54 protein-coding genes, 2 tRNA genes and 1 pseudogene are annotated in these 54,364 nt (G+C 64.9%); 29 read left to right on the top strand and 28 right to left on the bottom strand.

Translation table 11 applies throughout. From position 1 onward, the window contains the following. The first annotated feature begins 34 nt into the window (after positions 1-34). Complete coding sequence (locus AC1DIO_RS29555; RefSeq protein WP_476854482.1) at positions 35-190, top strand: hypothetical protein; 156 nt, start codon at positions 35-37, stop codon at positions 188-190. Positions 191-261: 71 nt separating this feature from the next. Here AC1DIO_RS29555 and AC1DIO_RS29550 read toward each other — a convergent pair whose 3' ends face one another. The 4 genes from AC1DIO_RS29550 to AC1DIO_RS29535 form a co-directional block, all read right to left on the bottom strand. After that, positions 262-924, bottom strand: coding sequence for a cold-shock protein (locus AC1DIO_RS29550; RefSeq protein WP_441508201.1), 663 nt, complete (start codon positions 922-924; stop codon positions 262-264). A gap of 90 nt (positions 925-1,014) precedes the next feature. After that, positions 1,015-1,713, bottom strand: coding sequence for a carbonic anhydrase (locus AC1DIO_RS29545; protein WP_441508200.1), 699 nt, complete (start codon positions 1,711-1,713; stop codon positions 1,015-1,017). A 71-nt stretch (positions 1,714-1,784) separates the two neighbouring features. Beyond that, positions 1,785-2,102 (bottom strand): DUF167 family protein, encoded by a 318-nt coding sequence (locus AC1DIO_RS29540; RefSeq protein WP_441508199.1) that lies wholly within the window; start codon positions 2,100-2,102, stop codon positions 1,785-1,787. Between the two features lies 1 nt (position 2,103). Next, the gene (locus tag AC1DIO_RS29535; protein WP_441492532.1) at positions 2,104-2,394 is read right to left on the bottom strand and encodes a YggT family protein; all 291 of its coding nucleotides are present in this window, start codon (positions 2,392-2,394) and stop codon (positions 2,104-2,106) included. 118 nt (positions 2,395-2,512) lie between these two features. Here AC1DIO_RS29535 and AC1DIO_RS29530 point away from each other — a divergent pair. From AC1DIO_RS29530 to AC1DIO_RS29515, 4 genes are all read left to right on the top strand, one after another. Further along, positions 2,513-2,588 (top strand) — tRNA-Ala (locus tag AC1DIO_RS29530). Positions 2,589-2,996: 408 nt separating this feature from the next. Next, positions 2,997-3,560 carry a transglycosylase SLT domain-containing protein gene (locus AC1DIO_RS29525; protein ID WP_441508198.1) on the top strand — a complete coding sequence of 188 codons (564 nt, stop codon included), beginning with the start codon at positions 2,997-2,999 and terminating at the stop codon, positions 3,558-3,560. Between the two features lie 216 nt (positions 3,561-3,776). Beyond that, positions 3,777-5,777 (top strand): AI-2E family transporter, encoded by a 2,001-nt coding sequence (locus tag AC1DIO_RS29520; RefSeq protein WP_441508197.1) that lies wholly within the window; start codon positions 3,777-3,779, stop codon positions 5,775-5,777. A 71-nt stretch (positions 5,778-5,848) separates the two neighbouring features. Next, positions 5,849-6,823, top strand: a complete 975-nt coding sequence (locus AC1DIO_RS29515) for a ketopantoate reductase family protein (RefSeq protein ID WP_441508196.1) — start codon at positions 5,849-5,851, stop codon at positions 6,821-6,823. Between the two features lie 19 nt (positions 6,824-6,842). On the opposite strand, the gene AC1DIO_RS29510 is transcribed toward AC1DIO_RS29515, so the two are convergent. Together AC1DIO_RS29510 and AC1DIO_RS29505 are read right to left on the bottom strand one after the other, a co-directional pair. Next, the gene (locus tag AC1DIO_RS29510) at positions 6,843-7,718 is read right to left on the bottom strand and encodes a LysR family transcriptional regulator (protein WP_441508195.1); all 876 of its coding nucleotides are present in this window, start codon (positions 7,716-7,718) and stop codon (positions 6,843-6,845) included. Beyond that, positions 7,715-8,590, bottom strand: a complete 876-nt coding sequence (locus tag AC1DIO_RS29505) for a LysR family transcriptional regulator (RefSeq protein ID WP_441492410.1) — start codon at positions 8,588-8,590, stop codon at positions 7,715-7,717. Before AC1DIO_RS29505 ends, AC1DIO_RS29510 begins: the two co-directional genes overlap by 4 nt. A gap of 118 nt (positions 8,591-8,708) precedes the next feature. On the opposite strand from AC1DIO_RS29505, the gene AC1DIO_RS29500 reads away from it, so the two are divergent. The 5 genes from AC1DIO_RS29500 (at position 8,709) to AC1DIO_RS29480 (ending at position 14,425) form a co-directional block, all read left to right on the top strand. Next, positions 8,709-10,235, top strand: a complete 1,527-nt coding sequence (locus AC1DIO_RS29500) for an ABC transporter substrate-binding protein (RefSeq protein ID WP_441508194.1) — start codon at positions 8,709-8,711, stop codon at positions 10,233-10,235. A gap of 46 nt (positions 10,236-10,281) precedes the next feature. Further along, the gene (locus tag AC1DIO_RS29495) at positions 10,282-11,217 is read left to right on the top strand and encodes an ABC transporter permease (RefSeq protein WP_441492408.1); all 936 of its coding nucleotides are present in this window, start codon (positions 10,282-10,284) and stop codon (positions 11,215-11,217) included. Between the two features lie 3 nt (positions 11,218-11,220). After that, positions 11,221-12,036, top strand: coding sequence for an ABC transporter permease (locus AC1DIO_RS29490; RefSeq protein ID WP_476854481.1), 816 nt, complete (start codon positions 11,221-11,223; stop codon positions 12,034-12,036). A gap of 40 nt (positions 12,037-12,076) precedes the next feature. Continuing rightward, positions 12,077-12,997 (top strand): serine hydrolase, encoded by a 921-nt coding sequence (locus tag AC1DIO_RS29485; protein ID WP_441508192.1) that lies wholly within the window; start codon positions 12,077-12,079, stop codon positions 12,995-12,997. Between the two features lie 147 nt (positions 12,998-13,144). Next, on the top strand, positions 13,145-14,425 hold the full coding sequence (locus AC1DIO_RS29480; protein ID WP_441492405.1) for a DUF763 domain-containing protein: 1,281 nt from the start codon (positions 13,145-13,147) through the stop codon (positions 14,423-14,425). An 86-nt stretch (positions 14,426-14,511) separates the two neighbouring features. Here the strand turns inward: AC1DIO_RS29480 and AC1DIO_RS29475 are convergent, their stop codons facing one another. Continuing rightward, positions 14,512-15,300: an extensin-like domain-containing protein gene (locus tag AC1DIO_RS29475; RefSeq protein WP_476768753.1), complete on the bottom strand. Its 789-nt coding sequence runs from the start codon at positions 15,298-15,300 to the stop codon at positions 14,512-14,514. 5 nt (positions 15,301-15,305) lie between these two features. Further along, positions 15,306-16,286 carry a L,D-transpeptidase family protein gene (locus AC1DIO_RS29470; protein ID WP_441508190.1) on the bottom strand — a complete coding sequence of 327 codons (981 nt, stop codon included), beginning with the start codon at positions 16,284-16,286 and terminating at the stop codon, positions 15,306-15,308. A 219-nt stretch (positions 16,287-16,505) separates the two neighbouring features. Here AC1DIO_RS29470 and AC1DIO_RS29465 point away from each other — a divergent pair. After that, positions 16,506-17,300 (top strand): annotated as a pseudogene (locus AC1DIO_RS29465) (S10 family serine carboxypeptidase-like protein); the annotation flags it as partial. Between the two features lie 986 nt (positions 17,301-18,286). Next, positions 18,287-19,306 (top strand): PAS domain-containing protein, encoded by a 1,020-nt coding sequence (locus AC1DIO_RS29460; RefSeq protein ID WP_476854480.1) that lies wholly within the window; start codon positions 18,287-18,289, stop codon positions 19,304-19,306. Between the two features lie 163 nt (positions 19,307-19,469). Here AC1DIO_RS29460 and AC1DIO_RS29455 read toward each other — a convergent pair whose 3' ends face one another. The 7 genes from AC1DIO_RS29455 to AC1DIO_RS29425 all read right to left on the bottom strand — a co-directional run bounded on the left by AC1DIO_RS29455 (position 19,470) and on the right by AC1DIO_RS29425 (position 24,428). Beyond that, the gene (locus tag AC1DIO_RS29455) at positions 19,470-20,264 is read right to left on the bottom strand and encodes a DUF899 domain-containing protein (protein WP_441508204.1); all 795 of its coding nucleotides are present in this window, start codon (positions 20,262-20,264) and stop codon (positions 19,470-19,472) included. A gap of 305 nt (positions 20,265-20,569) precedes the next feature. Then, on the bottom strand, positions 20,570-21,013 hold the full coding sequence (locus AC1DIO_RS29450) for a DUF6691 family protein (protein WP_476854479.1): 444 nt from the start codon (positions 21,011-21,013) through the stop codon (positions 20,570-20,572). After that, positions 21,010-21,414: a YeeE/YedE family protein gene (locus AC1DIO_RS29445; protein WP_441508187.1), complete on the bottom strand. Its 405-nt coding sequence runs from the start codon at positions 21,412-21,414 to the stop codon at positions 21,010-21,012. Before AC1DIO_RS29445 ends, AC1DIO_RS29450 begins: the two co-directional genes overlap by 4 nt. Next, positions 21,411-21,707, bottom strand: a complete 297-nt coding sequence (gene bigR, locus AC1DIO_RS29440; protein ID WP_441492529.1) for a sulfite-sensing transcriptional repressor BigR — start codon at positions 21,705-21,707, stop codon at positions 21,411-21,413. Before bigR ends, AC1DIO_RS29445 begins: the two co-directional genes overlap by 4 nt. 32 nt (positions 21,708-21,739) lie before the next feature. Next, positions 21,740-23,038, bottom strand: coding sequence for a bifunctional sulfur transferase/dioxygenase Blh (blh, locus tag AC1DIO_RS29435; protein WP_441492400.1), 1,299 nt, complete (start codon positions 23,036-23,038; stop codon positions 21,740-21,742). A gap of 80 nt (positions 23,039-23,118) precedes the next feature. Next, complete coding sequence (locus AC1DIO_RS29430) at positions 23,119-23,760, bottom strand: L,D-transpeptidase (protein WP_441508203.1); 642 nt, start codon at positions 23,758-23,760, stop codon at positions 23,119-23,121. Positions 23,761-23,810: 50 nt separating this feature from the next. Beyond that, the gene (locus AC1DIO_RS29425) at positions 23,811-24,428 is read right to left on the bottom strand and encodes a DsbA family protein (RefSeq protein WP_441508185.1); all 618 of its coding nucleotides are present in this window, start codon (positions 24,426-24,428) and stop codon (positions 23,811-23,813) included. A gap of 176 nt (positions 24,429-24,604) precedes the next feature. Here AC1DIO_RS29425 and AC1DIO_RS29420 point away from each other — a divergent pair, with 176 nt between their 5' ends. After that, entirely contained in the window at positions 24,605-25,270 is a 666-nt protein-coding gene (locus AC1DIO_RS29420) for a response regulator (RefSeq protein ID WP_441508184.1), read from the top strand. Positions 25,271-25,280: 10 nt separating this feature from the next. Beyond that, positions 25,281-26,624: an ATP-binding protein gene (locus tag AC1DIO_RS29415; protein ID WP_441508183.1), complete on the top strand. Its 1,344-nt coding sequence runs from the start codon at positions 25,281-25,283 to the stop codon at positions 26,622-26,624. Between the two features lie 59 nt (positions 26,625-26,683). Here AC1DIO_RS29415 and AC1DIO_RS29410 read toward each other — a convergent pair whose 3' ends face one another. The 3 genes from AC1DIO_RS29410 to AC1DIO_RS29400 are packed head-to-tail and all read right to left on the bottom strand — an operon-like array spanning position 26,684 to position 29,329. Next, positions 26,684-27,112 (bottom strand): DUF411 domain-containing protein, encoded by a 429-nt coding sequence (locus AC1DIO_RS29410; protein WP_441508182.1) that lies wholly within the window; start codon positions 27,110-27,112, stop codon positions 26,684-26,686. Between the two features lie 19 nt (positions 27,113-27,131). Further along, positions 27,132-28,568, bottom strand: a complete 1,437-nt coding sequence (locus AC1DIO_RS29405; protein ID WP_441508181.1) for an ATP-binding protein — start codon at positions 28,566-28,568, stop codon at positions 27,132-27,134. Next, positions 28,565-29,329: a response regulator gene (locus AC1DIO_RS29400; RefSeq protein ID WP_441508180.1), complete on the bottom strand. Its 765-nt coding sequence runs from the start codon at positions 29,327-29,329 to the stop codon at positions 28,565-28,567. Before AC1DIO_RS29400 ends, AC1DIO_RS29405 begins: the two co-directional genes overlap by 4 nt. 171 nt (positions 29,330-29,500) lie before the next feature. On the opposite strand from AC1DIO_RS29400, the gene AC1DIO_RS29395 reads away from it, so the two are divergent. Genes AC1DIO_RS29395 through AC1DIO_RS29370 form a run of 6 tightly spaced genes read left to right on the top strand, consistent with a single transcriptional unit; the run spans position 29,501 to position 33,818 of the window. Continuing rightward, positions 29,501-29,716 carry a hypothetical protein gene (locus AC1DIO_RS29395; RefSeq protein ID WP_441492393.1) on the top strand — a complete coding sequence of 72 codons (216 nt, stop codon included), beginning with the start codon at positions 29,501-29,503 and terminating at the stop codon, positions 29,714-29,716. Beyond that, positions 29,713-31,221: a TolC family protein gene (locus tag AC1DIO_RS29390; protein WP_441508179.1), complete on the top strand. Its 1,509-nt coding sequence runs from the start codon at positions 29,713-29,715 to the stop codon at positions 31,219-31,221. The genes AC1DIO_RS29395 and AC1DIO_RS29390 overlap by 4 nt, the downstream gene beginning before the upstream one ends. An 18-nt stretch (positions 31,222-31,239) precedes the next feature. Then, on the top strand, positions 31,240-32,676 hold the full coding sequence (locus AC1DIO_RS29385) for a multicopper oxidase family protein (RefSeq protein ID WP_441508178.1): 1,437 nt from the start codon (positions 31,240-31,242) through the stop codon (positions 32,674-32,676). 32 nt (positions 32,677-32,708) lie between these two features. Further along, complete coding sequence (locus AC1DIO_RS29380) at positions 32,709-33,197, top strand: cupredoxin domain-containing protein (protein ID WP_441508177.1); 489 nt, start codon at positions 32,709-32,711, stop codon at positions 33,195-33,197. Between the two features lie 31 nt (positions 33,198-33,228). Further along, complete coding sequence (locus AC1DIO_RS29375; RefSeq protein ID WP_441492389.1) at positions 33,229-33,522, top strand: copper-binding protein; 294 nt, start codon at positions 33,229-33,231, stop codon at positions 33,520-33,522. An 8-nt stretch (positions 33,523-33,530) separates the two neighbouring features. Next, positions 33,531-33,818 carry a hypothetical protein gene (locus tag AC1DIO_RS29370; protein WP_441508176.1) on the top strand — a complete coding sequence of 96 codons (288 nt, stop codon included), beginning with the start codon at positions 33,531-33,533 and terminating at the stop codon, positions 33,816-33,818. A gap of 106 nt (positions 33,819-33,924) precedes the next feature. On the opposite strand, the gene AC1DIO_RS29365 is transcribed toward AC1DIO_RS29370, so the two are convergent. The 4 genes from AC1DIO_RS29365 to AC1DIO_RS29350 form a co-directional block, all read right to left on the bottom strand. Next, the gene (locus tag AC1DIO_RS29365) at positions 33,925-35,436 is read right to left on the bottom strand and encodes a tripartite tricarboxylate transporter permease (protein ID WP_476854478.1); all 1,512 of its coding nucleotides are present in this window, start codon (positions 35,434-35,436) and stop codon (positions 33,925-33,927) included. Positions 35,437-35,443: 7 nt separating this feature from the next. Then, the gene (locus AC1DIO_RS29360; RefSeq protein ID WP_441508174.1) at positions 35,444-35,917 is read right to left on the bottom strand and encodes a tripartite tricarboxylate transporter TctB family protein; all 474 of its coding nucleotides are present in this window, start codon (positions 35,915-35,917) and stop codon (positions 35,444-35,446) included. A 102-nt stretch (positions 35,918-36,019) separates the two neighbouring features. Next, complete coding sequence (locus AC1DIO_RS29355) at positions 36,020-36,988, bottom strand: Bug family tripartite tricarboxylate transporter substrate binding protein (RefSeq protein WP_441508173.1); 969 nt, start codon at positions 36,986-36,988, stop codon at positions 36,020-36,022. Continuing rightward, on the bottom strand, positions 36,985-37,743 hold the full coding sequence (locus tag AC1DIO_RS29350) for a FadR/GntR family transcriptional regulator (protein ID WP_441508172.1): 759 nt from the start codon (positions 37,741-37,743) through the stop codon (positions 36,985-36,987). Before AC1DIO_RS29350 ends, AC1DIO_RS29355 begins: the two co-directional genes overlap by 4 nt. Before the next feature lie 108 nt (positions 37,744-37,851). Between AC1DIO_RS29350 and AC1DIO_RS29345 the strand changes: the two genes are divergently transcribed. Beyond that, the gene (locus AC1DIO_RS29345) at positions 37,852-38,757 is read left to right on the top strand and encodes a dihydrodipicolinate synthase family protein (protein ID WP_441508171.1); all 906 of its coding nucleotides are present in this window, start codon (positions 37,852-37,854) and stop codon (positions 38,755-38,757) included. 559 nt (positions 38,758-39,316) lie between these two features. Beyond that, entirely contained in the window at positions 39,317-39,745 is a 429-nt protein-coding gene (gene rnk / locus AC1DIO_RS29340; RefSeq protein ID WP_441492382.1) for a nucleoside diphosphate kinase regulator, read from the top strand. Positions 39,746-39,768: 23 nt separating this feature from the next. On the opposite strand, the gene AC1DIO_RS29335 is transcribed toward rnk, so the two are convergent. Together AC1DIO_RS29335 and AC1DIO_RS29330 are read right to left on the bottom strand one after the other, a co-directional pair. Next, positions 39,769-40,806, bottom strand: a complete 1,038-nt coding sequence (locus AC1DIO_RS29335) for a DmpA family aminopeptidase (RefSeq protein ID WP_441508170.1) — start codon at positions 40,804-40,806, stop codon at positions 39,769-39,771. A gap of 89 nt (positions 40,807-40,895) precedes the next feature. Continuing rightward, positions 40,896-42,221 (bottom strand): aminotransferase-like domain-containing protein, encoded by a 1,326-nt coding sequence (locus tag AC1DIO_RS29330; protein WP_441508169.1) that lies wholly within the window; start codon positions 42,219-42,221, stop codon positions 40,896-40,898. 98 nt (positions 42,222-42,319) lie between these two features. Here AC1DIO_RS29330 and AC1DIO_RS29325 point away from each other — a divergent pair, with 98 nt between their 5' ends. The 5 genes from AC1DIO_RS29325 (at position 42,320) to AC1DIO_RS29305 (ending at position 47,250) form a co-directional block, all read left to right on the top strand. Further along, positions 42,320-43,282, top strand: coding sequence for a substrate-binding domain-containing protein (locus tag AC1DIO_RS29325; protein ID WP_441508168.1), 963 nt, complete (start codon positions 42,320-42,322; stop codon positions 43,280-43,282). 76 nt (positions 43,283-43,358) lie between these two features. Then, positions 43,359-44,249 carry an ABC transporter substrate-binding protein gene (locus AC1DIO_RS29320; RefSeq protein WP_441508167.1) on the top strand — a complete coding sequence of 297 codons (891 nt, stop codon included), beginning with the start codon at positions 43,359-43,361 and terminating at the stop codon, positions 44,247-44,249. Further along, on the top strand, positions 44,246-45,169 hold the full coding sequence (locus AC1DIO_RS29315; protein ID WP_476768744.1) for an amino acid ABC transporter permease: 924 nt from the start codon (positions 44,246-44,248) through the stop codon (positions 45,167-45,169). The genes AC1DIO_RS29320 and AC1DIO_RS29315 overlap by 4 nt, the downstream gene beginning before the upstream one ends. Further along, entirely contained in the window at positions 45,166-45,945 is a 780-nt protein-coding gene (locus tag AC1DIO_RS29310; protein ID WP_441508165.1) for an amino acid ABC transporter ATP-binding protein, read from the top strand. Before AC1DIO_RS29315 ends, AC1DIO_RS29310 begins: the two co-directional genes overlap by 4 nt. A 114-nt stretch (positions 45,946-46,059) precedes the next feature. Then, positions 46,060-47,250, top strand: a complete 1,191-nt coding sequence (locus AC1DIO_RS29305; RefSeq protein ID WP_441508164.1) for a M20 aminoacylase family protein — start codon at positions 46,060-46,062, stop codon at positions 47,248-47,250. A gap of 76 nt (positions 47,251-47,326) precedes the next feature. Here AC1DIO_RS29305 and AC1DIO_RS29300 read toward each other — a convergent pair whose 3' ends face one another. Further along, complete coding sequence (locus tag AC1DIO_RS29300; protein ID WP_441508163.1) at positions 47,327-48,172, bottom strand: carboxylesterase family protein; 846 nt, start codon at positions 48,170-48,172, stop codon at positions 47,327-47,329. A 308-nt stretch (positions 48,173-48,480) separates the two neighbouring features. Beyond that, a complete protein-coding gene (locus AC1DIO_RS29295) occupies positions 48,481-49,470 on the bottom strand; it encodes an AraC-like ligand-binding domain-containing protein (protein WP_441508162.1) in 990 nt (329 codons plus the stop codon). 269 nt (positions 49,471-49,739) lie between these two features. Here AC1DIO_RS29295 and AC1DIO_RS29290 point away from each other — a divergent pair, with 269 nt between their 5' ends. Then, positions 49,740-52,838, top strand: coding sequence for a S8 family serine peptidase (locus AC1DIO_RS29290; RefSeq protein ID WP_476854477.1), 3,099 nt, complete (start codon positions 49,740-49,742; stop codon positions 52,836-52,838). A 96-nt stretch (positions 52,839-52,934) separates the two neighbouring features. Here AC1DIO_RS29290 and AC1DIO_RS29285 read toward each other — a convergent pair whose 3' ends face one another. Beyond that, positions 52,935-53,264 (bottom strand): RidA family protein, encoded by a 330-nt coding sequence (locus AC1DIO_RS29285; protein ID WP_441508160.1) that lies wholly within the window; start codon positions 53,262-53,264, stop codon positions 52,935-52,937. Positions 53,265-53,371: 107 nt separating this feature from the next. Between AC1DIO_RS29285 and AC1DIO_RS29280 the strand changes: the two genes are divergently transcribed. Then, entirely contained in the window at positions 53,372-53,983 is a 612-nt protein-coding gene (locus AC1DIO_RS29280; RefSeq protein WP_476768740.1) for a LysR family transcriptional regulator, read from the top strand. A 234-nt stretch (positions 53,984-54,217) separates the two neighbouring features. Here AC1DIO_RS29280 and AC1DIO_RS29275 read toward each other — a convergent pair. Then, positions 54,218-54,294: transfer RNA gene (locus AC1DIO_RS29275), tRNA-Met, on the bottom strand. Positions 54,295-54,364 lie beyond the last annotated feature (70 nt).

Raw genomic sequence — 54,364 nt, 5'->3', positions numbered from 1 at the left:
GGCTCCATCGATCCAACCGGTCAGGAGGCCTGCCATGKAGCTGTTCGTCGGTCTTGATGTGTCTGTTCGCACCACCAGCGTCTGCGTCATGGATGCGGGCGGCAAGCTGATCCGGGAGAGCAAGGTCGAGAGCGAGCCGGAGGCGATCGACGGCGGGCTCTATGACCCCGCGGTGGGCGCTTTTGCTTGACTCCTACCGCCCCAAAAGAGAAGGCCCGCCAAACCGGCGGGCCTTGGATCAGGTCGGTGCAAAAGCAACGATCAGATGAAACTGACGTTCGCAGCTTCCGGGCCCTTCTTGCCGGCGCGGATCGAGAAACGCACGCGCTGCCCGTCCATCGGCGGCTGCAGGCCGCTGCGGCTCAGCGAACTGACATGCAGGAACACATCCGGTCCGCCATTGTCAGGCGCGATGAAGCCGAATCCGCGATCGGAGTTGAAGAACTTGACGGCACCGTCATAGGGCCCTTCCATCGGGGCGCTGTTGCGATCGCCGAAGCCGCCGCGATCGCCGCGGTCGTAACCACCGCCACCGTAGCCACCACCACCGCCACCATAACCACCGCCGCCGCCATAGCCGCCACCACCGAAATCGTCACGCGGCGGGCGCGGCGAGAACGGGCGCGGAGCACGCTCGCCACGCGGGGCGGCGGGCGTTGCGGTCGAGGCGTCGATCTCGTGCACGGCCACGACCTGAAGACCGCGGCGGCCTTCGCCGAGATCGGCAACGATCGTCGCACCCGGCTGCAGATCCTGCGGATCGAGCGGACCGATGGACGAGACATGCACAAAAACGTCGCCGGATCCGTCGGCAGGAGACGCGAATCCGAAGCCCTTCTCAGGGTCGAACCACTTGATCTTGGCTTCGATATTTTCGTGGGTGACGAAGGGAGCGGGAGCCGAGGGCTTACGACGATCGAACATGCGAGCTTCAAAAATCAGTGACCGGGAAGCGACAATCTAGCGCAAGCCGCGCCCGCCGTCATGGGGGGCGGAGCAGCTAAATTTTCGCCCTCATCCGGCTTCGCTGCAGCGGATAGTCTGCACCTTTTTGGGCATCTCGCCAATGGCCGGAACGAACTGTCCGGTCGCGGCATCGAGCACCATCAGCACGCCGGTCGCGACGGCGAAATAGGCACCGTGCAGCTTCAGCCGGCCCTTGCCCTCGAGGATGCTGATGCAGGGAAACGTCCGCAGATTGGCGAGAGATTGCTGGATCGAGGCCAGCGCCAGGCGCTCGACATAGGTTTCCAGGTCCTCGTTGCGGCCGCGGCCGCCGCTGCGCTGTGCTGCCGGATTGATCAGCGTGATCCATTTTCCGATGAAATCGCCGGGCGAAAGCGGCCCCTGCGCATCATCGGCAAAGGCGCGGATGCCGCCACAGCGGCCATGGCCCATCACGACGATATGCTCGACCTTCAGCGCCTGAACGCCATATTCGAGCGCGGCCGAGGTGCCGTGCAGCTGATCGTCGGGCGAGAATGGCGGAACCAGATTGGCGACGTTGCGCACCACGAACATTTCGCCGGGGCGCGCATCGAAGATGGTTTCGGGCGCGACACGCGAGTCGCAGCAACCGATCAGCATGATCTTGGGAGTCTGGCCGCTTTCGGCGAGCTCCTCATAGCGGCTCTTCTCGCGCGAGAAACGTTCGTCGAGGAAGGCGCGATAGCCTTCCGTGAGCCGCTCAGGAAAAGACTGGGGTGTGTCCATTGCCCTTGTTCGGACAGGAACTGGCCGCCTTCGTCAAGAGATTTGTGCAGCGCGGGAGGAGCGAAGAGCCCCTAGCCCGCCGCAAGAAGCTGTTCCAGCCGCACCGCGAGCAGGTCGGCTTCCCCCGCAACCAGCAGAGTCTTGAGCCGCGCCGTGCTTCCGGCAGCCAATGTCACGGCGGAACGGGAGACCGACAGGCTGCGCGCCAGCAAGGCGATCAGCGCTGCATTGGCCTCCCCCTCGCTGGGCGCGGCCCGCACCCGTGCCTTGAGCACGGCACGGCCGTCCGCGAGGACCTCGATGCCGTCGACCCCGTCGCGCCCACCGCGCGGGGTCAGCCTGACGCTCAGCCGCAATCCCCCGGGCGTCGCCGTCCAGGGAACGGCCATCTCAGAATACGGCAGGGTACAGATAGCGCTCGATCACGCGCTCGATGAAGAAGATGATCAGCAGCAGGATGATCGGCGAGATGTCGATACCGCCGAGATTGGGCAGCATGTTCCGGATCGGCCTGAGCACCGGCTCGGTCACCCGATAGAGGAAATCCCAGACCGAGGAGACGAACTGATTGCGGGTATTAACGACGTTGAAGGCGATCAGCCAACTCAAAACCGCTGATATGATGAGGAGCCAAGTGTAGATGTTCAGCGCGAGCATCACCACGTCGAGAACGGCACGCATCGACATTCCTCTTGTCGTCTTCAGGCTGGTGACGCGGAAAGATTTCGCCATCGCCGAAAAACTCCCGGCGCAGGCGATTGACATTCACGCGACGCAAGGCCTAGAAGGCCAGCGCCTTGGGGCTGTAGCTCAGATGGGAGAGCGCTGCAATCGCACTGCAGAGGTCAGGGGTTCGAATCCCCTCAGCTCCACCAGGCTTTTCCTGGTGGAATAAAGCTAGAAGAAACAAGGGCCTGACGCAGCCGCCGTCACGGCGCGTGCACATGGGCGCTCCTGGTTCGCCAGCCAGCTTTTTCGTTGCCTCTTCCCGGCCAATGGGTGACTGCCCGATTGCTTCATCAATCTGCTCCGCAGTCCTGCCGACGCTGGCGGGATGACAGGGGGAGCGTAGCTAACTTCGAACGCTCCAGCTGGACCGGCCTCCCCAAATCCCCGAACCAAGTATCGAGCGTCATTGGGCAGGAAGCCACCCGTCGCGTGTCCAGATCGACCGCCGCAGAGTTGCCGCAAGTCCGCGTATTTTGGAGCCTGGGGTAGTTGAGCCTAGGATCAGGAGTTGTTGGCGTCCCCGCGAGCAGGTTTATCAGCTGATGGAGGCCAGATTGTCTTGGCAAAGGTGTCTTGTTGCAGCCGGTATCATCCTGCTGTCTGCCGGGATTGCGGGATGCACCACCACGGACGACGCTTCCGCGGAGGCAGCGAAACCGCTCGCTTACTCCAGCGAACAGCCCGTTGACGCGCAACCGGGCTCGGACCGCGCGGGAATCGACCGACTTATCGAACGACATTCCGCGCATTACGAACTCCCTGCGGATTGGGTCCGTCGAATCGTCAAGCGCGAAAGCAACTATCGCCCCACCGCCCAGAAGAATGGCCATTTCGGCCTGATGCAGATCAAACACGCGACGGCGCGAACCATGGGTTATGCCGGCCCGGCGGCCGGGTTGCTCGATCCCGAACTCAATCTCACCTATGGGCTCAAATATCTCCGGGGAGCCTGGCTCGTTGCCGATCGCGACCAGACCCGCGCCGACCGCTACTATCGCAACGGGTACTATTACGATGCCAAGCGGAAGGGGCTTCTCGAAGCAACCGGTCTCGGCAAGGACCGTACGCGGCTAGCCAAATCCCGCCACGCGACGGACAGAGTTCCCGAGGCTCGTTAGCGAAGCTAGGCCATGCGACTGAGGACGTCCGTCACCCGCCGTTCTCGCGCCCGGACGGGCCTGCGCACGTCTGAGATCGTTCTCGGACACTGAGAGGCAGGTGCATCGGTAGACCTATTGGAACATCGGGGTCGATCTCCCGTTCAGCCACCAGTGACCAACAGCGCGCACCTTCTACTGCTGAGTGGATGAAACGTGGCCGAGGAAAACCAATTCATGCGTCCGATCGCGCCTCTCGCCCCCTCTCGGGCGGCGCCCGCTCGGGCGATCGATGGTGGCCTTGGCAATGTTGCMATTGGCGCTTTGATCGTGACGGCGCTCTATCTCGGGCGCGATGTCTTCGTTCCGATTGCTCTCGCAATCCTGTTCAGTTTTGTTCTCGCGCCACTCGTCAAAGGGCTCCAGAAACTTCGGGTTCCCCGTTCGCTCGCCGTCATCACTGTCGTTCTCATCGCCTTCGCGGCGCTCGGCGCCTTGACCGTGGCAATGGTCAACCAGGCAACCCAGCTCGCCGGAGAGCTCCCGGTCTATCAGAGCACGATGCGGGAGAAGATCGCTTCGCTGCGGGGGGCCGGCCCAGGCAGCGGTGTCCTCTCGCGCGCGGCGGACGTACTGCAGGATCTGGGCAAGGAGCTCGATAGGCCAAAGAAGGACGCTTCGCCGTTGGACCCGACGGTCCGCCCCCCGGACGCGCGGCCGATCCCGGTCGAGGTTCACCAGCCAGAGCCAGGTGCGCTGGAGACACTGCGAGCCTTTCTCACTCCCCTCATCCATCCGCTCACGACGACGGGTATCGTCCTGATCTTCGTCGTTTTTATCCTTCTGCAGCGTGAGGATCTGAGGAACAGGTTCATCCGGCTGACAGGAACCTATGATCTTCAGAAGACCACAGCCGCATTCGACGACGCCGCTCGCCGCCTCAGCCGGCTGTTCCTGACCCAGCTTGTCCTCAATGCCGGCTTCGGTCTCGTCATCGGCACCGGGCTCTGGATGATCGGCGTCCCGAGCGCCCTGCTCTGGGGCATTCTCTCGGCGATCCTTCGCTTCATTCCCTATCTCGGCGCCATCCTCTCCGCGATTTTCCCAATGGTGATCGCTGCATCCGTCGATCCCGGCTGGACCATGCTGGCCTGGACAGCCGCGCTGTTTCTGGTTGCCGAGCCGCTCGCCGGTCATGTTGTCGAACCGCTGGTCTATGGCCGCTCGACGGGGCTTTCGCCTGTCGCGATCGTCGTTGCGGCCACGTTCTGGACGTGGTTGTGGGGGCCGATCGGGCTGGTCCTTGCGACCCCGCTGACGGTTTGCCTCGTGGTCCTGGGCCGTCATGTCGAGCGGCTTGAGTTTCTCGATGTCCTCTTGGGAGATCGGCCAGCACTGTCCGCTCCCGAGATCTTCTATCAGCGTGTGCTCGCCGGGGATCCCGCTGAGGCAGCAGACAAGGCCGAAGAGGTTCTCAAGGAGCGCTCCCTCTCCGTCTACTATGACGAAGTCGCCCTGGAAGGTCTGCGTCTGGCAGCCAGCGACGCGGCGCGCGGCGTCCTTGATGCGACACGACAGGCACGGATCCTGGAAACCGTGCGGGAAGTCGTCGATGACCTCGCAGACCATGATGACCGCAATCCTGCAGTCGGAGAAACGACCAACGACCCCGAGGCAGAAGCAGCAATCGCAGAAACTGACGAGGTCGAAAGTTCAGCCGACCTGCCGATGCTGGCATCGGAAAACCTGGGGAAGGCCTTCCGCGGTGAAGACCGGGTGGTTTGCGTCGCCGCCCAATCGGAGCTCGATGAGGCTGCTGCCCTGATGCTGGCGCAGATCCTCAGCAAGCATGGGCTCCCGGCCCGCGTACTGCCTGCAGACACGCTCTCGACGAATAACCTCGCCGCGCTGGCAGCGGATCAACCCGCCCTGATCTGCCTGTGCTATCTCGACGGCACGAGCTCCGCTCATATGAAATACGCCATCAAGCGCCTGCGCCGCAGGCTGCCATCCACGATCATCATCCTCGGCAGCTTGTCGCCAGCAGCGGGCTCGGCGGCCCAACTCAAGACGGCGGTCCTCGCCGACGAGGTCGAAACGAGCCTTCGCGGCATGAGCAATGCCTGCTTGACGCACGCGATGCGCAACACAGACACCTCCATGGCCAAGGAGTCGAGTGTGCCCGACATCGGAATGTCAGGAAACTTGGCGACCATGTCCGCCGGACATTCGAGCTAGGACAGGCCTACGCTATCGCACCGAGCACGCTCCCCTATAGTCGTGGCGATCGTCCATCAGTGAGCGGAACCATGCGCGTTGCAATCGTTGGAGCAGGAGCGATCGGCGGGGTTGTTGCCTGGCATATGACCCAGGCGGGTCAGCGGCCCGTTATCATTGCGCGCGCTGAGACCGCTGCTCTGCTCGCAACGGAGGGCCTGACGCTCCAGTCTCCCTCAGGGACCGAAACCGTGGCGGTGCAGGTCGCCGCCGATGCAGCCTCCGCAGGGGTCCAGGATCTCGTTCTGGTCGGGTTCAAGGCTCATGACTGGGCGAGCGGTCTCGATTCGATCCGGCCCCTGATCGGGCCATCGACGATCGTTCTGCCGATGCTGAACGGCATTCCCTGGTGGTATCTGCAAGGTCTGGGAACGCAGTTCGGCGACCGGAGGCTGGCATCGGTCGATGCGAGCGGTGCGATCGAGACCTCCATTCCAGCCGGTCAGGTTCTCGGCTGCGTCGTCTATATCGGTGCAAACCGGCCCGCGCCGAACGTCATCGCCTGGAACGGCAGAAAGCGTCTTGTTGTCGGCGAGCCATTGAAGCCGCATGACAGCCGGCTGGCAGACGTCGTCGCGTTGTTGAGAGCGGGCGGGGTCGATAGCGAGCAGAGCGCAGATATCCGGACTGAGGTCTGGCAAAAGCTGCTCGGCAATGCAGCCTATAATCCGCTTTCGGCCGTGACCGGGGCGACGGTCGACAAGATCGTGGGAGATCCTGCGGTCAGGGCCGTCGCAAAGTCGATCATGGCGGAGTGTGTCGCGGTTGCCGCCGCGCTCGGGGTCGAGAATCTGCCAGAGCTTGAGGCACGCCTCGAACTCCCTCCGACATTGATCGGTGTGAAAACCTCGATGCTGCAGGACATGGAGGCGGGGCGCCCGCTGGAGCTTGGCGCCATTGTCGGCGCTGTTGCGGAACTCGGTCGCAGGACGGGCGTGCCAACGCCGCTGATCGAGTGCGTTGGCGCCCTGGCGGCCAATGCCTGGCAGCAGCGATGGGGACAATGATCGGGGCGAGGTCAGAACATTATCCGCCTGTGATGATCTCGACCATGCGCGCTGCCAGGTGAGACAGCGGGCGGCTGCGGGCGGTCATCATGCATATCGTGATCGGGATGCGCGGCGTGATCTGCAGTTGGGCGAGGCCATCGAAACGTTGCGCCTCGAACAGCATGCTGTCGACGAGTGAGACATCGCCATCCCGGGCCAGCAAATGCGCGACGGTGATGCTGTAGGGCGCCGTCATGAAAGGGGCGTAGACGAGCCCGGCCTCTTCGTGCGCCTTGGCGATCAGCCAGCCGAGCGGCGACGATTCCCGATCGAAGCAGAGCAACCGGCGCCCCGCGAGTTCGGCAAGATCGACGCTGCCCTGCGCAGCCAGAGGATCATCCTTCCGGACCAGGGCAACGATCGAGCCTTCGGCTAGCGGCGTCAAAGCAATGTCGTCGCTCACGCGCGGCGAGAACATGAAGCCGATATCGGCCGTCCCGTTCGAAAGCTCCGCGACCGGATTGCCCATGATGAGCTCAGCACGTGCGTCGGGATGCGTCGCCAGCAGCTTGCGCAGGGCCCCTGCAACCAGTCCCTGTCCGATGCTGGGCGTCGCGGCGATGCGCAGTGGCAAGGCGCGCCCGGCACGCAAATCCGCGACGGTTTCTCGCAGATTGCACCATTCGCTCTCGACCGCGTCGAGGCTCGCCATCAGTTCCCGCGCTTCGGAGCGCAATACCAACCTGCCGTCGCGCCGCTCGAAGACCGGCACACCAAGGCTTGCTTCACTCCTCGCCACGATCTTGCTGATGGCCGATTGCGTCAGGTTGAACGCACGTGCGGCCTCAATCGTCGTGCCCAAGCGATGCACCGCAAGCAGGATGCCGGCCTGGGTCGGCGTGAGTTCGCTCATGGGGCGCGCTCCATCAAGCAGGCGAGCAGGACCTGCCCGGAGTGCTGCAGGTGGGAGCCTTCCCGATGATGCGCATAGGCGATGACGGCCGGGCTCGCGCGCAGCGGCCGCACGGCCAGCCCCTCGGTCAATCCGCTGCTGATCACGAAACCATCAACGATGGCGACGCCGCAGCCCTCGCGCACGAGATGGCAAGCCGAGTCGGTATGACGGACGGTGATCGAGATCCGCGGTGCAAGGCCCGCTTTGGTCAGAGCCTGCTGGAAACTGTCGGCGCTGCTGAAACCATCCGGCCCATAGCTGATCAGTCGACGCCCCGCGAGGTCCTCGAGGCCGATTTCGTCTCGCGCAGCCAATGGATCTGTCTGAAAAAACACGCAGACAAGCGGACTTTCCTGCAGCGTGATATTCCGCAGCCCTTCGTTCGGCAGGGGCCCGTAGGTGATTGCGAGATCGGCATCTCCCGCCGCCAGATGGGCGGCGACATGATCGAACATGATCTCGACAGGTGCCGCATCGCCGATGGCGCGTCGGGCTGCCGTGATCGCGGGCGGCAGGATGCTGTGGGCCAGTCCCGGCACCGTCACGATCCGGAGGCGGTCGACCATGCCGACCCGCATCATGTCGGCCTCATGGCGAGCCCGCCTGAGCGCCGCGAAAGCCGGCTGCGCCCGCTGGGTCAGGGCCTGCGCCTCAGGCGTCGGCATCAAGCGGCCCTGCAAGGTCGTGACGAGGTTCAAGCCGAGTTCGAACTCGGCAAGCCTCAACGCCTTGATCACGGCGGACTGGCTCATCTCTAGCCCTTGCGCCGCCTCACCGGTCCCGCCGAGCCGGACGAAGGCGTCGAGGACCTGCAGTGAGGAGAGCTTCATGACGCACCCTATTCCAACTGGTTGAAGATCTTGCCAAATCTTTCATTAGCAAGACTAGGAGGCCCATGAAAGGATGCCGGCCGTTGTCGGCATAGAACCGGCACCACAGGGGATCGCGATGACCAGATTTCGTTCGATGGTTTCGGCTGCCGCGCTTGCGCTCGCCGTGATGACGCCTGTGATGGGCGGCCTTGCTTCCCCCGCCCTTGCCAAGGGTATGTTGAGACTGGCGCAGACGCAGGATCTCGTCTCGCTCGATCCGATCGCCACCAGCGACAACGCTTCGATCTTCGCGCAACTGCTGATTTTCGACACACTGCTCCGCCCGAGCAAGGATGCCACCAAGCTCGAGCCTGGCCTTGCCGAGAGCTGGCAGGTCAGTGCCGACGGCACGACCTACACATTCAAGCTGCGCGAAGCGAAATTCTCCGACGGTACCCCGGTCACGTCCGCAGATGTGGCGTTCTCACTGAAGCGGGCCGGCAGCGATGCGAGCAACTGGAAGCGCTTCTTTTCGGGCATCGAGACGATCGAGACGCCGGATCAGCGCACGGTGATCCTCACGCTCAAGAAGACCTTCACGCCGCTTCTGAACAACCTGGCCTTGTTCTCTTCCGCCATCCTGCCGCAAAGGGCTTTCGAGGCGGCGCCCGACCGCTTCTTCGAAAAGCCGATCGGCTCGGGCCCCTTTACGGTTGCAGCATGGAATAAGGGCCAGGGTCTTTCGCTGAAGAAGAACGCATCCTACTGGCAGGCCGGCAAGCCCGACCTCGACGGCGCCGAGCTCCTTGTCATTCCCGAAGGCAACAGCCGCGTCCTGAAACTGCAGGCTGGTGAGATCGACGTCGCCTTGGAAATCCCGCTCAACCAGTTGCAGAGCCTCAGCCGTTCGGGCGCGATCAAGACTGCTGTTGCCGATGTCCTGCGCAGCGACTTCGTGATGATGAACACGAAGAAGAAGCCCTTCGACGATGTCCGTGTCCGTCAGGCGCTGAACTATGCCGTCGACAAGGAAGGCCTGGTCAAGGCGCTGCTCTATGGAACCGGCAAGGTCGCGAACTCGCCGATGCCGCCCATGGCCTATGCCGATTCGACGCTGAAGCCCTATTCCCACGATGTCGCCAAGGCGAAAGCCCTGCTGAAGGAAGCCGGCTATGCGGACGGCTTCAAGACCTCGCTGTTGATCCACTCGGGACGTCCGCTGCACCGCCAGCTCGGACAGGCGATGCAAAGCGCTCTGGCGCAGGTCGGGGTGACGGCCGAGATCAAGCTGGTCGAAGGCGGCACGCATTGGTCGACAACCAAGGCGGGCGACTACGAGATGGCGGTTTCCTACGCGTCTAGCGACACGATCGATCCCGATCAGCTCGCCGGCTTCCTGATCGTCAATCCCGAGCGCGCCAATGCCTACCACACGGAATGGAAGAGCGAGCGGGTCAACGAGCTCTACGAAAAGGAGCGCGTCACGGCCGATGGTCCGGAGCGCGGTGGGATGTTCAAGGAGATGATCAAGCTCGCGCATGAGGGCGCGCCGTCGGTCTTCCTGTTCTATCCCGGCACGTCCTACGCCTATCGCAGCAATGTCGAAGGCTTCGAAGTGCTTCCGACCTCCAATTTCCGCCTGGAGGACGTCAAGCTGAAGTGAAGCGCCGGCGGCCCCGCAGGGCCGCCTCTTCTTTCAGAAGCTCATCATGGTCGGTTACATCTTCAAACGGCTGTTCCAGCTGGTGCCGGTGCTGCTTGGCATCACGCTGGCCTGCTTCTTCCTGCTGCGCGCGCTGCCGGGGGATCCGGCAACGCTCTTGCTCGGGGCGCGCGGCGGCCCTGAGGAAGTTGCGCTGCTGAAACAGCGCCTCGGGCTCGATCTGCCGCTCTGGCGGCAATATTGGCTGTTCCTCGGCGATATCGGTTCAGGGACCCTCGGCCGTTCGGTGGTGCACGGCCGCGCGGTCTCGGAACTCGTGCTCGAGCGCCTGCCGGCGACGCTGTGGCTCGTCGCCTATTCAACCATCATTGCCGTCATCCTCACCGTTCCTCTTGCCCTGCTCTCGGCGGTCGAGCGGGACAAGCCGGTGGATGTCCTGATCAAACTCGTCTTCACCATCCTGCTCGCCATCCCCTCATTCTGGCTGGGGCTGGTCCTTGTCGTCATGCTGGCGATCTGGGTGCCACTGTTCCCCACCTCCGGGTACGGGGACGGCTTTCTTTCGCGGCTGCATCATCTGACGCTTCCCGCCCTGGTGATTGCCCTCGCGACGGCATCGCTGACGATCCGCAGCCTGCGCAGCGGCATCCTGAACGTGCTCGGCTCGGATTATGTCACGACGGCCCGGGCCAAGGGTAATGGCACCAACCGCACGATGCGCGTGCACGTCCTGCCGAATGCCCTGATCAGCTCGATCTCGGTGCTCGGCGCACATACGAGCTGGATCATCGGTGGCACGGTCGTGATCGAAACGGTCTTCGCCCTGCCCGGGCTCGGCTCGCTCTTCGTTGAATCGATATTCGCCCGCGACTACCCGATGATCCAGGGGCTGACCATCGTCTTTGCCGTGCTCGTGGTCCTGATCAACCTGGCGACGGATATCGCCTACGCGCTGGCCGACCCGCGCATCAGGCTGGATTGAACCATGACGCGACTGCGCCGCCTCAATCCGACGCTGCTGATCGGCCTCGTGATGCTCGCCCTGCTGAGCCTGTTCGTCGGGCTGGGGCAAGTCTGGACACCGCATGATCCCTTCCTCATCGACTACGGCAATACGTCGCAGCCGCCCTCACTCGGCCACTGGTTCGGCACGGACGATCTCGGGCGCGATGTCGCCTCGCGGGTCATGGCGGGCGGTCTCGTCGATCTGAGGGTGGCACTGATCTGTGTCGCGGCGCCGGCCATGTTGGGCGCGGCGATCGGTGCGCTCTCCGGCTATGTCGGTGGCCGCGTCGATACCGTGATCATGCGTATCACCGACATCTTCTGGGCCTTCCCCTTCCATGTCCTGGTGATCGCCATCGTCGGCGTGCTGGGTCCCGGGGAATTCAACCTCTATCTCGCCTTCCTGCTGGTGAACTGGATCTCGTTTGCCCGCATTGTCCGTGGCGAGGTGCTGGTGCTGCGCGAACTCGAATTCGTGCAGGCAGCGCGCAGTTTCGGCGGTACCGACCGGCACATCGTTGCCAGGCATGTCCTGCCCAACGCCGTGACCCCGGCAATCGTCTATGCAATGGCGGATGTCGTCCTGACGATCCTGGCCGTGACCTCGCTCAGCTTCCTCGGCCTCGGCATCCAGCCGCCGACACCGGAATGGGGGCTGATGATCTCGGACGGCCGCGAGTTCCTGTTCGACGCCTGGTGGATCGCGACCTGCCCGGGTCTCGCCATCATCTATACCGGTGTGACCTTCGCCCTGATCGGCGAGGGGGTCGACACCGCCTTGCGCCCGAAGGGCTGACCTTTTCCTGCGCGGCCGATGCCTGCGCCATGAGGACATCATGAGCTTCTTTCGCGACGATACAGAACTGCAGCGGATCGGCCGCGCCATCGAGGCCCATGCGTCTTCGATCTATTCCGGACGTGGTGTCCCGCTGGACCAGTTCGCCTATGTCCTGCTGCGCCCTCAGCCTGCTGGTGAGAAACCGGTTGGAGCTGCCCGCCATGCCGACTGGCGGAGCTACCCATGCTCTTTGGTCAAGGTCTTTCACCTCGTCGCGGCGCAGGCGGCCCTCACGGAGGGACGGTTGACCGAGCATGAGGAACTCGACCGCGCGATGCGCGACATGATCCTCTGGTCGTCCAATTCGGCAACGAACTACATCATCGACCTGCTCACCGGCACGACCGGCGACACATTGCTGCAGGGGGAGGCCCTGGCCGACTGGTGCGAGCGCCGCCGGGAGATCAACCGCTTCTTCGCCGGCTTGGGCTGGTCCGAGTTGGTCGGCATCAATCTCGACCAGAAGCTGATGGATGATTTGCGCTACGGCCGCGAGAAAATCGGGCTCGATCTCTCTCCCATCGGCCACAACCGCCTGACGCCGATCGCAATGGCGCGTCTGATGTCAGAGATCTTTTATGGCTCCTCGTTGTTGCCGGAAGCTCGCCTGAAGCGGGTGCGCGACCACCTCATTCGCGACCAGGAAAGTCCCGACCGGGCCCGCGGCGCCTATCAACTGCTCGGATATCTCGGCGGCGGCCTGCCGGACGGTTCGCGGATCTGGTCCAAGGCCGGACGGACCCGCTGGCTGGGCGATGCACGCGCCGAATTTCGCCGCCACGACACGATGCGCGCCATCCTGCCTGGCGGCGAGGACTTCATCCTGACCGTCTTCACCCAGGGCGAAGCGATCGGAGAGGATGACGGCTTCCTGCCGGGGATTGGTAAGTTGGTTGCAGCCGAGATAGCCGGGATTTGAACGGAATCTTGATGTGCACGGCGACGACCGGCGGTCGGGCGCAACGGAGCGACAGGACCAGCCGCCTCGACGAGGATCAATTTCTGTAGAAAGCGGGGACAGGCCGGGCTATATCAGGCGTTCCTCTTTCGTTCGCGAGACTTCGCCATGACCCGGCGATCCGGCAGCGCCGACCTTCCGCTCCACCATGGCCGCGTGCCCGCCTGGCTCGGTCGGCGCATGACGCAGCTCGGCGCGGTCATCTGCGCGGCGATCATCCATCATTATGGCCGCGACGAGTTGCTGCGGCGGTTGGCGCATCCATTCTGGTTCCAGTCCTTCGGGGCGGTGATGGGAATGGACTGGCACTCGTCGGGTATCACCACCAGCGTGATAGGCGCGCTCAAGCGTGGGCTGGCTCCGCTGTCGGGCGAGCTGGGCCTGCATGTCTGTGGCGGGCGGGGCCGCCATTCGCGCGAGACACCGGCCGAGCTCGAACAGATTGGAGCGAGGGTCGGGTTCGACGGACAGGCGCTCGCCACCGCGAGCCGGCTGGTCGCCAAGGTCGACAGTGCCGCCGTGCAGGACGGCTTCGACCTCTATCTCCATGGCTTCTTCGTCGGGAATGACGGCCATTGGGTCGTGGTGCAGCAGGGCATGAATGGCGATGGCGGCCTCGCCCGGCGCTATCACTGGCAGTCTGAAGGGCTGGGCAGTTTCGTCGAGGCGCCACATGCCGCCATCGATGGCAAGAACCAGGGCAGCATCATCAATCTGACCGACAGGCGCGCCGCCCTCTCCCGCAACGGCCAGATCGATCTGCTGCGCGACATCGGACCGTCGGGGATCGTGAGGGAATTTGCGGCGCTGGAGCGCGACCGGGCGCCGCCGGTCCTGTCGCCGGCGCAGCTTTCCCTACCTCATCTCGTCATGCCGGCACATCACGAGGTCAGGCCCAAGGACGTGATTGCGCGACGGCTCCATGGTGCGCTCGCCGCAGCCGCCGACAGCGCCCCCGCCGATTTCTCGGAATTGCTGCTCGTGCCCGGCGTCGGCGCCCGCACGGTCCGTTCGCTTGCGATGGTCGCGGAAGTGATCCATGGCGCGCCGTGCCGGTTCGCCGATCCTGCGCGCTTCTCTCTCGCCCATGGCGGCAAGGACAGACAGCCGTTCGCCGTGCCCACCAAGGTCTACGACCAGACGATCGCGGTGCTGAAATCCGCCATCGATCGGGCGAAACTCGGTCAGGACGACAGGCTCGCTGCCATCGCACGTCTGGACCGGGAAAGCCGGCGCCTGGAGCGCGTCGTCTCCGGTCCGACGTTGGATGAGTATGTCACGGAGGAGAGACTGCGCTCCGCCGAGTATGGTGGCCGGAGCGTCTTCGGCTGGGAGCGGTCGGACGGTGAAGCGGCACCCGCGCCGCCTGCGAAGGCGAACCCGGCTTGACCGTCAGCCATGGCGCCAGCGCGTCGCCATCGGCATTCCGCCGACGGCGTCTGGCATGCTGACTGGGGGGAGAACAGGACTGCTCTTCATTCGACCGTCCACTGGCAAATGCGAAACCCTCGCGAGCGCTGGCGCATGTCGAGATGAAGATGGTCCTTGTGGGAACTGTCGGCTCCCGGGCCGAGCACGGTGGCGAACCGTTGGCAGACGCTCTTCTGCACCGCGTCGCGCATTGAGCGGGACAGAGGCTCCTGACCCGCGAATGCCACGGCGCGGCCATCCTGCATCAGCAACCCGCCGACATCGAGAGCGTTGCCGCTCGCATGCTCACTGATCGGCGCACCTGTATCGGCGTTTCGTGACCGGCAGGCATATCCGCCGACCCCTGTCAGCTTCGCAAGCCGGGCGTTCTCCTGCCTCGCCAGCGCAGCGAGATCGTCGCGGATCCAGGCGAGAACCTCGAGCGCAAGAGAGCACCGCACGGTGATCGCGCTGTCCAACTCGATCCTGGAACCGTCGGGCATGGTCAAGCGCTGGAACGTCACCGGATCCTCGATCGCACATTCCCCCGTGCTTGCGCCGTTCTGCGAGGGCAATACGAAACCCCCGCTCTCCTCGAAGGCCCTGATACAGGTCGATGGAACTGCCGGAACACGCTGTTCCAACAAATTCCCGTTTGCAGTGGAGTCAGCCTGCGGGGCCAATCTGCTCGGCCGCGGCGGAGGCAGCGGCGCGAGCACGCGTGCTGGATCCGATTGCGAAACGCCTTGCACTTTTGCCTGGCTGTCGCGCGCCAGCGCCCCGAAGCCGAACATGAACAGAGAAATGGCTAGCGCGATCCCTGCGAGAACTCGCCGTCTCTGGCGACCTGACACCGCCCTCAATCCAGGAATCGCACCGGCACACCCGGGCGCACGAGGTCGGCCAGCTCCTCCGCATCCCAGTTCGTCAATCTCACGCATCCATGCGACGTCGTCTTGCTGACCCGCGAGGGTTCCGGCGTGCCGTGTATGCCGTATGTCGGTTCCGACAAAGCGATCCAGACGGTTCCAACCGGTCCATTGGGTCCGGGCGGAAGGACGAGGGTTTCATCGTTCTTGCCCTGCCGGAAGTTTTTCTCGGGATTGTAGGTGTATCTCGGGTTCCTCGCGATGCGCGTGACCCTGTACTGCCCGCTCAAAGAGGGCGTGTCAGTGCTTCCGATTGTTGCCGGATAGCTGGAAAGGATGGTGTCCCCATCGCCATAAGCGACGACCATGCCCGTACTCTTAACGACATCGACCCGTTTGGCAGCGCCCTTCTGGAGAGAGCGTTCGGAAGAGATGACGTAAATTCCGCGGCCAGCGCTGGTGAAGCGCTGCTCGGGATTAAGCGCCATCAATAGCCCTTCGCTCATGTGAAAGCGCTCGCTGAGCATCTCCTGCGGGCTCGTGTAGGAGAGCCGCTTCATCCTGGCCTGCTTGGCGTAGTCCCGGGGAATGGCGTCGGCGAGTTTGTATTCCGTGTCCTTTTCGGACAGCTTGTATTCGACCACGACATCCTGATCGGTATCGCCGCCGAGACCGAGCCACGCGACCTCGTCCAGCTCGTCGCTTTCGCCTAGGTTCTCCTGGCGCCGGAACTGCGCGACCGCCTTGCGAAAGTTCTCGCCATCGACGCCATCGATCACGCCGGGCGAGATGCTGCGCCGGCTGAGCAGGGCCTGAGCCTTCACGATGAAGGGATCGGGCCCGTTCGCCGCCTGACGGATCGGTCGCGCGAATGTCGCCGTGTTGATCTGATCGGGCGTCAAGGCCGACACAGGGGCCGCACCGAGTACGAGCACCATAAGGACCATTACGTGCAGATCGGTGAGCTTCATCGATCGGGGGTTCCGATAAGGTCAAACCCTATACGGCGGAAGCGCCAACATGTTCCCGAGATCTTGACAGGGCACCAGTTCGGCTCAGCCAGTCAGCGTGGCCAAGTCGCCCTTGGGACGCCGGCATGGTCGGCAATCCAACAGCCATTAGACCTCCGACAACCATCACGCAGATGCGCTACCGAAGCGACCTCGCCCAGGGAACCTAACGGCTTCGTGATGCGAGATGTTTGGCATGTTCCGCATTGGATCAGCTTAAGTTCTTGGGGATCGTCATCGGGACATGCCATGAGATTTCGCGCGCTTTTCGCACTTGCCGTTGCCGGGCTGTCCATTTCAGCGCCTCTGGCTTTCCTGGACCAGGCGCGAGCGCAGGAGACTGCGCCGGCGCGGCGGGATCAGGGCCCAGCAGATGCGCAGGCAAATCGGCAGGAGTCTCGCCCTGTCACCGGCCAGGGCGTAGCCCTGCCGCCGCCTTCCGTCACGCGTCACGAATTGACCCTGCCCGGCCGTACGCTGCGCTATACGGCCACGGCCGGCGCGCTGCCGGTCAGTGATCAGTCCGGCCGCAAGCTCGCCGAAATCGCCTATATCGCCTATGTGCTCGACCGTGGTCAGGGCGTCCCCGCCTCGTCGCGCCCGGTCACATTTGCCTTCAACGGCGGACCTGGTGCCGCCTCTGCCTATCTCAATCTCGGCCTGATGGGGCCGAAGCGGCTGCCTTTCGGCCGGCAGGGCGACGCCCCGTCCATGCCGCCCCTCGTCGTCGACAATGCCGATACCTGGCTCGACTTCACCGATCTCGTCTTCATCGACCCGGTGGGCACGGGATTCAGCCGTTTCGCCGCCGGCACCGATGAGGCACGCGGGCTGCTCTGGTCGGTCGAGGGAGACTACAAGTCGCTCTCACGCTTCGTCACCAACTGGCTGCGGCTGACCGACCGCCTCGCTTCGCCGAAATTCCTCGTCGGCGAGAGCTATGGCGGGTTCCGCGCCCCCAAGATCGCCAGCGAGTTGCAGACCGGCGACGGTGTCGGCGTCTCCGGCATCGTGATGCTCTCCCCGGTACTCGACTTCACCTACCAGCGCGACGCCGGCAGCTCGCCGCTTCGCTGGGTGGTGTCGCTCCCGGCGATGGCCGCGGTGAAGCTGGAGCGCGAAGGCAAACTCTCCMACCAGACGCTCGCAGAGGCCGAAAACTATGCTGCCGGCGACTATCTCGCCGATCTCCTGAAGGGGCCACGCGACAGCGACGCGACCAAACGACTGGCCGACAGGGTCTCAGCGCTGACAGGGCTCGACCGAGCTCTCGTGGAGCGCATGGGCGGCAAGGTCGATGCAACCACCTTTCTGCGCGAGCTGGACCGCAACAAGGGGCTTGTCGGCAGTCCTTATGATGGAAACGTCGCGGCCCTCGACCCCGATCCCGAAGCCGCGCGCGGCCGGGCGCCGGACGCCGTGCTGGGCGCGATCACGGCCCCCCTGACGAGCGCAATGCTCAGTCATTATGCGAGCGATCTGAATTGGCGGCCCGAAGGGCGCTACTTTCTTTTGAACGAAGAGGTCAACCGCCGCTGGAGTTATGGCCAGGGTCGCGGCGACCGCGAATCCATCCGCGAGCTCCGCAATGTGCTCGCGCTCGATCCCCGCCTCGAGGTCATCGTCGCACACGGATTCACCGATCTCGTCACGCCCTATTTCGAGACCAAGCTGCTTCTCGATCAACTGCCTGCCTTGGGCGATCCTGCCCGCGTCAAGCTGCAGGTCCTTCCCGGCGGGCACATGTTCTATTCGCGTGACGCCTCGCGCGCGAATTTGCGCGAGGCGGCTCGCACCATGATCGAGGCCCGCCAGGGATTGTGAGGAGGAGCCGGGCCCTCGCGCTGAAGCCCCGCTTTCCCAACTGATCACAGCGAAAGCTGCCACGCCATGTCCAATGACATTGCGGGTGGTCAAGCACGGCGACATATAGGATCCTGCGCCGATTGAGCCGGGACAAGATGTTGAACAACCTAGGTGAATCGGCCGAGAGCAAACTTCGCGCCCGCGAAGCCGAGCTCGCACGCATCCAACGCATCGGTCAGATCGGCGGCCTGGAGGTCGACCTGCGCCACGGTGAATTCAAGAATGTCCGCTCGCCAGAGTATTTGGCCGTCCACGGATTACCGCCGGACGCGATCCATGAAAGCCACGAGGCCTGGGTTGCCCGGATTCATCCCGATGACCGCGCGCGTGTCGTGGGCCATTTCCTCGCCACCGTTAAAAGCCCTGCCACCGAGTACGAAGTCGAGTATCGCATCATCAGGCCAAGTGACGGCCAGACGCGCTGGATCCTCGCTAAGGCCGAAATCACCAGAGACGAGCATGGCGGCGCGGTTCGCCTCGTCGGGGCCCATATCGACATTACAGCAAGGCGCCGCGCCGAAGAGCAGCGTGAGCTGATCGCCCGCGAGCTTTCGCATCGAATCGCCAACATCTTCACCGTTGTGAACAGTCTGGTGCGGATGGCGGCCCGCTTCGAGCCGGCGAGCAAGGGCTTCGCCGAGAAACTGCAGAGCCGGTTCCAGGCCCTGCATCGCGCCCATGCCTTCGTCGTCGACAAGKAGATCGGCGACGGAGGATTGACGCTGCTGCTGTCACGCCTGCTCGACCCTTATCGCGAGGGCCACGCAGATCGCGTGACCATTCAAGGAGAGGATGCTGCGGTCGGCCCGAGTGCAGCGACCGCGCTGGCGCTGATCTTTCATGAGCTGGCGACCAATGCGGTCAAGTATGGTGCGCTGTCCAGCGAAAGCGGGTCCGTGTCGGTTTCCACCGAGGTTCGGCAGGAGCAGCTTTTCATAACCTGGCAAGAGATCGGCGGCCCCGACGTGGTCACGCCTTCCGGACAGCCGGGCTTCGGCAGCGTTCTCGTCGATAGGGCGGCGCAATCTCAGCTTGGCGCCAAGATGCAGTACCTTTGGCTGCCCACCGGTTTGGTCGCAGTGATCGAGGCGGACCTCGCCGATCTGCGTCGCTGATGCGCCATCGACCTCCATGTCATGACCGGCCAGACCCGCAGGGCTCGCGTCGGCCAGAACCGCGTTGCAACATTCAGGACACCGTTTCAGGCGCCTGAACGCTCAATGGCAGCGCAGGCGTAAAATTCTCCCGGCAGAACTCGGAAACGGCGTGAGGCACGGCTCACGCCGTTGGATCTGCCTTTCGGTCCCGGAAGGCAGCCTCTCCGGCATCCGACACCTCGACCCATTTTTTGTCGGGCGCCGCGTCGGCAACGTAGCTGTCGTGCCAGTTCCACCACTTATAGGTTGGCGTCTGCGGATAGCCTGCGGGAGAGTCCTCCCAGACCTCCTGCCGGCCCAGCGGCGTGATGTCGAGATAGTTCCAGGTGTTCCCCATCTGCTCGTCGCCGCGGTTATTGATGAAATAGGTGCGAAACACCCGATCACCGTCACGGTAGAACACGTTCGTGCCGTGCCATTCGTCCACGCCGAAATCGGCATCGAAACCGTCCGTGAGGGTGAACCAGGGCATTGTCCAGCCCATCCGCTCCTTGAGCCGTACGATATCCGCCTGCGGCGCACGCGAGACGAAGACGAGGGTGGTGTCGCGGGCGTTCAGGTGGGCGAGATGCGCAACCTGGTCGGCCACCATGGAGCAGCCCCGGCAGGCATGGTCCGGCCAGCCAAAAACGCCCGGCTCGAAGAAGGCGCGGTAGACGATCAACTGCCGCCGACCGTCGAACAGGTCGAGCAGGCTGGCTTTGCCCGCAGGCCCCTCGAACGCATACGCACTCGTCACGGCCGTCCACGGCATGCGCCGCCGCTCGGCGGCCAGGGCGTCACGGGCCAGGGTCTGGGCTTTTTCCTTCACGAGCAGTTGCTTGCGGGCTTCCTCCCATGCCAGCGACGGTACGACCGCTGGTGTCCGCATGACCGATTGTCCGCCTTTCCGTCCGCTCTCGGCTGATTGTGTCATGGCCTCTGAAACCTCCTGGTTTAGGCGATCTCCCGCACCTTCAGGACGCAACACGCTTCCATTTGGCGCTCATTGCTCGCCATTGATCGTCAGGCAGTTTGGCACCGCAGATCGGCCAGTGGGAGTAACAAGCGTGGCGATATTCGGACGGAGCCGCTGATCGCAGGCGCGGGGCCTGCGCCACTCAAGGAAGTCGCCGCGATCGGACCCTGCCACTCAGCCCCTTTGAGCGGCAGGACAAACTCCATGCGCCAAAGAATCCGAAGCTGGGTTGAGGGCTCAGATCCGGACTGACACGGATCGAATCAACCGCCTGCAGTCCCGGCGGCGACGAAGCGGTMATGAATCGTCATGCCGGCCAGCATGGCCGCAACGAACAGTACGACCGGCAGAAACCCCATGGAAAGCGCGGCAATCGCCGGACCCGGGCAGAAGCCGGCCATGCCCCAGCCGAGCCCGAACAGAGCAGATCCGAGGATGAGCCGCCGGTCGACCTGGCCGGACACAGGGATATGGAAATGATCGTCGAGGACGGGACGCTTCATTCGCCGCACCAGCGCCATCGCACCGAGCGCAACGGCAAGAGCGCCGCCGAGCACGAAGGCGAGGCTCGGGTCCCAATGACCGCTCCCGATATCCAGGAAGCCGATGACCCGGGCCGGATCGAGCATGCCCGACAGCGCAAGGCCGAAGCCGAACATGGCGCCAGCGACAAGCGCGACGAACAGGCGTGGCAAGCGCTGTGTCATCCGACGAGCCTCATGAGGGTGGCCGCAGCGATTCCGGCTACCAGGAAGGTGACGGTCGCGGCAATCGAACGGCGGGAGAATCGCGCAAACCCGAGGATGCCGTGGCCCGATGTGCAGCCCGAGCCCATCCGCGTGCCGAAGCCGACCAGCAGCCCCGCAATCAGGATGATCGGCAAGGAGGCCGCGATCGTCACCTGCGGCCAGCGGCCGAAGGCGATGGCGAAGAGAACCGGACCGGCCAGGAGCCCGATCAGGAAAGCGGCGTTGGCCGGCACCTGAGCGCCCTGCGCCAGCCGGCCCACGATGCCGCTGATGCCGGCGATGCGACCGTTGAGAAGCAGCAGCAGCGCCGCAGAGAGCCCGATCAGCATGCCGCCGAAGAGCGAGGGCCAGTAACTCATGGTTGCGGGGCCTCCGGCTCGCAGAAGATGTCATAGAGCGCGCGGATCAGCAGCGCCGCCTTGTCCGCCGTCAGGCGATAGAAGATCTGCTTGCCCTCCCGCCGCGTCTCGACAATTCCCGCCTCCCGCAGCACCGTGAGCTGTTGCGAGAGCGTCGGCTGGTGAATGCCGAGCCGGCTTTCCAGTTCGCCGACGGCGTATTCTCCCTCGGCAAGCATGCAGGCAAGCATCAGCCGCGCCGGGTGGGCCATCGTCTTGAGCAGTCCCGCGACCTCGTCCGCGCGGGCCGCCATATCGACTGGCTTCGTCACCTCGCTCGACAGGGTCACCAGACGGCACCTTCGAGCGCATCGAGCGGGATCTTGAGATAGCGCCGGCCGTTGTCTTCCGGCTCCGGCAGGCGCCCGCCCCGAATATTCACCTGCAGCGCATGCAGGATCAGCTTTGGCATCGGCAATGTCTTGTCGCGTGCCTCGCGCAGCGCGACGTAGCCCACCTCGTCCATCCCCGCGACATGCGGGTTCGCTCGCCTCTGCTCTGCGACCGTACTCTCCCAGCGCGGCTCGCGTCCGCCCGGCCGATAGTCGTGACCGGTGAAGAGCCGGGTCTCGTCAGGCATCGCCAGAATATCCTGGATCGAGGCCCAGAGCGCTGTGGCGCTGCCGCCGGGGAAATCGGCCCGGGCGCTGCCGGAATCCGGCATGAAGAGCGTGTCATGGATGAAGGCGGCATCGCCGATCACATAGGTGATCGAGGCCAGCGTATGGCCGGGCGAAAACAGGACATGCGCATCGATCGAGCCAAGCCTGAAATGGTCGCCATGAGAAAACAGCCGGTCCCATTGCGAACCATCGGTCAGCAGCGCCGGGCAGTTATAGAGCTTCTTCCAAAGCTTCTGCACCTCGACCACATGCGCACCGATGCCGGTCGGCGCCCCGGTCCTCTGCTTCAGATAATGCGCGGCTGAGAAATGGTCGGCATGCGGATGGGTGTCGAGAATCCACGCGACGGTCAGCCCCTGCGCCGCGACATGCGACAGGAGCGCATCGGCGCTCGCCGTGCTGGTCGCCCCGGATTTCTCGTCATAGTCGAGCACCGGGTCGATGATCGCACAGCTCTTCGTCGCTGGATCCGAGACGACATACTGGATGCTGCCGCTGCGCGGCTCGTAGAACCCCTTGACCTCGGGCCGGGCCGGCAGCGCTCGGGCAGCGAGCCAGGCCTGCGCGCCCTTGAGATCGAAGCCGAGCCGCTCGCCGAATGCCCGGACATCCGCCGCCTCGAGGCGCCCGTCGATAACCTCGCCCAGCGCGTGCAGGGTCAACGCGCGCGTTCCGGATTTGCAATGGGCGAAGACCGGTCCGGATGCCGAGGCGACCGCTCTCTGGAATGCCCGCACATTGGCCTCGGTGATGGTCGGCCCGGTGACGGGTATGTGCGCATAGGCAATCCCGGCTTCAGCTGCGGCGGACGCCTCGGCCTCGGTGCCGGGCTGCCCGGCCTCCTCGCCATCGGGCCGGTTGTTGACGACCGTCGCGAAGCCTTCGCCTGCGAGCTGCGCAAACTCGGCAAGCGATGGCTGGCCACCAATGGTGAGCCTGTCGCTGATCCTGACGGTCGGCATGGCGTCGCTCCTCTTGCGGGTCTTCAATATACAATATCATATAATGTATATTGAAAACCCGCAAGAGGCACGTCACGCGGTCAGAGCACCACCACCCTGGAGCCGCCGGCAACGCGATTATACAGGTCGATCACGTCCTGGTTCATCATTCGAATGCAGCCTGACGAGACGGCCTCGCCGATCGTCCAGGGCTCGTTGGTGCCGTGGATGCGGTAGAGCGTGTCCTTGCCGTTCTTGAACAGATAGAGCGCCCGGGCGCCGAGCGGATTGCTCGCGCCACCTGCCATGCCGCCGGCCCATTTCGCATAACGGCCGGGCTCTCGCCGGATCATGTCCGGCGTCGGCGTCCAGCGCGGCCATTGCGCCTTGCGCTCGACGCGCGCCGTCCCGGTGAATTCAAGCCCCTCCTTGCCGACCCCGACGCCATAGCGCAGCGCCTTGCCGCCCTCCTGCACGAGATAGAGGAAGCGTGCCTCGGGATCGACGACGATCGTTCCGGGCTGCTCGCGGGTCCGGTAATCGACGAGCTGGCGCATATAGGCCGGCTTCAGATCCTCAAGCGAAACGGCAGGAACGGAGAAGCGTTCATTGTCGAGCGCCGCATAGCGCTCAGCCGCCAGCGGGTCGACGGTCGGGATGGTATTCGCGATCTGCGGCGGCGGCAGCGATGTCGTCGTGCAGGCGCCGGCCAGAAGCGGAAAGCCGACGGCGGAGAGGACCATCCTGACCGCCTTGCGGCGCGATGGCAGCATCGCCGAGCGAGTCTGCAACCTCATCGTGCCGCCTGCTTTCCGCGTGCATCGGCGACGACCTGCTTGAAGCCCTTGTAGTCGAGCGTCGAGGTCCGGAACGGTCCGACCAGATAGGTTGGCGTGCCCTGCAGGCCCAGCGAATCCGCTTGCGCCAGATTGCGCCGCAGCTGTGCCGTGATCTTCTCTGCATTCGCATCGAGATCGGCCTGCAGGCGGTTCATGTCGACGCCTGCGCCCTTGACCGCCGTCAGGATGGTGTCCTTCGAGCTCAGCCGGCCGGGAAGCCCCATCAGAGCCTTGTGAACGGCCTCGTAGCGCCCCTGATAGCCGGCACCGAGCGCGATCTGCGACGCAAGGACGGAGGATTCGCCCAGGATCGGCCATTCCTTGTAGACAAGGCGGATCTTGCCATCCTCCCTGACGACGCGCGCGAGGTCGGGGGCGGATTTCTTGCAGTAGGGGCAGTTGTAGTCGAGGAAGGCGACGATCGTGACATCGCCCTTCGGGTTCCCGCCAGCCGGCGCTTCCGGATCATTGAGGATGGCTTCGACATCGATGGTTTGGGCCATCGCCATGGGCGAGATGAAGGGCGCAGCGGCCAGCGCGGCCGCAATACGAATGAGGTTTCTGCGATTCATGCTGGGTTCCGCTCAGGCTTCCGGGTCCGGATGGACGAATGAGGTCTGGCACCGCACGGCACGCCGGACGGCATGGCCATGCGCTGCGCAAAGGATGCCCCGGGGTCGGAAATCCACCTTAAGCCAGCCTTAAGCCGCGCCAGCGAGGGAGGGCGTGGCCAATGGAGAGAACCGAAATGCGTATCCTCGTCGTGGAGGATGATCCTGTTCTGTCGGACGGGCTGAAGGTCGGGCTCGGGCTTGCCGGCGCGACGGTGGACCGCGTCGAGACCTGCGCCGAGGCGCTGGCCGCGCTCGCGACCTCCTGTTTTGACGCCGTGGTGCTCGACCTGATGTTGCCGGATGGGTCCGGGCTCGACGTGCTGAAGGAGATGCGGGGCAAGTCCGACCGCACGCCCGTACTCCTCCTGACCGCGCTCGACGAGGTCGCAGACCGGATCCGCGGCCTCGATGCCGGCGCTGACGACTATCTCGGCAAACCCTTCGATCTCGACGAGCTGGCGGCCAGGGTGCGCTCCGTGGCGCGCCGAAATGCCGGTCGAGCCGCGCCCGTCATGGCTGCGGGCGCCATCATGCTCGACCCCGCAACGCTTGCTGCCAGCGTTGCCGGCACGCCCGTCACGCTCTCCCGGCGCGAATTCGCAGTGCTGTCGGCACTCATGGAGCGTCCTGGCGCGGTCCGCTCGAAGGGCGAAATCGAAGACCGGCTCTATGGCTGGCAGGAGGATATCGAGAGCAACGCCGTCGAGGTCCATATCCACAATCTGCGTGCCAAGATCGGCCGCGACGCGATCGAGACCGTGCGCGGCCTCGGCTACCGGATGAGACAGGTGACGAAATGAGGCCTGGGCCATGACCTCCCTGCGCACGCGCCTCTTCGTCATCCTGATTGCCGCCACCGGGCTGATCTGGCTCAGCGCGGTCGCCTGGATCTATCTCGACAGTAGGTCCAAGCTGGAGCATGTGCTCGACACCCGCCTGCAGGAGGCGGCGAAGATGGTGCATTCGCTGGTCGACGCCGGCCGGATGCCGGACACCGCTATCGCCGGACTACCCGGCGCGACGGTCGAGCCGGCATTCTACGAGCGCCAGCTATCCTGCCAGATCTGGTCTCTCGACGGCCGGCTGGTTGCCCGTTCCAGCGGCGCGCCGGGCTCCCAGCTGACCGATCAGGCCGCCGGCTTCTCCGATCGAACGGTCGATGGCGAACGCTGGCGGGTCTACGCGGTCGAAGATGCCCAGAAGGGCATCCGCGTCATGGTCGGCGATCGCATCGGCTTGCGTCATGGGCTGGTCAACGACCTGATCACCGGGCTTCTCGCGCCCGCGCTGCTGATCGCCCCGTTGCTCGGCCTGCTGATCTGGCTCAGCCTCGGCCGGGGCTTGCGCCCGCTCGCGACCATGGCTGCGGAACTCAAGTCCCGTGACGCCGAGGACATGCGTCCCCTCGCGGCGGCCGAAGCCCCCATCGAGGTCAGGCCGCTCGCGCAGGCGCTGAACGGTCTGTTCGACAAGGTTGCGGCCGCCCGCCGCCATGAGCGCGAGATCACGGCCTTCGCCGCCCATGAATTGCGAACCCCGCTGGCTGGTTTGAAGACGCAGGCGCAGATCGCACTGGCCACAACCGACGCATCGATCAGGGAAGGCGCGCTACGCCAGATCCTGATCTCAGTGGACCGGACGGCCCGCCTCGTTCGGCAGCTGCTAACGCTCGCMAAGCTCGAAACGGAACAGCAAGGTCCGGCCTCGGGCCGTGTCCGGGTCAGCGGGCTCCTCGCCGAGATCATCGACAATGCGGCTCCGGCGGCCGGCATCGACGTCGAAATCGACCCTGGGCTCGCAGCCCTGGATGTGCCAGGCGACCGCGAGAGCCTCGCCCTGGCGCTGCGCAACCTGCACGAAAACGCGATCCAGCATATGCCGGGCGGTGGTGTCGTGTCCTGGCGTCCGACGGCCGATGGTCGCGGCGTCGCGGTATTCGACCAGGGCCCCGGCATCCCCCAGGAGGAACTCGGCCTGGTCAAGCAACGCTTCTACCGCGGTCGCCACAAGAGCCCGACAGGCACAGGGCTCGGCCTGACCATCGTCGACATCGCCGCCAGGCGCGTCGGAGCGCTGCTCGTCCTGAGCAACCGCACAGACGGCCCGGGATTGCAGGCAGCGCTCCTCTGGAACGACGGTTCGCTGCAGCGCTGAAGCAGCGGCCGGAAGGGTGGATTGCGCTACTCGGGCCGCTGCAAACACAGGTGGTTAGGTCAGTGCTTCGCGAAGACCGTCGTCTCGCCATCTGCCCCGACCAGAAGCGTCTCATACCGGTCCGGCGTCACGCCCTCGACCTCCATGCCGGGAGATCCGACCGGCATGTCGGGCACAGCCAGGCCGATTGCAGCCGGCTTGTCCTGCAGCAGCTTGCGGATGTCCGGGGCCGGCACATGGCCTTCGATGAAATACCCCTCGATGATCGCGGTATGGCAGGACTGGACCTTATCGGGCACGCCGACCAGGCGCTTGCTTGCTGCCATGTCCTTGCTCTCGACGACCTTGGGCGAGAACCCCGCCTGTTCGAGATGCTTGACCCAGGACTTGCAGCAGCCGCAGCTCGGGCTGAGATGGACCTGGATGGACTGGGCCGCCGCCGGAGCAGCGAAGAGCGCGAGCGTCAGCGCGGTAGCAAGGGTTTTCATCGTTCTCTCCAGATAGACATCATGAGCGGGCCGGGTTCGCGGCCGGCAAGGGAAAGCGCCCCGTCCTCAGCGCATCCGCGAATTGCTGTTCGCTGGCAGCCAGCGTCGGCAACGTCACCGTGACCCGGAGGCCTCCTTCCGCCCGGTTGGCGAGCAAGATCTCGCCGCCATGGGCATGAATGACCGCGCGCGCGATCGTCAGCCCGAGTCCGGTACCGCCGGTTTCCCGGCTGCGCGATTCCTCGAGCCGGACGAATGGCTGGAAAGCACGCTCGACCTCCTGCTCGGGAATGCCCGGCCCGTCATCCTCGATGATGAAGCTCAGGCCGGTCGGTGTCTCCGATATGGCGATCGAGACCTGATCGCCATATTTCACCGCGTTACCGATCAGGTTCCAGAAGGCGCGCTTCAAGGCGAGCAGTCGCCCGAGTACGCGGCCATGACCGAGTCCGCTGAGCGTGATCGTTCGCCCCTGATCGATATGGTCGTCGACGATGGTTTCGATCACCGAGACGATATCGAGTGGACGGATCGCCTCGCTGGAGACGCCGCCGCGCAGGAATTCGAGCGTCGAATCGATCATCGCCTCCATTTCGGAGAGGTCGGCATCGACCAGATCGCGCGTCGCATCGTCCTCCATCAGCTCCGAGCGCAGCCGCAGACGCGTGATCGGCGTGCGCAGGTCATGCGAGACCGCCGCCAGCGCCTGCATGCGCTCGGCGACGAGGCGCTGGATGCGCTCGCCCATGGTGTTGAAGGCGCGCGCCGCCCGGCGCACCTCAGCGGGGCCGACCTCGCTGAGCGGTGTCGGGGCCTGGTCGAGGCTGAAGCGCTCGGCTGCCAGCGCCAGGTCGCGCAGCGGCCGCGTCGCCCAGCGCAGCAGCAGCACGCCGATGACGATGATCGCCACGCCGAAACAGATCATGATCGCCAGCACGTTCCAGTCGGCATGCTGCGCGGCCCCGAGCGTCGTCGAGGAGAAATTGACCCAGGAGCCGTCGTCCAGCCTGACCGAGACCAGCATCATATGGCGATCGGCATCTCCCTCTCCGGCGCCTGGGGCCCCGCCATCGGCATAGCCCAGGCGAAACGATTCCGATGCGAGCTCAGGCGCGAGTTCCATCAGCCGTGCCGCCATCGCCTGCGTGCGTTCGGTTTTCGGCGCAGTACCGAGGACGAGGCTGACATTGCTCCAGTGCACCTCCAGGCTCGCGCTCGACAGATCATGGGCGACGCGATCGCGCTCTGCATCGTGCACGTTGCCGGCGATCGCGCGCTTGATCGTGACAATGCGCTCCGCCAGCGCCTTGTCGCGCTGCACATTGGCCATGCTGTCGACACTGACGCGATAGGCCCAGTAGCCGGCGAAATGGAAAGCGAGCAGCGCCGCGACGAGGATCAGGATGGCGCGGCCCGCAACCGTGTCGGGCCAGCGCGGACGGAGGGACCTGCTCATGCCGGCTCACCCTCGCGCGCCTGCACGGTCGGCGTGAACATGTAGCCCGAGCCTCGGATGGTCTTGATCAGCTGGCTGCCATTCGTATCCGCCTCGAGCTTGCGGCGCAGGCGGCTGATCTGGACATCGATCGTCCTGTCGAAAGGGTCGTCACTGCTGCGCGTCTTGGCAAACTGCATCAGCGCCTCTCGCGAGAGCACCCTGTTGGCGTGTTCGGCAAAGGCAAGCAGCAGGTCGAACTCGCCAGTCGAAAGATCGACCAGCGTTCCCGACGGCGACAGCAATTCCCGGCGGCGCAGATCCATCGTCCAGCCATCGAAGCCTATCTGCTCGCTGGCGCGATCACTCGGCTCGCCCCGGCGGATGCGCGTGCGCCGCAGCACGGCCCGAACCCGCGCCAGCAGCTCGCGTGGACTGAACGGCTTGGTCACATAGTCATCTGCGCCGACCTCGAGCCCCTGTATGCGGTCGCTCTCCTCGCTGCGGGCCGTCAGCATCACGATCGGCACCGGCGAGATCGCGCGGATATCGCGGCAGAGTTCAATCCCCGAACGGCCCGGCAGCATCAGGTCGAGAATGACGAGGTCGATCTCGCTGCGTTTGAGGATGTCGAACATCGCATCGCCATCGGCGGCGCCGCTGACCTGATAGCTATGCCGCTGCAGGAAGCGCGCGACCAGCAGGCGGATCTGCGGGTCGTCGTCGACCACCAGCACATGGCCGTGATCCTCGGCCTGAACGCTTGCAGGGAATGGGTTCAACTTCGGACTTCCGACTGGACGGGCGAGGAGTGATCGGTACGCGGCTCAAGGGTCAAGATAACGCCTGCTTGCGCCAAATGCGCGGATCGCTTCGCAACAATTTGTAACGGACGCGGCCGGAGCGCCGTTGCTAGTCAGACGTCACCACGCCGCTGGAGACGCCGAATCGCAATGATTGCAAGACCACTCCTCCTCGCAACCCTTGCGATCGTGCTCGGCGCCTGCGCCGGCAAACCGCTGCCTGACTATCTCGCACGTCCGGCCGATCCGAACGTGAACGTCCCCGCCCCTGCCTATCAGAGCGTCACTGCCGGCAGCACCGTGCTGCGCCCGGCCGAGCCGAAGGACTGGCGTGAACTCAATCGGCGCGTTGGACCGCAGCCATGACCGAAGGACCGATCACTGTGGCCACGCCTGCGTCCATCCCTTTCCGGTCGATCATGCGCTTCCCGTCTGTTTCCCGCCTCGCCCTTGTCGCCGGCATGGCCGCGCTCCTTGGCGGTTGCGCGACCTTCTCCGCCGATGGCGGCATCGGCCCGGCGCAGAATCTCGCCTTCAGCGAGCTGAAGAAGGACGTGGTCAAGATCAATGATGCCGGGGTGGCGATCAGCGCCAAGGCTCGCGTCGACCAGCTGCTGAGGAAACCGCTGACGGCCGATTCCGCGGTGCAGATCGCGCTGCTTAACAATCGCGGCCTGCAAGCCGCCTTCAATGATCTCGGCATTGCCGAGGCGCAGATGGTCGCGGCGAGCCTGCCGCCCAATCCCCGCTTTGGCATCTCCAAGCTTTCAGGACGATTTGAACTGGAGATCGAGCGCCAGGTCGCAGGCAGCCTCTTCGCGCTTGCGACATTACCGGCGCGCGCCGCAATCGCCCGCGAGACATTCCAGACCGCCCAGTTGCGCGCCGCCGAATCCGTGCTGAAGCTGGCAGCCGAAACGCGCCGGCAGTATTACCGGGCCGTCGCCGCCAATGCGCAGGTCGGCTTCTTCGAGCAGGCCAAGAACTCCACCGACGCCGCCTCCGAGCTGTTCAAGCGGCTCGGCGAGTCCGGCGGCATCAACAAGCTCGATCAGGCCCGCGAATTCGCCTTCGACGCCGAGCTCGGCGCCCAGCTCGGCCAGGCACGCCTGCTGCAGCGCCAGGAGCGCGAACGCCTCGTGCGGCTGCTTGGCCTGTGGGGCGACGAGCTGAAGTTCCAGATCCCCGCCAATCTTGCGCCCCTTCCGCAAATCCAGAGTGCCAAGGCGATCGAAGCCGAGGCCTTGCGCAAGCGGATCGATCTGCAGATCGCCCGCGGCGATCTCGACGCGCTGGCGAAGTCGCTGGGCCTCACCAACGCAACCCGCTTCGTCAACGACGTCGATCTGCTCGGCCGGCGCACCTATGACCGTGGGCGCAGGGCCCTGGCCGATGGTGACGTCGAGCGGGAGTCGAAGCGCAGCACCACGCTCGAACTCGAGATCGAGATCCCGATCTATGATTTCGGACAGTCGCGCGTGGTCCGGGCCGAGCAGAACTATATGCAGGCCGCCAACAAGCTTGCCGAGAAGGCCGTCAATATCCGCTCGGAAGCGCGCGAAGCCTATACCAGCTATCGCGCCACCTATGACATCGCCCGGCAATACCAGAACAACGTCCTGCCGCTGCGCAAGATCATCCAGGACGAGTCGCTGCTGCACTATAACGGCATGCTCGTCGATGTGACGCAGCTCATCACCGATGCGCGCGGGCGCATCCTGTCGAATGTCGCCGCGATCAATGCGCGCCGCGATTTCTGGATCGCCCATACCGACCTCAAGCACGTCGTGATCGGCGGTGGCGGCACCGGTGGCGGTGGAGCGACCGCCGCCGCGAGCACCGGTGGCGACGGCGGCGGCGCAGGCCATTAGCGAGCAAGGAACGACACCATGACCATGTCACGCAGAGGCTTCATCGGCTCGTCCGGCCTCGTCCTTGCCGGTGCGACAGCCGTCTCCGGCCGCACCGCCTTCGCTTCGGTCCCCGAGGCGCCGACCATGACGGACGCCTCGACCCAGGCACCACTGGTTCCAACCAGCGGGCCGGATTACCAGCCGGTCGCCACTTTGAACGGCTGGACCCTGCCCTGGCGGATGAACGGCGACTGGAAGGAGTTCCATCTCGTCGCCGAACCGGTCGAGCGCGAGCTCGCGCCGGGCATGAAGGCCTATCTCTGGGGCTATAACGGCCAGTCGCCGGGCCCCACCATCGAGGCGGTGGAGGGCGACAAGGTCCGCATCTTCGTCACCAACAAGCTGCCCGAGAACACGACGATCCATTGGCATGGCCAGCGCCTGCCCAACGGCATGGATGGCGTCGGCGGGCTGAACCAGCCGCATATCCCGCCCGGCAAGACCTATGTCTACGAGTTCCTGCTGCGGCGCTCCGGCACCTACATGTACCACCCCCATTCGGACGAAATGGTCCAGATGGCGATGGGCATGATGGGCTTCTTCGTCGTTCATCCCAAGGACCCGGCCTTCCGCCGCGTCGCCCGTGATTTCGTCTTCCTGCTCAATGCCTTCGACATCGAGGCCGGCTCCTATGTGCCGAAGGTCAACACGATGCTCGACTTCAACCTGTGGTGCTGGAACAGCCGGGTCTTCCCGGGGATCGATCCTTTCGTCGTGGCGAAGAACGACAAGGTGCGCATCCGCTTCGGCAATCTGACGATGACGAACCATCCGATCCACATGCACGGCTACGAGTTCAAGGTCTCCTGCACGGATGGCGGCTGGGTCGATCCAGCGGCCGCCTGGGACGAGGTCTCGATCGATGTCGCGGTGGGCCAGATGCGCGCCTTCGACTTCGTCGCCGACGAGCTCGGCGACTGGGCGATCCATTGCCACAAGTCGCACCACACCATGAATGCCATGGGCCACTCGGTGAAAACCTATATCGGCGTCGGCAAGAAGGACATTGCCAAGCGGATCGCCAAGATCGCGCCGGGCTATATGCCGATGGGCTCCAACGGCATGGGCGAGATGGGCGCGATGGAAATGCCCCTGCCGAACAACACTCTGCCGATGATGACGGGTTTTGCGCAGTTCGGCCCGGTTGAAATGGGCGGCATGTTCTCGGTCGTGAAGGTCCGCGAGGGCCTCGCCAAGAACGACTACAAGGACCCCGGCTGGTTCAAGCACCCGGAAGGTACCGTCGCCTACGAATACAAGGGCGCCAAGCTGACCGAGGCACCCCGTGCGACTGCGCCCGACAGCGGCGGGCAATCAGCCGACTGGCGCGTGAAGGATCCGCGCAAACCCCGACTCGGCCCGGATGGCAAGCCGCTGCCCGCGGCCAAGGCCGGCGGCCATTCCAACCACTGAGCGTCCATCGACACCCCTTCGGGAGAGGAACCATGTCAAAGCAGTTCACGAAACTCGGCTTGGCGGCGGTGGCCGTCATGTTCTCCGCCGCGGCAGCGCTGGCCGGTCCTGGCGGAGCCGGGCACGGCCATGGCGACGAGACCGCCTATGGCAAGCCGGGCGATCCCAAGAAGCCGGCCCGGCTGATCCAGATCGCCATGGCCGAGCGTGACGGCAAGATGCAGTTCATCCCGGACAGGATCGAGGTCCGGCGCGGTGAACAGATCCGCTTCCAGCTGCGCAACAATGGCGAGCTCGATCACGAGCTGGTCGTGGCGACGCTCGAGGAGAACCTCAAGCACGCCGTCGAGATGCAGAAGAACCCCGACATGGAGCATGACGATCCGAACGCCAAGCGCCTCTCCCCCAAGAGGACCGGGGAGATCGTCTGGCAGTTCACCAAGGCCGGGCAGTTCGATTTCTCGTGCCTGATCCCCGGCCACCGCGAAGCCGGAATGACCGGCACCATCACCGTCAAGTGACCGCGGCAACCCTCACATCACGATGGAGACCATGATGCGCAGACTTCTCACGATCGCGCTTGTTAGCGGCAGCCTTGCTGGCGCGGCCCTGGCGCAGGACGCAGCTCTGGTGAGCGCGACGGTCAAGAAGGTCGATATGGCTCAGGGCAAGATCACGCTTGATCACGGCCCGATCAAGAACCTCGACATGGACGGCATGACGATGGTGTTCAAGGCCGCCGACCCGGCCATGCTCAAGGAGTTGAAGGCCGGCGAAAAGGTCAAGTTCACCGCCGAGCGCGTCAACGGTCAGATCACCGTCACCTCGCTGCAGAAGGCGAAGTAAGCACGGCGGTGACCCGCAACTCGGCGGGCAGCGGGCGCGATCGGTTCTTCGCGGCACTCGCTGCCCTCGTCATATCCGCTCCATCCCCTGGCGCCGCAAGCGACGGTGACCTGCAACGCGCCCTGCTCGAATCCGGTTGTGCCAACGCCAAGGTCACCAGGCTGCCCGATCAGGGCAAGATCGTCATCTACCGGGCGAACTGCCTCAGGACCGAGCACAAGGTGATCGAACTGGTCTGCATCGCTGGTCATTGCACAGCGAGCAGCCCCTCATCGGAGGACGAGCGGGACAGGTAGCCGATGACCCCCTTGCCGACAGTCCGCTCAGGGGAAAGAGCACAATGGAAAGAAGGCCGGCAGCGCAATCATCGCTGCCGGCCTTCCTTTTTGGCTTCAAGCGGCGTCACAGGTCCTGCGGCATCGGCCTTGCGGGATGCTTCGGCGCCCGCAGCGAGGCGACGATCGTCCAGGCAATGATCCCGACCGTCACCGCCGCAAGCACCGCCGCGATCGGTCGATTGACCAGGCCGATCAGGCTGCCGTCGGACTTGATCATCGAGTTGATGAAATACTCCTCCAGCAGCGGGCCGAGCACCACGCCAAGAATGACCGGCGCAACCGGAAAGCCGTTCTCCTCCAGCACGAAGGCAAGCGCACCGAAGGCCAGCATCAGCCCGACATCGAAGAGCGAGTTGTTGATCGCATAGGAGCCGACGATGGCGAAGAGCAGGATGATCGGCATCAGGATCTTGCGGGGCACCTGCAGCACCCGCGAGGCCACCTTGATGATCGCCCAGCCGAGCGGCAGCATCAGGAGGTTGGCGATGACGAAGACGAGGAACAGCGCGTAGACGTTCTCGGGATTGTTGACGAAGATCGTCGGCCCCGGCGCCATGTTCTTCATCATCAGGACACCGATGGCGATCGCGGTGATCGAGTCCCCGGGAATGCCGAAGACGAGAGCCGGAATCCAGGCGCCGGCAAGCGAACTGTTATTGGAGGCTCCTGCCTCGATCAGTCCTTCGGGGTGACCCGTGCCGAATTTCTCGGGCGTCTTCGAGAAGCGCTTGCTCATCGCATAGGACATCCAGGCAGCCATGTCGGCGCCGCTGCCGGGCTGGATGCCGACGACGGTCCCGAGCGCACTGCCGCGAACAAGCTGCCACGGGTACTGCTTGGTCAGCCGCCACATATTGGCGAAGATCGGCCCCATCTTCTTGATGACGATCTGCGGCGCGCTTCCGTCCGAGATCATGTGGCGCATCACCTCCGAGCAGGCGAACATGCCGACCATCATCGGGATCAGCGAGACACCGCCGAGCATCTCGGTGGAGTCGAAGGTGAAGCGCGGCTGGCCGGCCGGATTGTTCATGCCGACAAGCGAGATCATCAGGCCGATCAGCAATGCGATGCAGGCCTTGAGCGGCGTCGAAGAGCCAATGAAGACTGCCCCGCCGAGACCGAGCATGACGATCCAGAAGAACTCGACCGAGCCGAAGCCAAGCGCGAAATCGGCGATGGCCGGGGACGCCGCCATCATCACCGCGGTTCCGAACAGGCCACCGAGAACCGAGAACCAGAGCCCGATGCCGAGCGCCAGCTCAGGCTCGCCCCGCAGCGTCATCTGGAAGGAATCGTCGACATAGGCCGCCGAGGCCGGCGTGCCGGGAATGCGCAGCAGGCAGCCCGGAATATCGCCGGAAAAGATTGCCATCGTACTGGTCGTGACGATCGCGGCGATGGCCGGGACGGGCGGCATGAAGAAGGTCAGCGGCACCAGAAGCGCTGTCGCCATCGTGGCGGACAGGCCGGGAATGCATCCGACAATGAGGCCGTAAATGGCCGAGGCGGTGATGACAGCGAGCACATAGGGATCGAGCACCATCCCCAGCGCGGTGACATAGGCATCGAGCATGGCAGCCTCACCAGCGGATCGGTTCGAGGGGCCCCCACGGCAGCTGCACGCCGAGACCGAGATAGAAGATCGAATGCATCGCAAGCGCCGCGAGCAGGGAGAGCGCGAGGGCCGGGCCCGGCCGGACCCCACCCGCCATGAACAGCACGACGAGGATCAGCGGTGCCGTGATGAGGAAGCCCAATACCTCCGAGAACCAGAGGTAGAACAGCACTACAGCCGGCACGAGCGCGAGCTTCATCAACGCCGCAGGGCTGCGTGCCCAGTCGGCCAGGGCCAGCATCGGGCCGCGGTCGACCGCGCGAGCGCCATTGACCCCGAGGATCGCAGCGCAAAGCGCCAGCAATCCGGACAGGATCAGCGGGAAGGCCGAGGGGCCCAGCGGTTGCTGCGAAGGGTTCGGCAGATGCCAGGACGCCGTCGCGACGAGCGCGGCCAGCCCGAGGAACACCAGCCCGGCGAAGAGATCGTTGAATTTCATGGAGACCTGCCCGGCGCGAAGGACACGATGGGGTGGACGCGGCGCGGGCAAGCCAGCGCCGCGTCATGCTCCGGCGCGGGGCCGGGCTGGATTGGGCTGGCGCTACTGGCGCAGGCGCAGGCCGAGCGCGCCCATGATCTCGCCATTGCGCTTGTGCTGCTCGACGAGGAAGCTGCCGAAGGCCGGCCCCTTGGCGAAGGCATAGCCAAAGCCGCGCTCGGCCAGGAAGCTCTTGTAGCTGTCGGAATTCGCCACCTTGTCGGTCGCCTCGACAAGACGTGCCGTGACTTCGGCCGGCAGATTGGCGGGAGCCGCAAGGCCGCGCCAGGTACCACCCTCATAGTCCTTGCCGATCGCGTCCTTGACCGTCGGCACCGACGGGAAGGCCGAGATCTTCTCCTTCGAAAGCACGGCCAGCGACTTGACGCGGCCGGCATCGATCATCGGCTTGCCCTCGGGCAGCGATGACGGAACGATCTGCACGCCGCCGGAAGCCAGCTCCTGGAAACCAGGCGCCGCACCCTGGCTCGGCACGACGACGACGCTCTTCGGGTCGATGCCCTCGAGCTGCAGCAGCCCGGCAAAAGCGAGGTGATAGGCGGCTCCTGCCGCCATGCCCGACATCTTGAAATGGCCGACCGGCTGCTTGCGGATGTCGTCCAGCGCCGCGCGCAGATTGGCCCAGGGGCTGTTGGACGCGACGTTGAACGCGGCGGAATCGAAGTTCACCAGCGCCAGCGGCGTCAGCTTCTCATAGGTGAAGGGTGCGGTGTTCGACCAGTAGAAGGTCGTCACCTCGGCGGTGGCCAGACCGATCGTGTAACCGTCCGGCTTGGCATTGACGATCTCGGTATGGCCGACGACGCCGCCGCCACCGGTGCGGTTGACGACATTGACCGGCTTGCCGAGCTCCTTCTCCAGCCCCGCCGCAAGGATGCGGGCAACCGCATCGGTGCCGCCGCCGGCGGCCCAGGGCACGATCAGGGTGACTGGCCGCTCCGGCCAGGCGGCGGACGCGGAAAGGCTCGTCGCCGTCATCGCTGCGGCGAGCATCAGGCTCTTGAATGTCATGGCGTTTCTCCAAGGGTGGATTTCTTGAGATCCGGCGGCGTTATTGCGCCGTCCGAGAGCAGGTGCCCGTAGGTGTAACCAAGCAGGACTTCCATGGCTTCGCGCGCCTGTTTTGCGTCGCGGGCCTCGATCGCACGCGCAACGGCGGCATGGTTCGGCAGGTTGCCGGTGAAGACGCCCACGGTGATGTCGAAGATGGCGCTCAGGATCGCATCGATTGCGCCGCGAAAGCTGCGCAGCACCGGGTTATGCGTCGCCTCGAGAATCGCGAGGTGAAAGGCCTTGTCCGCCGCAATCGCTGCCTGCGGGTCGAACTGGCCGTCGTCCATCGCCGCAAGCGCGGCATTGATCCGCCAGACATCCTCAGGCGTTGCGCGCTGCGCCGCGAGGGCAGCCGCTGCCGGCTCGATGATCGCGCGGGTTTCCTCCAATGCGAGCAACAGGCTGCGGTCGAGCCCCCCGCTGTTCCGCACCCATCCCAGGACATCGCTGTCGAGCAGCATCCAGTCCTGGGCCGGACGAACATGCGTGCCGTGGCGCGGGCGGACGCTCACCAACCCCTTCGCGGTCAGCGTCTTCATCGCCTCGCGGACGACGCTGCGGCCAACCCGGTAATGCGCCTCCAGTTCGTGCTCGGGAGGCAGTACCGCCCCCGGCGCGATCTCGCCGCGCACGATCGCAGCGCCGAGCGCGGAGACCATCGCGCCGATCTTTCCGGGCTTCGCGCCTTTCCGCATGCCATGAGCCTGGGACATTCGACCCTCCATTTTCATGAAATTGCCACGCTCGGGTTTCGCTTGCAACCATTCATCTGATGTTTAACATCTGATCTTCGAAACGACACGCTACCGTGAGGATATGAGATGGGCTTCGCGCCGCCTTTCGCCGGCATTCATGCCATGGTCTACGCCTTGTTCGACGAGCAGGAGAGGCTTGACCGGGCAGCGATGCGCCGCCAGACGGAGCTCTGCCTTGCGCTGGGCGTGCACGGCATTGCCGCGCTCGGCCTCGCCACCGAAGTGTCCAAACTGACCCAGTCCGAGCGCCTGGCGCTAATGGAATGGGTTTCCGAGGACACTGCCGGACGCGTGCCGCTCGCCTTCACGATCTACGGTTCGTCCGTCGCGGAACAGATCGAGCAGGTCAGGGCAGCCGAGACTGCGAAGGCCGACTGGGTCATCCTGCAGCCGCCGATGGTCGGCAGTTTTGGAGCGGCTGAATATATCCGCTTCTTCGGCCGGGTCGCTGACGCGACCTCCCTGCCCGTCGCGATCCAGAATGCACCAGCCTATATGGGGCGCGGCCTCTCGGCCGAAGACATCCGCGAACTGGTGTCGCGCCATCCGAATATCAGCCTGATCAAGGGTGAAGGCCCAGCCGTGGACATTCGGCAGCTGATCACGACCACGGAAGGGCGGCTTCCCGTCTTCAACGGTCGCGGCGGCCTCGAACTGGTCGACAACCTGCGCGCCGGCTGTGCGGGCATGATCCTGGCCCCCGACACGATCGATCACGCGCTACGCGCCTATAACCACTTCATGGCTGGAGACGAGCCCAGCGCGGAGGCCGCCTATCGCGACGTCTCGCCTGCAATCGTCTTCATCATGCAGTCGATCGAGAGCCTGCTCTGCTACGGCAAGCGCCTCTTCGGCGAGCGCGCCGGTCTTGCCATTCACGACCGGTCCCCCGCTCTGCGCCCGACGGAATTCGGTTTGGAACTCGTGCGGCGGCACGCCGCGCAGCTCGGCCCCTACAGCGCTGCGGCCTAAGGCAGCGGTCCCAACAGTGGATCGCGGCTTTAGGGAAAGCCGCTGCAAACACAACACGTTGGATCATCGGCCTGGATACCATCCGGTCTGATGATCGAGCGTCATGATCGGGCCCGGACGGAAGTCGGACCGCCAGCCTTGCCCCGCGTTTCAGGCCAGCGTTGCGCTCCGCGATCGCAGCCTTCCGGCAGGCTTGTGATTTGACAATTCGGGCAGCGAGCCTAAGTCATGAGACATGATGGCGCGCTTCTCCAATTTCCGTCGCGGCCTGCACCGGGCAGGTAACCTGATCGCGGGCAACTAGCCCCGGATTCGTCGCGCCGCGCGCCTCGGGTTCGGGGCGGTCGGCCTTCCGGCGCCGAATCGGCATCATTCCGGACTTAAGGTCGACGCGGGCAACGCCCCGCACATCCACCATCAGCGCAAGCGACGAAAGCGTCTGCCGAAGGCAGAGAGCCCCCCCGACGCCATTGTCCGGCATCGTGCAAGCTCGCCTGCGCGCAATCTTCCACTGCTACGCGCTGCCCACGGGGGCGCAATCATTCAGGACGACGTTCACATGACCAACCGGACCTCCGGCGGGGCAAAGCCCCGTATCACCTTGACCGCAATCGATCACGAGAAGCTCACCCAGCTCGCGATTGCCGCGACCAACACCTTTCCCGATGTCGCAGCGGAACTCGCCGACGAAGTGGCGCGCGCCCGCGTTCTCGCCAAGGGGCGCCAGCTCGCCGACGCCGTGCGCATGGGCAGCGAAGTGCTGTTCCAGGACGAGGTCACGGGCAAGACCACCACCGTGACCCTGGTCTATCCGCCCGAGGCCGACATCGCCCAGGGCAAGATCTCGATCCTGACCCCGATCGGGACCGCTCTGATCGGCCTCTCGGTCGGCCAATCCATCAACTGGACGACGCGCAGCGGCGACGTGAAGCGTCTGACGGTTCAGGCCGTCCGCGATCCAGCCGATGGCGCGCCCCAACCGGCCTGATTGCGGCGGGCGACAGCGAGCCCTCAGGAGCGGGCGAGAACGTCGGCGAGCGAAGGCCTCGCATGACCGTCTCGCCCCGCCACCGCCGGCGCGGCGAGCATGGCGTTGAGGACGGCCTCCTGGGTCGCCTCGGCGGCCGCGCGAAACGGCAGATCGATTCGATTCTCGTTGAGCACGACCATCGGCGCGAGATCGGCGCGTTCATGATGGCTGATGCGGCCGGCCGTGCTGAAGGCCAGCGCGATATCGCCGCTGCCATTGCCCCAGAATGCGCCGAGCCGCGCCAGCCCCGCACCGCACCGCCTGGCAACGCGCGTCAGCTGCCGCGATTCCATCGGGATATCGGTCGCCACCACGATGATGACGGACCCACGCTCGGGCGCGGCCGCGTGCGGCATGGCGGGCGGAACGGGCCGGCGGCCATCAGGCAGAACCAGATCTCCCGCATTGCCAAAATTGGCCTGAACCAGCACGCCGAGCGTATAATCCCTGCCGTCCAGCCTGAGCAGGCGCGAGGCCGTGCCGATGCCGCCCTTGAAACCAAAGGCGCTCATGCCGGTCCCGCCGCCGACGGCGCCCTCCTCGACCGGGCCTGCCATAGCAGCATCAAGTGCCGCGAAGGCGTCGCTCTCGCTCAGAACGCGCGCCCGAATGTCTGAGAGAAAACCGTCATTGCACTCGAGCACGACCGGATTGACCGTTCCGGTCGTCCGGCCAATGTCGGGATTGGCCGCGAGCGCGCGCGTGACGAGGGCATTGAAGCCAGTTCCGACCGACAATGTGTTTCCCAGCAGAAGCGGGGTTTCGATCTGGCCGAGTTCGGAGACCTGCACCAGCCCGGCACTCTTGCCAAAGCCGTTGATGACATCGACACCGGCGCGCAGCTTCTCGCGGAACAGATCGTCGCCATGGGGCAGGATGGCCGTGAACCCGGTCTGGATATCCCCGTCGCGAATGGTCCTGTGGCCGACACGGACGCCGGCAACATCGGTAATCGCATTGAGCGGGCCGGGCGGCAGCGAGCCGCAGATCAAACCAAGGGAACGGGCGCGGGCAGGCATGGGCGGCAATCCGGCTGGCTGACGATGCTTCCGGCTATAGCGCAAACCCCGGCATCCGCCAGTACCGGCGCGCAGCCCCGTTCCCGCGATCAGGGGGACCGGGCGAGAGCGATCGCGTCGGCCACTTCCTCGTAGCGCTCGGTCAGGGTCGCGGTCGCGACGCGGATATGGGCGCTGGGGAGGACCGAGAACTTGCTGCCGGGATTGACCGCGATGTTGCGCGCGGCGAGCGTCACCATGGCGAAGGGCTCCGAGATGATCGGAACCCACAGGCAAAGGCCGCTTCCGGGCGCGGTGTGGATGCCGCGCGCGGCTAGCGCTTCAGCGAGCCTGTCGCGCCGCTGCTTGTAGATGATGCGAGCCTTCGCCACGATATCCCGACTCGCCTCGTCACGCAGCAGCCAGGAGGTTGCGCCCTGGAGCAGGCGGCTCGTCCAGCCCGCGCTGAAGGCCCGATAGGACTGGACCTGTTCGACGATCGCAGCCGAACTCGACAGCACCGCGAGCCGCAGATCGGGCCCGAGGGTCTTCGAATAAGAGACGATATGGATGGTGCGCTCCGGAAAGCGCACGCCGAGTGACGCGGGCGGTGCCTCCGAGATGTCGGCCACGCCGTCATCCTCGATGATCAGCGCATCGCTCTCAGCAAGGATGTCGCCGATCAGCGCGAGCCGTTCAGCACTGACCGTCTGCCCCGTAACCGAGTGCAGTCTTGGCTGGAACACGAATGCAGCAAGCCGCTCCTGCGCCGCGGCGCGGAGCGAGGCCGGCAGGGGGCCGTGCTCGTCGCAGGCCACAGGCACGATCCTGACGCCAAGATCCTCGAGGATGTCGAGCAGCCGCATGGCCGTCGGATGCTCGATCGCGACGGCCGAGCCCGGCGCCACAAGGGCCCGCAGGGTATTGTAGACGGCATTGTAGCCGCCATTGGTGGCGAGGAATGCTTCCGGCCGATAGGGCCAGCGCGCTTCGGCCGCCTCGCGCAGTTCCGGTACGACCCGGCTCCGTTCATAGCTGTTGAGCTTGTCGACCGTTGCGCCATGGGCCAGCGCCTCTGCGAGCGGTGGCAGCAGGGCTGTGTCGGGAATTGCCAGCGACAGGTTCAGCACGCCGGCACCGTAGTCGCCGGAGCTCGCCAGCCGTTCCGGCTGGGCGATGAAGCGGTCCCCACTGACCCAGGTGCCGTTGCGCCCCCGGCCGCGAATGATCTTCTGGCGGCGCAATTCGCTCCAGGCCTCGGAGATCGTCGCCGGACTGACCTTCATTTCGTAGGCGATGTCGCGGATCGCCGGCAGCCGCGCCCCGACAGGCAGCGCCCCCGCCCTGATCAGCGCGCTGGTCTCCAGGGCGATGCCCCGGATGCTGCGATCAACGATCGTTCTTGCGAGCCAGTCGGCGCTGATCGAGCTGTTCATCTGCCGGCCATTTAATGTTCAATAACATAATAACATTTGCGCAGTTATTTTTGAACATTTAGCACTTGGCCTGTCGAGAGCTTTTCAGAGTTGCCAACATGGCTGTGACGCTGCGCCTTGCACTCCGCGATTGGGACTATATGACCCCGCTCGTTCTTGGCGACGTCTCCTCGCCCCGGCTGAAGATCCAGGTCGATCGCGTCGGCACACTGGTCGGCGATCTGGCCACCGACGAAGCTTACGATGCCGCAGAGCTGTCATTCAGCCGCTATGCCCAGCTGCGCCATGACGGCAACGACACGATCGTCGGCATGCCGAACTTCATCATGCGCGGCTTTCGTCATCGCTGCATCGTGACGACCAAGGACAGCTCGATCCGCACGCTCGCCGACCTTGCCGGCAAGAAGATCGGCGTCACAGGCTGGCGCGATTCCGGCAACACCTGGACCCGCGCCGCCGTGCGCCGCGAAGGCGTCGGCGTCGAGGACGCTATGTGGTATGCCGGGCGCCTGACCGAGGCTCACCCGATCACCGACCGCCTCGACGGCTTCGGTCGTCCCGGTCGGATCGAGGCTGCTCCGGGTGAGCGCCCGATGGTGGATCTCCTGCGGGATGGCGGGCTCGATGCCGTCTTCACTCCCTTCATGCCCAAGGGCTTCTTCGATCCGGCCTCGCCGTTCCGTCAGGTGCTCGAGGATTTCCGGGCGGCGGAGACCACCTATTTCCACGAGGTCGGCTACATCCCGGGCATGCACCTGATCGGCTTCAAAGCCGAATTCGTCCGCGACCACCCCTGGATCATGGACGAGCTCAGTGCGTTGATCGACGAGTCGCAGCGGCTCTGGCTCGAGAAGCGCGAGAAATATGCCGATACGACACCCTGGATGTTCGACGAGCTGCGCCGTTGCGCCCGCGATCTGCCCTCTTCGTGGAGCGCGAGCGGTTTCGCCGAGAACGAAGTCATGATCGCCGATTTCGCGACCGAGCTCCATGAGCAGAAGATCCTGCCGCGCCTGCTGACACCGGCCGAGCTTTTCCCGCGGCAAGCGCGCACCCGCTGACACGCCCGAGAAGCGTTGCGACAGGCCGGCGCCACCGCCCGGCCTGCAAGTTCAGACAAGAATGGGGAGTAGCACCATGTATTTCAGATTGATTGCCTCCGTCGCCTTCGCCGGATTGACGCTGGCCGGATCCGCGCTGGCCCAGCAGGGCACGATCGCGAAGCAGACGGTCAACGAGGAGCTGCGGGCGCGCCTGCCTGAGACGCTGCGCAGCAAGGGCAAGATGATTTCGGTCAATAACGGCTCCTTCCCGCCCTACGAGATCGTCACCGGCACCGAGATGAGCGGCGCCAGCTCCGACCTCACCGATGCCATCGGTCAGGTCCTGGGCGTCACGATCGAGCATGCGACGGTGGGAGGCCTGCCTGCCCTGCTCGCCGGCGTGAATGCCGGGCGCTACCAGTTCGCCTTTGGCCCGGTCGGTGATTTCAAGAGCCGGCAGGAAGCCAACGACTTCGTCGACTGGGTCCAGGAATTCGTCGTCTTCGCGGTGCAGAAGGGCAATCCCAAGGGCATCACCTCGCTCGACACCGCCTGCGGCAACCGCATCGCCGTCATGGCCGGCGGCTCGGCCGAGCGCGTCATCCAGGTCCAGGCAGAGAAGTGCAAGGCGGACGGCAAGAGCCCCATCGAGGTGCAGTCCTATTCCGATCAGCCGAGCTCTATCCTGTCGGTCCGCTCCAAGCGCGCCGATGCCTTCTTCTCGTCGCAGGCGCCCCTCACCTATTTCGTCGCGCAGGCCAACGGCCAGCTTGAACTCACCGGCGTCGGTGCACGCAACGGGTTTGAGGATCTCTATCAGGGCGCTGTGGTCCCCAAGGGCTCGCCGCTCGGCCCGGTTCTGCGCGATGCCGTCAAGATCCTGATCGATAACGGCACCTATGCCGCGATCATGAAGAAATGGGGGCTCGAGAATAACATGCTCAAGGAGCCCGGCCTCAATCTGGGCGGGGCCCTGCCGAAATGAGCGGCGAGCCCGCGATGACAGCGCCACCCTCGGGCGGCGCCGACCCGAGGGACGTGGTCAATGCGCACGCCCCCTTCCCGATCGCACGCCTGATCCTCTGGGCGGTCACGGCCATAATCGTCGTCGATTTCGGCCTGATCGTCGCGAGGAACGAAAATTTCGGCTGGCCGGTCGTCGCCGCCTATTTCTTCGACCGCACCGTGCTCAATGGCCTCTCGGTCAGCCTCGGATTGACGGTCGTCGCTATGGTAATCGGCACCGCGCTCGGGCTCGTGCTCGCAATCGCGCGGTTGTCGAAGGACACTCTCGCGAGCTCCTCCGCGTCGCTGTTCATCTGGTTCTTCCGTGGCACGCCGCTGCTCGTGCAGTTGATCTTCTGGTACAATCTCTCGACGCTGTTCCCCCAGATCTCGCTCGCAATCCCGTTCGGGCCGAACCTGGCGAGTTGGGAAACCAACTCGGTCATCACCCCGGTCACCGCCGCCATCGTCGGCCTCGCGCTGAACGAAGCGGCCTATATGGCGGAGATCATCCGTGGCGGCCTGCTTTCGGTCGATCGCGGCCAGGCCGAGACCGCCGAGGCCTTCGGCATGACCAAGGGCCGGGCATTGCGGCGGATCATCATTCCCCAAGCCATGCGCTCGATCGTACCGCCGACCGGAAACCAGCTCATCAGCATGATCAAGGCGACCTCGCTCGTCAGCGTCATCGCCATGGCCGATCTGCTCTACTCGGTTCAGTCGATCTACAACCGCACCTTCGAGATCATCCCGATGCTGCTGGTTGCGGTCCTCTGGTACCTGCTGATCACCTCGATCCTCAATGTCGGCCAGAGCTATATCGAGGCCTATTACAGCCGCGGCGAACGCCGCGACGGCGCGGCTGCTCCGCTGCCAGCCGTGCAGGAGGCAAGCCATTGACCGCCGCTGCAGCGACCACGCCGCTCGTCAGGGCGCGCGACATCCACAAGTCCTTCGACCATCTCGAGGTGCTCAAAGGCATCGACCTCGACGTGATGCCGGGCGAGGTCGTCGTCATCCTCGGGCCTTCGGGTTCGGGCAAGTCGACCTTCCTGCGCTGCATCAACCATCTCGAAGCCATCAACCGGGGCTTCATCGAGGTGGATGGCGAGCAGATCGGCTACCGGATGCGCAACGGCCGGCTGCAGAAGCTCACGGGCAACGGCATCGCGCGCCAGCGCCGCAAGATCGGCATGGTCTTCCAGCAGTTCAATCTCTACCCGCATATGACGGCGCTGGAGAATGTCATCGAGGCGCCGATCGGCGTCCATGGCATGAACCGCAGGGACGCGACGACGGGGGCGCTCGACCTGCTTGATCGGGTCGGCCTCTCCGACAAGGCGGCAAGCTATCCGCGCCAGCTCTCCGGCGGCCAGCAGCAGCGCGTCGCCATCGCCCGCGCCCTGGCGATCAAGCCAAAATTGATGCTGTTCGACGAGCCGACATCGGCGCTCGACCCCGAACTGGTGGGCGAAGTCCTGACGACGATGCGCGATCTCGCCCGGCAGGGCCTCACCATGATCGTGGTGACCCACGAAATCGGCTTCGCGCGCGAGGCCGCCGACCGGGTCGTGTTCATGGATGGCGGCAAGATCGTCGAAATGGGCCGGCCGGAGGAGGTGATGGACAATCCGCGCCATCCGCGCACCCAGGCCTTCCTGTCGCGCTTCCTCTGACCTTCCGTGCTCGCATCGGCATTCCCGAAGACGCCGATCCACTGTTCGGGCCGGTGCAGTAGCCGCAGTAGTCCGGCCAGTGCCGGGTCGCATCCGCAAAGACCGAGATAGATCATGTCCGCGCTCGACAACAGCTTCGCCCGCGTCTCCGATTTCGAGGCCATGGAGGCCGATCTCAGGGCGACCCGCCGTTACCTTCACGCCAACCCGGAACTCTCCCACGAGGAGGCCGAAACCGCGCGCTATGTCGCCGACAAGCTCACGGCCTGGGGTTACGAGGTGACCCGCAACGTCGGCGGCCATGGTGTCGTGGCGCGCCTCAGCAGCGGCACCGGGGCGGGCAGCATCGCGATCCGCGCCGACATGGACGCGCTGCCGATCACCGAAGAGACCGGCCTTCCCTATGCCAGCCTCCAGCCCGGCAAGATGCATGCCTGCGGCCATGACGGGCACACCGCCGTCCTGCTCGGCACGGCCGAATACCTTGCCCGCACGCGCCGCTTCGACGGCACGGTGACGCTGATCTTCCAGCCGGCCGAGGAGGCAGGCAAGATCAGCGGCGCCCAGGCGATGATTGCCGACGGGCTGTTCGAGCGCTTCCCCTTCGATGCGATCTTCGGATTGCACAATCATCCCGGCGCGCCGGAGGGCACGATCCTGCTGCGATCCGGCCCGATGATGGCCGCCGCCGACACGGTCACCATCACGATCAGGGGCAAGGGCGGCCATGCCTCGCGCCCGCATCTGACCATCGACCCGGTCGTGGTCGCCTGCCATCTCGTGGTCGCGCTGCAGACTGTCGTCTCACGCAATATCGACCCGACACAGACGGCTGTCGTCACGGTCGGCACTATCCATGCGGGCCAGGCCGTCAACGTCATCCCTGAAGAGGCCAGGCTGGCGCTCAGCGTACGCTCCTTCGAGCCGAAGATCCGCGACCTGCTGGAGGAGCGCGTCGTCAGGCTCGCCCGCTCGGTCGCGGAAGGCCACGGCGCGTCGATCGAGATCGACTACGAGCGCGGCTATCCTGTCGTGGTCAACGCCGAAGCCGAGACGGCCTTCGCGCGCATGGTCGCCGAGGAGCTGGTCGGCGCCGACAAGGTAGCGACCTGCCATCTCATCCCAGGCAGCGAGGACTTCGCCTATTTCCTCGAGCACAGGCCAGGAAGTTTCCTGCGCCTCGGCAATGGCCTCAACTCACCGATCCTCCACAGTGCGCAGTATGATTTTGCCGATGACAGCCTGACCGTCGGCGCCGCGCTGTGGGCCCGTCTCGTCGAGCGCTATCTGCAGGCCAACGGATAAAGCCGGGCCCTGTCGGCTTTCCGGATGCCGCCCCATAGTTGCCCTAGGCTCCACCGGAGCAACTTGCGGCGCGACGCTATCGTGGCGCGCGCTGGCTGAAGAGCCAAGTGCGCCATTCCGGCGCCAAGAACTGGTCCGGGCTGACTTTATGGTCCATCCCGTCATAGGTCACGAACATGGGCGAACCGCCGGCCCTGGCCAACGCATCGGCCCATGATCTCGATGCGGCATACGGATTCTCGCGGTCGGCCGTTCCATGGACGATCAGGAACGGGACCTTCGCCGCTTGTTGCGCCAGGCTGCGCTGCGGCGGAACTCCCGAGAATGCGACAACGCCCGCGAACGTCTTGGGCTTCGTTGCCGCGGCAATGATCGCCGCCGACGCCCCCATCGAGAACCCGACCAGGTAGACCCGCTGCGGATCAACCGGCAGGCGCCGTTTCAAATCCTCGACCAACGCCAGAACGTCAGCAAGCTGATCGCTCGGTTTTGCAACCCGATTACTGCCGTCGCCAGCATAGTTCGCGCTGAGCGTCGGAAATTGCGGCACGACGACATATGCCGGAAATTCACGGGCAATCGCGGGAGCGGCCCAGCTCCGGATGAAGGGCCCGACCTGGCTGACATTGTCGGTGCCCACCCCGCCCGATGCATGCAGCGCGATGACAAGCGGCAATTTCGCTTGGCTTTGAGCGGCCGGCGAAAGCAGACGATAGGGAATGCTATGCCCGTTGGGAGCGGCGAAGACGCTCGGCTGGAATAGATCAATTGGCATTTTGACGAGGGACTCGACCGCGGCCAACTGCGCCGGCGATGGCTGGGAGATGCGCCGATCTTCCCTGATTTCGCCGCCTAGAGCCCCGGATCCGGCTATGGTGAATGCCGCAAGCAGCGTCGCGGCAAGATTGAGCGATCGGCGCATCGTGTCCTCATCGGTTGCGAAATCTCAGGGTTCACCGCCTCTTCATCTGCCGTCGTCTGACGCTTCACAAACGGTCAAATCTCTGCCGAGCTGATAGATTTTCTTTGGGCTCAGGGCAGGCAATTGGCCTTCGGGCCGCTTTGTGGATTGTCGAGGGCGAGCGACCCTAGATCGTTTCGTGGCTCAGCCGGCGAATGCGGCTCAACCTCGCCTGCGAAGGTCTCACGCCTCGCGACGGCTCAGGACTTCCGGATGCAGATCAGCTCGTTCGCACCGACCACTGGCGGGGCCGCAAATACCGTCAGTGACTACCAGTCCAGGCGTCGTAGCCAGGCCTCCAGACTGTCGTCGCCGGGCTCGGCCGGTGCGAGGACACGGATCTGGGCGGCCTCGCGGGGCGCGACCCCGAACCGGGCCTTGAAGGCGCGCGAAAAAGCATCGTCGCTGGAAAAGCCGAACCTGCGCGCGAGTTTGCCGATGCCGCCTCGTTCGAGCGACGCTCCGTTCAGCGCGAGACGCGCGCGCTCCAGCCTGCGCCGGCGGATATAGTCCGAAACCCCGCCCAGTGGCGCGAACAGGCGGTACAGCGCCGAGCGTGACAGCCCGAAGGCGCAGCAAAGCATGGCCGCATCGAGCGCCGGGTCAGCGATATGGCGGTCGATGAAGCGGCACATCGTCGCCAGCGTGGCCGTCAGCGTGGATGGAGCGTCCTGGTCGCGCATCAACGAAGGCGCAAGGCAGGCTGCGAGGAGATTCGCGCTGGCCTTGAGAAGGCCGGGTGCCTCGCGAGGGCCGAGCTCCTGCGCTGCCCTCAGCAGGGCCTGCAGATGGTCTCCCGCGAGCCTGCCCAGCGCCTCCCGGCCCGACAGCACCGTGCCATGGGCTCTGTCGATTGCGTCGGCGTCGAGCCCGAGCAAGGCGCGGGGGAGAACAAGGTTGATTGCCCGCATGTCGCTGGCATGCGACCGCATGGGACGCGACAGGTCGAGGATCAGGACGTCGGACGGGCCGGCTCGCATCTCCTTGCCGTCGATATCCAGCGTCGTATGGCCGGACTGGTAGAGCTGGATCAGCAGGTGGTCGACGCCAACGGCGCCGATCAGCCCCTCCGAGCGCTCGTAGCGCTGGGCGCTTGTCATCACCTCTCCGACAAGGGCGACACCGAGATGATGGCGGCGGATGTCTCCCCGGAAGGTGGAGCGCCAGTCGCCGGAGAGAGGCTGGACGTCGAAAACCGGTGCGATTTCCTCGCGCCACCGGCCGAACATCCGCTGGGAATCGCAGTCCTGCTCGCTCACCCCTACGCCCCGTTTTCTCGACGCTGCTGCGCGGCGCCTGCGGCCGGCTGTGGCACGACACGCCCCATGCAATGCCTCCTAAACACCGAACGAGTGACCGATCGTCAAGAGACTGATTTCAGCCGCCTTCGACCTGGTTCATGGCTTTGGCACGGCAACGCGGTTGATTGGGACGCCATGCCGGCTTCGACCTCTCTCGACCATTCCAGCCTCATGTTACGGACCTGTGATCGATCCGCCTGAGCGGATGCCTGCCTCGAGACCTGCCCATGCCGTTTGCCGCAACGCGATCCACCCGTCTTCGCTCCTCCCTCCTCGCCACGACTGCTTCGGGCTTCCTCCTCGCGCTCGCGCCAACGGTGATCTCCGCGCAAGAGATCGCGGCCTTGCCAGATGCGTTCGCCGGCCGGCCCGCCCGCATGCTGCCGCGCGCCCTGGCGCTGCTGCCGCCCGCCGCAAGCTTTGTCACGCCGGAGTACAATGCCAGTTATGGGCTGGCCCAGATCGGTGCTGCCGACGCCTATGCGCTGGGGCTCACCGGCAAGGGCGTGCTGGTCGCGGTTGTCGACAGCGGCATCGATCCGACTCATCCGGAGTTTGCGGGGCGGATTTCGCCGCTGTCGCGGAACTTCGGGCTCGACCGCCCCGACCCCGCGGATATCGTCGACCGCGACCCGACCGCCCATGGCACCCATGTCGCCGGAACCATCGCCGCGGCCAGGGACGGGGTCGGAATGCAGGGTGTTGCCTATAATGCCGAGATTCTTGCCCTGCGCGCCGTCGTGCGAGGGCCGGGAGGGGATATTCCAGCCGCGATCCGCTATGCGAGCGAAGTCGGCGCGAAGGTCCTCAACGGCAGCTATGGTCCGTCCTATCCCTCACCCACGCTTCCCGACGGCAGTCCCAACCCGGACTATCAGCTGTTCCCGATCCAGCCCTACCAGCAGGTCGGCACGGCGGCGGAAGTTGCGGCCATCCGGCAGGCCGGCGCCTCCGACATGGTCATGGTCTTCGCCGCCRGCAACGAGCGGGAGGATCAGCCGGTCATCGCGCGCAACCCCACCGGCGCGGCATTCTATCCGGCGATCCGGCCAGGGAACGACAATAAGAACCTCTATGTCGTCCTCGACAATGCCGGGGACCAGGTCGATGCGAGCAAGCTCGATTATTCCGATCTCCAGCCCTACACGATTGCCGTCGTCGCCGTGGACCGTGATCGCAAGATCGCCTCCTTCAGCAACTATTGCGGGATTGCAGCAGCCTGGTGCCTCGCGGCGCCCGGCGTCAACATCCTTTCGACAGTCCCGGCTGACAAGGGTCTGAGTCCGACGCAACCCTATAATCTGTCGAGCGGCACCTCGATGGCCGCGCCGCATGTCGCGGGCACCGCAGCACTGGTCCGCGAAGCCTTTCCGTTCATGACCGCGCCGCAGGTGGTCCAGTCGATCCTGACCACCGCGACAGATCTCGGCTCCCCCGAGATCTATGGCTGGGGTCTCCTCAATGCCGGCAAGGCGGTTCGCGGCCCCGGGCAATTCCTGCAGACCTTCGATGTCGACACGAAGGGCTATTCCGGCTCCTTCGCCAATGACATTTCCGGCGCCGGCGGGCTGGTGAAACGCGGCGATGGCCGCCTCGAACTGTCGGGTCGCAACAGCTATGCCGGCGGCACCTCGGTGATCGGCGGCACGCTCGCCCTGAACGGATCCGTGACCTCGGCCGTATCGGTCGGCCAGGGTGGAACCCTGCGTGGCACGGGCCTCATCGAGGCCGGCCTGTTCAGTGCCGGCACCGTCATGCCTGGCAATTCGCCGGGAACGCTCTTCGTCAAGGGGCCGGTCGCMTTCGGCAGCACCAGTCGGTTCGTGCTTGATATCGACGGCTCCGGAACCGGCAACGGCACTGGCAACTATTCACGGTTGGTGACGACGAGCTCGGCCGGTAGCGTCGCCGCCAATGGACGTCTTGTGCCGGTCCTGCGCGGCATCTCCGGCAACGCGTCCAATCAGTTCACGCCTGCGGTCGGTTCCTCCTTCGGCATTCTCGCTGCAGCGGGCGGATTGAGCGGCAGCTTCACCGGGCTTGACCAGCCGGCAAGCGGCTTGCCCGGCAATGCCCGCTTCGATGCCCTCTACCGCGCCGACGGCCTCTCATTGATCGTGACGCCCGGCTCCTACGCAGCTCTCTCAGGTCTCGGCGGCAACGCCTGGGCCGTCGCCCAGGCCCTCGACAGCACGCGTCCCGCTGCCGGAATACGCCCCGATGCCGGCCGGCAGGAGGTGTTCGACGCGCTCTATACCACCGCGCCGGGCGCGCTCGCGCCAGCGCTGGGCTCGTTATCGGGACAGAGCTACGCCGACGCCAGGATGGCTATGATCACGGCGCAACGCATGGTCGATTCGGCCCTCGACCAGCGTCTGACTGCCGGGAGCTCTGCCCTCCCCGGCCAGGCCCCGAACCCGGGCGAGGCTGGGTATGCGAGCCTGGGCAAATCCGCGGCCGCGCGTCCGAGGCAACAGGCAGCCGCGCTCCAGCCCGGACGAGACGGCGTGGTTTGGGGACAGGCTCTCTATGGCTTCGGGCGCACTGGCAGCGACAGGTCCGGGCCCGGCACGGATTTCGGCGTGGCCGGAGCCCTGCTCGGCGTCGAACGTTCCGTGTTMAGTACGAGCCTGATCGGCGGTGCCGTCGGATACGCGCGCTCGAACGGCGATCCCAAGACCGATGCCGCGGGCCGGGTGACCGTCGACAGCTACAGCATCTCGGCCTATGGCCGCACGCGCCTCGGCGATCTGACCCTGCGCGGCGCGCTGGGCGGGACCTATGGCAAGACCGAGAACCGCCGGACGATCCAGCTCAGTCACGTCCAGCGCGTCGCCCATGGCGAGACGGATGGCTACGGCGTCTTCGGGCATCTGATCGCCGGATATGGCCTTGCTTCCATCTCCGGTCTTGAACTCTCGCCCGAGGCCGGGCTCAGCCTGAATCATTTCCGCCAGGGCGGGCTGACGGAAAGCCAGGCCGGCGCGTTCGCGCTGACACTGCGCGGCGAAAGCCAGACCTCGACCCGCACATTGGTCGGCGGCCGGCTGGCGACTCCCCTTACCTCCGATGAGCGGCTGCGTTTTGACCTCAAGGCCTATTGGTCTCATGAGCTGGCGGACAACGTCGCGATCCAGCGAGCGGGCCTTCTGGGCACCGCGTTTGCAGTCCGCACCCCTCGGGCCTCACGTGACGGAGCCGTGATTGGAGCAAGCCTCTCGGGGGCGATCGCGCCCAAGGTCGATGTGACAGGCTCCTATGACGGCGAGTTCCGTCGCGGCGCGACAAGCCACCGCTTTTCGCTTGAGGCCAGGACCCGCTGGTGAGGTCGGAGCGGCCTGGGCTCACGGGAGAGGGCAATCGGAGTGCGGTTCCCGCCGGGGAGCCGCGCTGAACGCGAGCTTGGCGTAGATCAGGGCAACCTATGTCACCTCGACGATGGCTTCGATCTCGACGGTGATTCCGAACGGGAGGCTGCCGACGCCGATTGCGGAGCGGGCATGCCGCTCGCCAAAAATCTCGACGAAGAGGTCCGAGTAGCCATTGATGACCTTCGAATGCTCAGTGAATTCACGCACCGCATTCACCATGCCGAGAATCTTCACGACGCGTCGGATCCGATCGAGCGAACCGAGCTCTTCCAGAAGGATCGCACGCTGCTGCAGGCCGACGAGGCGCGCATGCTCCGCGGCCTGTTCAGTCGAGACGCCTGCGCCGACCTTTCCGGTCGGKACCTCGCCCCCCGCGCACATAGGTCGCCGCCCGGGTCTTCACGGCGGGCAGCTGCAGCCCACGCTGCTTGATGCCCTGTTCGATCGACATTTCCTGTCCCCTTCCAGAAATTGGGAAGCCGTCCCGCGTGGCGGGCCGGTGGCGTGCCCAAGGGTTGCGATCGCCTTTCAGCGATAGAGCTCTAGGGTCAACCAATGCAATAGATCACATCAATCTGAGCAGACTCGACCTCAATCTGCTGCCCGCTTTTGATGCGCTTCTGTCTGAAGGCAGTGTCACGCGCGCGGCCAAGTGCATTGGCATAGGCCGACCTTCCATGAGCCATGTGCTCAACCGATTGCGCAGGCTGTTCAGGGACGATCTGTTCATCCGCGCTCCCGTTGGGATCAGGCCGGCCCCAGGCGCCCTGCGGCTTGCCGGGCCGATCCGCGAAGCGCTGTCGATGATCCAGGGGACGCTGCTTCAGGGAGAGAGTTTCGATCCGCTTCAGCCCGAGCGCGTCTTTCTGCTGGGGATGCCCGACAGTGTTGAAGTGCCGCTCCTGCCGCGGCTGATGGCACTGCTGGCGTCAATCGCGCCCAGAGTGCGCATTCAGGTTCGCGCGATCGACCGTTTCACCATTCTCGAGCTGCTCGACGGGCACCGCCTGCATCTGCGTGCCGCGGGCCTTCTCACTGAAGGCTCTAATCACCACAAGCGGCGCCGCCTCCACACCACCAACGATCAGACGTCGCCATGATCTGGCATCGATCCTATGACCACGACCCGGCGCATCGCTGGTTTCGCGAGACCATGTCAGGGCTCGCCGCAGCGCGTTAAAGCGAGTGCGACCGACGATACAGCCACGATGCTGACTCCTCAGCCGCCGTTTAGCGCCGCAGTTCACCGGTGCTTTGCGGCGCTGTGGCGCGAGATTGAGCGCAGAACGCAGAAAACCCCGCCTCTTATGTGAGACGGGGTTTGATATTTGATTTGGTTGCGGGGGCCAGATTTGAACTGACGACCTTCAGGTTATGAGCCTGACGAGCTACCGGGCTGCTCCACCCCGCGGTAATGGGAACGCGGCGCCGATGTTTTAGCATCKAGCGCCGCGTTTTGCGTTTTGCGATTGTGATGAGGG

The organism is Allobosea sp. 05T439 (assembly GCF_056396005.1).
This window is presented reverse-complemented; position numbering and strand designations above follow the sequence as displayed.

What these genes read in the sequence shown, in the direction of transcription:
- AC1DIO_RS29455 (WP_441508204.1), bottom strand. Translation starts at nt 20,264, where the DNA reads ATGACACAATCAGCCGAGAGCGGACGGAAAGGCGGACAATCGGTCATG.
- AC1DIO_RS29375 (WP_441492389.1), top strand. Translation starts at nt 33,229, where the DNA reads ATGATGCGCAGACTTCTCACGATCGCGCTTGTTAGCGGCAGCCTTGCT.
- blh (WP_441492400.1), bottom strand. Translation starts at nt 23,038, where the DNA reads ATGCCGACCGTCAGGATCAGCGACAGGCTCACCATTGGTGGCCAGCCA.
- AC1DIO_RS29345 (WP_441508171.1), top strand. Translation starts at nt 37,852, where the DNA reads ATGGGCTTCGCGCCGCCTTTCGCCGGCATTCATGCCATGGTCTACGCC.
- AC1DIO_RS29390 (WP_441508179.1), top strand. Translation starts at nt 29,713, where the DNA reads ATGACCGAAGGACCGATCACTGTGGCCACGCCTGCGTCCATCCCTTTC.
- AC1DIO_RS29330 (WP_441508169.1), bottom strand. Translation starts at nt 42,221, where the DNA reads ATGAACAGCTCGATCAGCGCCGACTGGCTCGCAAGAACGATCGTTGAT.
- bigR (WP_441492529.1), bottom strand. Translation starts at nt 21,707, where the DNA reads ATGGCGGCCCGCGCGGACGAGGTCGCGGGACTGCTCAAGACGATGGCC.
- AC1DIO_RS29425 (WP_441508185.1), bottom strand. Translation starts at nt 24,428, where the DNA reads ATGAATCGCAGAAACCTCATTCGTATTGCGGCCGCGCTGGCCGCTGCG.
- AC1DIO_RS29325 (WP_441508168.1), top strand. Translation starts at nt 42,320, where the DNA reads ATGGCTGTGACGCTGCGCCTTGCACTCCGCGATTGGGACTATATGACC.
- AC1DIO_RS29420 (WP_441508184.1), top strand. Translation starts at nt 24,605, where the DNA reads ATGCGTATCCTCGTCGTGGAGGATGATCCTGTTCTGTCGGACGGGCTG.
- AC1DIO_RS29500 (WP_441508194.1), top strand. Translation starts at nt 8,709, where the DNA reads ATGACCAGATTTCGTTCGATGGTTTCGGCTGCCGCGCTTGCGCTCGCC.
- AC1DIO_RS29430 (WP_441508203.1), bottom strand. Translation starts at nt 23,760, where the DNA reads ATGGTCCTCTCCGCCGTCGGCTTTCCGCTTCTGGCCGGCGCCTGCACG.
- AC1DIO_RS29305 (WP_441508164.1), top strand. Translation starts at nt 46,060, where the DNA reads ATGTCCGCGCTCGACAACAGCTTCGCCCGCGTCTCCGATTTCGAGGCC.
- rnk (WP_441492382.1), top strand. Translation starts at nt 39,317, where the DNA reads ATGACCAACCGGACCTCCGGCGGGGCAAAGCCCCGTATCACCTTGACC.
- AC1DIO_RS29315 (WP_476768744.1), top strand. Translation starts at nt 44,246, where the DNA reads ATGAGCGGCGAGCCCGCGATGACAGCGCCACCCTCGGGCGGCGCCGAC.
- AC1DIO_RS29365 (WP_476854478.1), bottom strand. Translation starts at nt 35,436, where the DNA reads ATGCTCGATGCCTATGTCACCGCGCTGGGGATGGTGCTCGATCCCTAT.
- AC1DIO_RS29490 (WP_476854481.1), top strand. Translation starts at nt 11,221, where the DNA reads ATGACGCGACTGCGCCGCCTCAATCCGACGCTGCTGATCGGCCTCGTG.
- AC1DIO_RS29540 (WP_441508199.1), bottom strand. Translation starts at nt 2,102, where the DNA reads ATGGCCGTTCCCTGGACGGCGACGCCCGGGGGATTGCGGCTGAGCGTC.
- AC1DIO_RS29385 (WP_441508178.1), top strand. Translation starts at nt 31,240, where the DNA reads ATGACCATGTCACGCAGAGGCTTCATCGGCTCGTCCGGCCTCGTCCTT.
- AC1DIO_RS29515 (WP_441508196.1), top strand. Translation starts at nt 5,849, where the DNA reads ATGCGCGTTGCAATCGTTGGAGCAGGAGCGATCGGCGGGGTTGTTGCC.
- AC1DIO_RS29355 (WP_441508173.1), bottom strand. Translation starts at nt 36,988, where the DNA reads ATGACATTCAAGAGCCTGATGCTCGCCGCAGCGATGACGGCGACGAGC.
- AC1DIO_RS29510 (WP_441508195.1), bottom strand. Translation starts at nt 7,718, where the DNA reads ATGAGCGAACTCACGCCGACCCAGGCCGGCATCCTGCTTGCGGTGCAT.
- AC1DIO_RS29410 (WP_441508182.1), bottom strand. Translation starts at nt 27,112, where the DNA reads ATGAAAACCCTTGCTACCGCGCTGACGCTCGCGCTCTTCGCTGCTCCG.
- AC1DIO_RS29480 (WP_441492405.1), top strand. Translation starts at nt 13,145, where the DNA reads ATGACCCGGCGATCCGGCAGCGCCGACCTTCCGCTCCACCATGGCCGC.
- AC1DIO_RS29360 (WP_441508174.1), bottom strand. Translation starts at nt 35,917, where the DNA reads ATGAAATTCAACGATCTCTTCGCCGGGCTGGTGTTCCTCGGGCTGGCC.
- AC1DIO_RS29335 (WP_441508170.1), bottom strand. Translation starts at nt 40,806, where the DNA reads ATGCCTGCCCGCGCCCGTTCCCTTGGTTTGATCTGCGGCTCGCTGCCG.
- AC1DIO_RS29300 (WP_441508163.1), bottom strand. Translation starts at nt 48,172, where the DNA reads ATGCGCCGATCGCTCAATCTTGCCGCGACGCTGCTTGCGGCATTCACC.
- AC1DIO_RS29535 (WP_441492532.1), bottom strand. Translation starts at nt 2,394, where the DNA reads ATGCGTGCCGTTCTCGACGTGGTGATGCTCGCGCTGAACATCTACACT.
- AC1DIO_RS29505 (WP_441492410.1), bottom strand. Translation starts at nt 8,590, where the DNA reads ATGAAGCTCTCCTCACTGCAGGTCCTCGACGCCTTCGTCCGGCTCGGC.
- AC1DIO_RS29320 (WP_441508167.1), top strand. Translation starts at nt 43,359, where the DNA reads ATGTATTTCAGATTGATTGCCTCCGTCGCCTTCGCCGGATTGACGCTG.
- AC1DIO_RS29380 (WP_441508177.1), top strand. Translation starts at nt 32,709, where the DNA reads ATGTCAAAGCAGTTCACGAAACTCGGCTTGGCGGCGGTGGCCGTCATG.
- AC1DIO_RS29405 (WP_441508181.1), bottom strand. Translation starts at nt 28,568, where the DNA reads ATGAGCAGGTCCCTCCGTCCGCGCTGGCCCGACACGGTTGCGGGCCGC.
- AC1DIO_RS29350 (WP_441508172.1), bottom strand. Translation starts at nt 37,743, where the DNA reads ATGTCCCAGGCTCATGGCATGCGGAAAGGCGCGAAGCCCGGAAAGATC.
- AC1DIO_RS29495 (WP_441492408.1), top strand. Translation starts at nt 10,282, where the DNA reads ATGGTCGGTTACATCTTCAAACGGCTGTTCCAGCTGGTGCCGGTGCTG.
- AC1DIO_RS29445 (WP_441508187.1), bottom strand. Translation starts at nt 21,414, where the DNA reads ATGAGTTACTGGCCCTCGCTCTTCGGCGGCATGCTGATCGGGCTCTCT.
- AC1DIO_RS29395 (WP_441492393.1), top strand. Translation starts at nt 29,501, where the DNA reads ATGATTGCAAGACCACTCCTCCTCGCAACCCTTGCGATCGTGCTCGGC.
- AC1DIO_RS29550 (WP_441508201.1), bottom strand. Translation starts at nt 924, where the DNA reads ATGTTCGATCGTCGTAAGCCCTCGGCTCCCGCTCCCTTCGTCACCCAC.
- AC1DIO_RS29485 (WP_441508192.1), top strand. Translation starts at nt 12,077, where the DNA reads ATGAGCTTCTTTCGCGACGATACAGAACTGCAGCGGATCGGCCGCGCC.
- AC1DIO_RS29545 (WP_441508200.1), bottom strand. Translation starts at nt 1,713, where the DNA reads ATGGACACACCCCAGTCTTTTCCTGAGCGGCTCACGGAAGGCTATCGC.
- AC1DIO_RS29470 (WP_441508190.1), bottom strand. Translation starts at nt 16,286, where the DNA reads ATGAAGCTCACCGATCTGCACGTAATGGTCCTTATGGTGCTCGTACTC.